The 43861-nt window shown below is 28.7% G+C and carries 32 protein-coding genes, 1 tRNA gene, 1 pseudogene and 1 other annotated feature (1 of these 35 running past the window's edge); of the genes and pseudogenes, 7 read left to right on the plus strand and 27 right to left on the minus strand.

The window, feature by feature from the left end:
- From H8R92_RS06655 to H8R92_RS06700, 10 genes are all read right to left on the minus strand, one after another.
- Window positions 1-782, minus strand: the 5' portion of a protein-coding gene (locus tag H8R92_RS06655; RefSeq protein ID WP_022211032.1) for a VanW family protein. 646 nt of this gene lie to the left of the window's left edge; the window shows 782 of its 1428 coding nt (coding positions 1-782); it begins with the start codon at window positions 780-782; its stop codon lies off the left edge, out of view.
- A 243-nt stretch (window positions 783-1025) separates the two neighbouring features.
- Window positions 1026-1967 (minus strand): glycoside hydrolase family 25 protein, encoded by a 942-nt coding sequence (locus H8R92_RS06660; protein ID WP_186835043.1) that lies wholly within the window; start codon window positions 1965-1967, stop codon window positions 1026-1028.
- 195 nt (window positions 1968-2162) lie between these two features.
- Complete coding sequence (locus H8R92_RS06665) at window positions 2163-3074, minus strand: D-alanine--D-alanine ligase (RefSeq protein ID WP_022211030.1); 912 nt, start codon at window positions 3072-3074, stop codon at window positions 2163-2165.
- Between the two features lie 139 nt (window positions 3075-3213).
- Entirely contained in the window at window positions 3214-3855 is a 642-nt protein-coding gene (gene nth, locus H8R92_RS06670) for an endonuclease III (RefSeq protein WP_186835044.1), read from the minus strand.
- A 15-nt stretch (window positions 3856-3870) separates the two neighbouring features.
- Entirely contained in the window at window positions 3871-4851 is a 981-nt protein-coding gene (gene queG, locus H8R92_RS06675) for a tRNA epoxyqueuosine(34) reductase QueG (protein ID WP_186835045.1), read from the minus strand.
- A 6-nt stretch (window positions 4852-4857) separates the two neighbouring features.
- Entirely contained in the window at window positions 4858-5442 is a 585-nt protein-coding gene (epsC, locus tag H8R92_RS06680) for a serine O-acetyltransferase EpsC (protein ID WP_186835046.1), read from the minus strand.
- 46 nt (window positions 5443-5488) lie between these two features.
- Window positions 5489-6397 carry a cysteine synthase A gene (gene cysK, locus H8R92_RS06685; RefSeq protein ID WP_022211026.1) on the minus strand — a complete coding sequence of 303 codons (909 nt, stop codon included), beginning with the start codon at window positions 6395-6397 and terminating at the stop codon, window positions 5489-5491.
- A 40-nt stretch (window positions 6398-6437) separates the two neighbouring features.
- Window positions 6438-6679 (minus strand) — a binding site (T-box leader).
- A gap of 63 nt (window positions 6680-6742) precedes the next feature.
- Window positions 6743-7996 (minus strand): magnesium transporter MgtE N-terminal domain-containing protein, encoded by a 1254-nt coding sequence (locus tag H8R92_RS06690; protein WP_186835047.1) that lies wholly within the window; start codon window positions 7994-7996, stop codon window positions 6743-6745.
- Window positions 7997-8257: 261 nt separating this feature from the next.
- Entirely contained in the window at window positions 8258-8692 is a 435-nt protein-coding gene (locus tag H8R92_RS06695) for a hypothetical protein (RefSeq protein WP_186835048.1), read from the minus strand.
- Between the two features lie 276 nt (window positions 8693-8968).
- Window positions 8969-9847: a YegS/Rv2252/BmrU family lipid kinase gene (locus H8R92_RS06700; RefSeq protein WP_186835049.1), complete on the minus strand. Its 879-nt coding sequence runs from the start codon at window positions 9845-9847 to the stop codon at window positions 8969-8971.
- A gap of 190 nt (window positions 9848-10037) precedes the next feature.
- On the opposite strand from H8R92_RS06700, the gene pssA reads away from it, so the two are divergent.
- Window positions 10038-10559, plus strand: coding sequence for a CDP-diacylglycerol--serine O-phosphatidyltransferase (pssA, locus tag H8R92_RS06705; RefSeq protein ID WP_022211022.1), 522 nt, complete (start codon window positions 10038-10040; stop codon window positions 10557-10559).
- A 78-nt stretch (window positions 10560-10637) separates the two neighbouring features.
- Here pssA and H8R92_RS06710 read toward each other — a convergent pair whose 3' ends face one another.
- The 6 genes from H8R92_RS06710 to recQ form a co-directional block, all read right to left on the minus strand.
- Window positions 10638-11033 carry a hypothetical protein gene (locus H8R92_RS06710; protein WP_022211021.1) on the minus strand — a complete coding sequence of 132 codons (396 nt, stop codon included), beginning with the start codon at window positions 11031-11033 and terminating at the stop codon, window positions 10638-10640.
- 142 nt (window positions 11034-11175) lie between these two features.
- A complete protein-coding gene (locus tag H8R92_RS06715) occupies window positions 11176-12546 on the minus strand; it encodes a SpoVR family protein (RefSeq protein ID WP_022211020.1) in 1371 nt (456 codons plus the stop codon).
- Window positions 12547-12548: 2 nt separating this feature from the next.
- Complete coding sequence (gene yhbH / locus H8R92_RS06720; protein WP_022211019.1) at window positions 12549-13721, minus strand: sporulation protein YhbH; 1173 nt, start codon at window positions 13719-13721, stop codon at window positions 12549-12551.
- 5 nt (window positions 13722-13726) lie between these two features.
- The gene (locus tag H8R92_RS06725) at window positions 13727-15649 is read right to left on the minus strand and encodes a PrkA family serine protein kinase (protein ID WP_022211018.1); all 1923 of its coding nucleotides are present in this window, start codon (window positions 15647-15649) and stop codon (window positions 13727-13729) included.
- A gap of 235 nt (window positions 15650-15884) precedes the next feature.
- On the minus strand, window positions 15885-16376 hold the full coding sequence (locus H8R92_RS06730; RefSeq protein WP_022211017.1) for a GerMN domain-containing protein: 492 nt from the start codon (window positions 16374-16376) through the stop codon (window positions 15885-15887).
- A gap of 309 nt (window positions 16377-16685) precedes the next feature.
- Window positions 16686-18452, minus strand: coding sequence for a DNA helicase RecQ (gene recQ, locus H8R92_RS06735; RefSeq protein ID WP_370545588.1), 1767 nt, complete (start codon window positions 18450-18452; stop codon window positions 16686-16688).
- Window positions 18453-18597: 145 nt separating this feature from the next.
- Between recQ and H8R92_RS06740 the strand changes: the two genes are divergently transcribed.
- Window positions 18598-18684 (plus strand) — tRNA-Leu (locus H8R92_RS06740).
- 49 nt (window positions 18685-18733) lie between these two features.
- On the opposite strand, the gene H8R92_RS06745 is transcribed toward H8R92_RS06740, so the two are convergent.
- From H8R92_RS06745 to H8R92_RS06760, 4 genes are all read right to left on the minus strand, one after another.
- On the minus strand, window positions 18734-20158 hold the full coding sequence (locus H8R92_RS06745) for a potassium/proton antiporter (RefSeq protein WP_022211015.1): 1425 nt from the start codon (window positions 20156-20158) through the stop codon (window positions 18734-18736).
- Between the two features lie 178 nt (window positions 20159-20336).
- On the minus strand, window positions 20337-21788 hold the full coding sequence (locus H8R92_RS06750) for a methyl-accepting chemotaxis protein (protein ID WP_186835050.1): 1452 nt from the start codon (window positions 21786-21788) through the stop codon (window positions 20337-20339).
- A gap of 164 nt (window positions 21789-21952) precedes the next feature.
- Window positions 21953-26671 (minus strand): immunoglobulin-like domain-containing protein, encoded by a 4719-nt coding sequence (locus tag H8R92_RS06755; protein WP_186835051.1) that lies wholly within the window; start codon window positions 26669-26671, stop codon window positions 21953-21955.
- A gap of 20 nt (window positions 26672-26691) precedes the next feature.
- Window positions 26692-32793: a M60 family metallopeptidase gene (locus H8R92_RS06760; RefSeq protein ID WP_186835052.1), complete on the minus strand. Its 6102-nt coding sequence runs from the start codon at window positions 32791-32793 to the stop codon at window positions 26692-26694.
- A gap of 285 nt (window positions 32794-33078) precedes the next feature.
- On the opposite strand from H8R92_RS06760, the gene H8R92_RS06765 reads away from it, so the two are divergent.
- Window positions 33079-33744, plus strand: a complete 666-nt coding sequence (locus H8R92_RS06765) for a PepSY domain-containing protein (protein WP_186835053.1) — start codon at window positions 33079-33081, stop codon at window positions 33742-33744.
- Between the two features lie 98 nt (window positions 33745-33842).
- Window positions 33843-35204, plus strand: coding sequence for an MATE family efflux transporter (locus H8R92_RS06770; RefSeq protein ID WP_186835054.1), 1362 nt, complete (start codon window positions 33843-33845; stop codon window positions 35202-35204).
- Window positions 35205-35244: 40 nt separating this feature from the next.
- On the opposite strand, the gene H8R92_RS06775 is transcribed toward H8R92_RS06770, so the two are convergent.
- Together H8R92_RS06775 and H8R92_RS06780 are read right to left on the minus strand one after the other, a co-directional pair.
- Complete coding sequence (locus H8R92_RS06775; protein WP_022212448.1) at window positions 35245-35652, minus strand: C-GCAxxG-C-C family protein; 408 nt, start codon at window positions 35650-35652, stop codon at window positions 35245-35247.
- 126 nt (window positions 35653-35778) lie between these two features.
- Window positions 35779-36795, minus strand: coding sequence for a phosphotransferase (locus tag H8R92_RS06780; RefSeq protein WP_022212449.1), 1017 nt, complete (start codon window positions 36793-36795; stop codon window positions 35779-35781).
- 258 nt (window positions 36796-37053) lie between these two features.
- On the opposite strand from H8R92_RS06780, the pseudogene sdaAB reads away from it, so the two are divergent.
- Window positions 37054-37440 (plus strand): annotated as a pseudogene (gene sdaAB, locus H8R92_RS06785) (L-serine ammonia-lyase, iron-sulfur-dependent subunit beta); the annotation flags it as partial.
- A gap of 99 nt (window positions 37441-37539) precedes the next feature.
- Window positions 37540-38217 carry an L-serine ammonia-lyase, iron-sulfur-dependent, subunit alpha gene (locus H8R92_RS06790; RefSeq protein WP_022212451.1) on the plus strand — a complete coding sequence of 226 codons (678 nt, stop codon included), beginning with the start codon at window positions 37540-37542 and terminating at the stop codon, window positions 38215-38217.
- A 92-nt stretch (window positions 38218-38309) separates the two neighbouring features.
- On the opposite strand, the gene H8R92_RS06795 is transcribed toward H8R92_RS06790, so the two are convergent.
- From H8R92_RS06795 to H8R92_RS06815, 5 genes are all read right to left on the minus strand, one after another.
- The gene (locus tag H8R92_RS06795; protein WP_022212452.1) at window positions 38310-38864 is read right to left on the minus strand and encodes a DUF308 domain-containing protein; all 555 of its coding nucleotides are present in this window, start codon (window positions 38862-38864) and stop codon (window positions 38310-38312) included.
- 25 nt (window positions 38865-38889) lie between these two features.
- Window positions 38890-39861: a tRNA dihydrouridine synthase gene (locus H8R92_RS06800; RefSeq protein ID WP_022212453.1), complete on the minus strand. Its 972-nt coding sequence runs from the start codon at window positions 39859-39861 to the stop codon at window positions 38890-38892.
- 286 nt (window positions 39862-40147) lie between these two features.
- Window positions 40148-40936 carry a PHP domain-containing protein gene (locus H8R92_RS06805; RefSeq protein WP_022212454.1) on the minus strand — a complete coding sequence of 263 codons (789 nt, stop codon included), beginning with the start codon at window positions 40934-40936 and terminating at the stop codon, window positions 40148-40150.
- A gap of 281 nt (window positions 40937-41217) precedes the next feature.
- Entirely contained in the window at window positions 41218-42051 is an 834-nt protein-coding gene (locus H8R92_RS06810; RefSeq protein WP_186835055.1) for an aldo/keto reductase, read from the minus strand.
- A 37-nt stretch (window positions 42052-42088) separates the two neighbouring features.
- Window positions 42089-43147 carry an LCP family protein gene (locus H8R92_RS06815; RefSeq protein WP_022212456.1) on the minus strand — a complete coding sequence of 353 codons (1059 nt, stop codon included), beginning with the start codon at window positions 43145-43147 and terminating at the stop codon, window positions 42089-42091.
- A 191-nt stretch (window positions 43148-43338) separates the two neighbouring features.
- Between H8R92_RS06815 and H8R92_RS06820 the strand changes: the two genes are divergently transcribed.
- The gene (locus H8R92_RS06820; protein ID WP_022212457.1) at window positions 43339-43725 is read left to right on the plus strand and encodes a desulfoferrodoxin family protein; all 387 of its coding nucleotides are present in this window, start codon (window positions 43339-43341) and stop codon (window positions 43723-43725) included.
- The last annotated feature ends 136 nt before the right edge of the window (window positions 43726-43861 follow it).

Genomic DNA, 43861 nt, shown 5'->3' on the forward strand with positions numbered 1-43861 from the left:
ATCTTCATATTGTTAACTCTGCCAGTTGCGTTATTCACATAACTACCTGAAAAACTTGATACTACACCATTAATTTTTTGTAATTCTGCTGATGTAACCCTTGGTACATTTTCCTCAAGTTCAATAACAATAGCTTTTCCTGCAAAATTATCTGGAGAAATACTTTCTTTTATTTTATTAACTAATGCATCCACATCTATCTTCTTTCCAACAGTTTCATTAGAAATTGATATAGCACCTGCACTGATATTTATAGTAGCATCCTTTGGTTCAATCTTTACTGAATTATTTATTTCATTGGCAAATTCAATAATTTTACTTTCATCATAAACTAATACTGTTTTCATTTGATGATTTACTCCATTTTTAATCATTGAATTTTTTTCAAATAACCCTTCACCTTTTCCATAAGCTAATGCTTCCTTAACAATACCATCAACATCTATTGATGAATCTATGTCATTATAGCTTAATTGAAAATTCTGCTCTCCTACCATAACATCTATTACTTTATTATTAATTTGCGTCATTAATTGTGATTCTAAAGTTGTCTTAGCTTCTTCAGCAGTCTGTCCTGATAAATCCACACCATATATACTTACTCCTGAATAAATCCTATTATCCCAAGAAGCAACTTTAGTTTTTATACTAAATATATACCCAATAGTTGCAGCTAAAATTATTACTAATACGGAAGCAGTACAAATTATAATTTTCCTTTTATCAGTTATAAACTCACTGAATTTACTTTGATCTTTAGATTCTATATTATTCTCTTGCAAACAATATACCTCCCCCATCTTTCAATAATACGAAATACTATAAAAAATGTATTTTTATAGTACTTTTACTATTATAGTATATTATTTTGTCTAAAACAACAATGAAAACTTTCCATGTGTTATGTGAATTCAATGAAAATGTAAAATATACTTGATTTTATTATTATATAAATATACTTGATTTTATTGTTATATTCAAAACAGCATAAAAACCACCTGAAACAGATGGCTTTTATTACATAATTATACTTTAACAGTTGCTCTTTTTACAGAAACTTCACCATCTTGATCAAATGCTTCTATAGATATAGAAATATTTCCCTTTACTGTGAATGGTAACTCATTTATTCCAATTGAAAAACTAGTATCATTTGCATCTACTGTTCCTATCCAATAACCATTGGCAAATATATTGTAACCAAGCAAATCAAAGTCTGAATTTTGAATCCAGCTTATATTTATTACATTACCTTGTCTGCTGGCTTGTAAGCCTTTAACCACATCTGGTGGTGTTAATAAGTCTATGTTGTTAGGCCCCCAGTTTGCATCTACTTTATTGCTTACACCTGCAACTGTTGCACTTTCACTATATTGCCATATTCTCCACCTTGTCCATCCTCCTACATCTGGCGGTACTTTAGGATTTCCAGATATAGCAGTATATAAAGCTATCCAAAGAGGCATATTTTTTAGAGGATATCCTCTGCCTTCAATATAAAAATTATTATATAACTGTACAAAAAATACTCCTGTATAAAGCATAAGTCTTCTTCTAGTGGACTTTTCAAATCTCTTCCTAAATCTATCAATCCAATTAATTAAAGCTGTAGTAGAAATAGATTTATCTGTAGGTGTTTCTACATCTACTACTGGAAATAAATCTCCATAATCACCATCACCAAATCCTTGTTGCAATACATTAATAAAACCATCGCATTGAGCATCTGCTGTATTCAAATCATAGCTAGGCACTGCAAAATGATATGCTCCTACAGGAATACCATAATTTCTTGCCTTAGAAGCAAAATCAATAAACTTTCTATCAGTTCTAAATCTCCCTGAAGCTGATCCTGATGATCTTAGATATAAAAAATCTACCGTCCTTGCCAAAACTGCAAAATCTACTCCCTGAGTATACTCATTTATATCTATACCAAAAAGACTTTTATCAGTTCTATTTTGCATAGCTCCTCCGTACATAAAATTTCCTTACTTTATAGCTTATTAATATTTTTCAAAATAGTTTCCTATTTGGTAATAAAAATCTTTTATTAGTGAATTTAAAACGCACCTCAATCTTCTGCTATTAAAAAAGAAGCAGTTACACTATTTAATGTAATTGCTTCCTTAACATCTTAACTCACCAATCTTCTTAACATTCTAAACTGCTCTATTTACCTTTAAAGATGTTTCTATTATTAAATCTAAGAACTCTGAAAAGCTATATCCTTCTCCCTTTGCACTTTTAGGGAAAAGACTTGCAGCAGTCATTCCTGGAAGTGTATTAACTTCTAATATATAAGGAGTTCCTTCTTTATTAACTATCATATCTATCCTTGAATAAACTTCACACTTAAGTGCTTTATAAGTTTTTAATGCCATTTCTTTAACTTCTTTATATAAATCTTCTTCAAGTTCCACAAGCACTTCATCAGCTCCATTTTCTGAGTATTTTTGTGTATAATCAAAAAAATCACTTTTTGGCTTTATTGCTATAACCGGAAATAGTTTATTATCAAATACTGGACAAGTAATTTCATTTCCATCAATAAACTCTTCTATCATAACTTCTGTATCCCACTTTAATCCCTCTTCTACAGCTTCTTGTACCTTTTCTTTATCATATATCTTAAAAGTAGCAACACTTGAACCACCATTAGTTGGCTTTATAAATACTGGATAACCAATATTTTCTATTGCCTCATAATCTATTTCCTCTACTGATTTTACATTAAGCCATCTTGCAGTTCTTATACCATTGGCCTCTAAAACTGTCTTTGTCAAATCTTTATCCATACATAAAGCAGAAGTTAATGGTCCACATCCTGAATATGGTATATCTAAAGTCTGTAATACTGATTGAACTGTTCCATCTTCACCAAACTTACCATGTAATGCTAATAAAGCAAAATCTAAATCCTTTACTTTATTTATTATATCTACCTTTTCATCAATAACAACTGGTATTACCTCATATTTATTTTTATCTATATTTTCAATAATTGATTTTCCACTTTTTAAAGAAATTTCTCTTTCTGAGGATATCCCTCCCATGATTACTCCAACTTTCATCAAAACTACCTCCATATTATAAAGTTAAACAATGCATATATTTCATTAACGCACTTAACTAATTATATCATTATCTATATCTAATTAGAAGTTTACATAAATATAAAACTCTACTACATAAAAATATAGAGTTTTATATTTATTTTAATTTCTTTTTATTTTCTTTATAATATATACATCTAGATGTAAATGGACATTCATCACATTTAGGATTTCTAGCTGTGCAACATCTTCTACCATGAAAAATAAGCAAATGATGTGTAAGACTCCACTCCTTTTTAGGAAGCTCTTTTTGTAGTTGTTTTTCCACTTCTAAAACATCATCTGAATCTGCTAGTGCAAGCCTATTGGATACTCTAAAAACATGTGTATCCACTGCAATAGATGGCACATTAAAAGCATTAGATAGCACCACATTAGCAGTCTTTCTGCCAGCACCAGCCAATGTCACCAGTTCTTCCATAGTATCTGGTACTTCTCCATTATATTTATCTTTAAGTTGGTTACACATAATCATTAAATTCTTTGCCTTATTTCTATATAAACCAATTTGTTTTATATGATCTTCTAGTTCATTAATAGACATGGTAAGAAATGTATCAACATCTGGATATTTTTTAAATAATGTCTCTGTTACTTCATTTACTTTTTTATCAGTAGTTTGTGCTGATAATATTGTTGCCACCAATAGCTGAAAAGGTGTTTCATAATTCAATTCACATTTTGCATCTGGATACATTTCCTTAAGCTTTTCTAATATAAATTTTGTCCTTTGTTTCATCATTAATCACTCCAATTATTTCTTCTTTAAAATTTCAATATAATTATTTATATACGGAGATGGCCCCTTAAACTCTTCAATATCATAATTTTCATTGTGCATTTTAATTATAGCATTTCTTCTTATAACATTCTTTCCTCGCCAACCACAAGAAGTTTTAGCTATCTTTTCTTTAAATATTTTATTATCCATATTAGCAAACATATATGTATCTTCATTCATATACTCTAATGTATTAAACTCTTCTAATACATTAATTTTTACACCTTCGTTATATGGACATTTAAGTTGACAAAAATCACAGCCAAATACATTGCCTTTCAAAAGCTTAATCTCCTTATCATTTATATCTTTTTTCTGAGTAATGTATGAAAGACATATATTAGGATTAATTCTATTTTTATTTATTGATTTTGTAGGACATTCTTTTATACATATATCACATTTACTACATTCATCAAATTGCCTTATATCTTGAAAGTTTCTAACTTCATTGCATTCTATTTTTGCATTAGTTATTATTTCTCCTAAAAATACATATGAACCATATTTTTCAGTGATTATCATATTATTTCTACCAATAAAACCTACACCAGCTAAATATGCTATATATCTTTCAGGTAAATAATTACTATCAACAAAAGATATTGCTTCCCATCCTAAAGAATTTATGTAAATACATATTTTCTCTAAATACTCTTTTACTACTCTATGATAATCTCCTCTTTTAGTATATATAGAAAATCCATTATTATTTTCATTGACATCTTCATGATAATAAGGGAAAGCTATAGATATTATAGTTTTCCCATCTTCCATATAAACCTTAGGATTTATTCTCTTTTCAATTTCTTTTTCTTCAAATTCATTTTCTAAATTATTTTCTTTTCTATACTTATAGAATTCTACCAATTCTTCAAATCGCCTACATGGTATAAACCCCAGCGTATCTAAACCTAAAGAATTACAGTATCCTATGATTTTATCCTTTATCATGCTAAATCACCATAAATTATATATTTTTCTTTTTATTCCCTTACGCTGGCTTATATCTATAATTGCATGACTTTCACTAGCCTTTACAATATTTCTAGCTGGAATGCCTACTGCTGTAGCACCTGCCGGAACATCTTTTAAAACCACTGAATTAGAGCCTACCTTACTATTATCTCCTATATTGATAGGTCCTAATACTTTAGCTCCTGCACCTATTACAACTTTATTTCCCACCGTTGGATGCCTCTTGCCTTTATCTTTACCAGTACCCCCTAAAGTAACTCCATGATATAAAGTTACATCATCACCAATCTCTGTGGTTTCCCCAATAACAACACCCATTCCATGATCTATAAAAAGACCTTTTCCAATAGTTGCACCAGGATGTATTTCAATCCCTGTAAAGAACCTTGACAATTGAGATACTATTCTAGCTAGTAAAAATAGTTTTTTATTATACAAAAAATGTGCAATTCTATAAGCAATTAATGCATGAACCGAAGGATATACTAAAAAAACTTCTATCTTACTTCTAGCAGCAGGATCATTTTCCATAATCCTGTTTAAATCATACTTTAAATTATCAAACATTTCTTCTCATTCTCCTTTTTAGAAGTATATGCTGCTTATTTTTTACTTATCCGTATATTCCCATTGATATATATTTTTCTCCTCCATCTGGAGCAATGGCTAATACCTTCTTGCCTTCACCTTCTCTCTTAGCTATTTCCATAGCTGCATATACTGCTGCCCCTGATGATATACCAATTAGAACACTTTCTTTTTCTGCAAACTCTACAGCAGTTCTTATGGCGTCATTATCATCAACAGTCATCACTTCATCGATATATTTCCCTTCATAAATCCCCGGTATAAATCCCGCTCCAATACCCTGTATTTTATGAGCTCCTGGATTCCCTCCTGATATAACCGGTGAACTTTTTGGCTCTACAGCCACTACTTTTATATGCGGATTTAGCTCTTTTAATCTCTTTGCTATACCTGATACAGTTCCGCCTGTTCCTACACCTGCTACAAATACATCTAAATCCTTTATATCTTCATATATTTCATTTGCTGTTGTTTCATAATGCTTTAATGAATTAGCAAAATTCTCAAATTGCTGTGGCATAAAGTATCCGTACTTTTCTACCATTTCTTCTGCTTTTTCAATGGCACCCTTCATTCCCCTTATGCCTTCAGTAAGAACTAACTCAGCACCATAAGCACTTATTAAGTCTCTTCTTTCCTTGCTCATTGTATCTGGCATAACTATTATCACCTTATACCCTTTCAACTTACCAATCATAGCTAATGCTATACCAGTATTACCACTTGTAGGTTCCACTATTACTGATCCTTCTTTTAAAAGCCCATCTCTTTCTGCAGCTTCAATCATACCAAGTGCTGCTCTATCTTTAACACTACCGCCTGGATTATACTTTTCTAATTTCACAAACACTTCCGCTGCATTTTCTACATTGAAATTATTTAACTTTAGCACTGGTGTCTTTCCTACTAGTTCCAAAACATTGTTATAAATCATACTATTTCCTCCTTTAAATATAAAAAACTTCGTCTCTAAACTTAGAGACGAAGTAATAATCGCGGTTCCACTCTAATTGAATTTTAAATCAATAAATTCCAACTCAAATACAGGTACAAATAATACCCTTTCGCTATAACGGACGATTACCGTAGAATCTTACTTATATTTCAGATTTAAACTCCAAAGTGCACTTCATATAAACTATAGGTGAAGAGATTCCAGCCCCCTCTTCTCTCTTAAACCATCATCTATACTACTTTTCTTTTTCATCGTTTTAATTCCGACTATTTAACTATCCTTTATATATTATTATATGACTTTGCTTTTAAATGTCAATGAAATCTATTTATTTTTTCTCTTCCAAATAGGATATAATATCTCATCAATTAAATCATGAGTATTCACAACACCTATAAGCACTTCATGTTCATCTACCACCGGAATAGACATTAAATCATATTTTGCACATTTTTCTATTGCCTCATCTATATCTAAGTCATATCTTAAAGCGTTAGTCTTTTCATTCATAATTTCCTTAACCTTTGTTTCAGGTTTAGTTAAAATTAAATCCTTTAATGAAACAACTCCTATGACTTCTTCTTTTTCATCTTTGATGAATATACTATTAAATTCATCATCTTCATATTCTGTTTCTCTTAATATTTCTATTATTTCACCTATAGTTATATCTAAATTAAAAGATATAAAATCTTTACTCATAATACTTCCTACAGTTTCATCTTCATATTGTAAAAGTTCTTTAACTTCCTTGGCATCTTCAGTTTCTAAGTTAACTAATATCTTTTCTCTTTCATCATCATCTAAATCATCTAAGATATCAGCTATTTCATCATTAGGCATATTTTCAAGAACTTCTGCAGCCTTTTCTTCACTAAGATCTTTAATTATGCTCCCTTTATACTCTGGTTCAATTTCTTCTAAAGTATCTGCTGCAAGGTCTTCATCCAATGATTCAAATACAAGCTTTCTTGAACTATCATCAAGCTCTTCTAAAATATCTGCTAAATCTGCTGGATGCAGCGTTGATAATTTCTTATAAGGAACAGCTATCTTTAAATTATTGTTTATCATTTCCAATGATTCAACATCATCCCACATAATAACTCTATCTTCATAATCTTTATTGATAACTTTATAAATAAATTTTCCTACGCCTTGGCATCCCATTCTTCTAAATTTAGCTAATGGTCCTGTTTCAACAGCTATTACCCTATATTCTCCTGCAATTTCAGCAAGCCTTAAATCATCAACTCTTACCACTTGCTTTCCATTTATATCTACTATTTTCTTATCTAATAGATTTTCAGATAATAGATATGAGTACGTTCTAGGTAAAATTTCTTTACTTCCTCTAGTAAGTATCTTTACCTTATTATCAGAAGCATAAAAATTAATGTTTCTAAATTCATAGTGAAAAGTATACCCATCCTTCTTAACTTTATAGCCTATTACTCTTGGATATCCTTCATCTGTAGTTACATAGATATCCTTTAACTCACCTAAAACATCATCAAATTCATCATATATTTTTTTACCTAAAATATTTGTAAATAAAAATACTGACATTTTCTTCATAAAGCTTCCTCCTATATTATCAGAGGAGCTTATTTAATAAATAGCATTCCCTCTAATAATCCCTATTCAATTTTCTAAAATTATTCCTCTGAGGGACACCCTCCATTTAAATTCACCACCATTATTTAAAAACTCATTTTTATACACATCAAAAAAGCCCATAAAAGGGCATTTTTCATATACTTATATTATATTACACTAGTTTTAAAAGGCAACTATTTTTTCCTTTTTACTTATGAAAAATTCTTCCTAATGGTTAAACTAATTAAAAGTATCTATAGATTGTAATACTACTATTAATAAACTAATTTCACCAATAAAAGGATAAGGAAATATCTTTATTCCCCCTAAGAACAATATATACTCTATAACAAATACTACAGTTGAAAAAGTCAAAAGCTTCATACCTAAAGTATTACTGTATGGCTTATCTATATTTATTAAGGATATCACTGTAACCATGGCCATAACAATTAAATATATAAGGCTTGGAATCATCGTATCTTTAAAAATAACTACGTAGCCAAATTCAGCATCAATATAGCTCTTTAATCTATAAAAGGATATCAAGAAACAATATATTCCTATCATTGATATCATCAAGATAAAATTATAATCAAACCTCATTCTTTCATTTCTTAAAAATATATATAATGCCCCCATTGATAATAACGGAATTGTAATTATATCCATCATTGACATGGGCTTTAAAAAATACATTATTTCCTGCTTTTCAATTAAAGATAACAATAGTAACGTAATGTTTCTCAGTAATAAAATAGTTAAAGTAATAATATAGTATTTCCTAATCTTAACTGGACATCTTTTTCTTGCTTTCATAATTAAATAAAATATTATAGTAATTATAAATAACAAAAGACATAAATAATAAAAAGCCTTCACATTTATTTCCTTCCATAATTACTGTTATTTATAACTATTATTTTTTTTTATATTTTATTCTACATATAATTACTTAACACCTAAAATTTTCAGTCCACCTTTTATACATTTAATTTCTAATGGGAAATCTGGTCCTTTTTCTCCATCAATATCAGTAACTATATCTTCATGACATTCAACCTTTAAATAATCTGTCTTAAAATATAACACCTTATTTGAATCTAAGTGTTCACCTTTAAGAACCTTAATAAATAAAGGTAAAAGCTCATATATCTGCACAGCCTTAAACATTATTATATCCAATAAACCATCACAAGCATCTGCTCTCATAGCCAGATTAAAATTCCCTGCCGTAGCCCCATTGAATACTAATAATAAATACATTTCGCCTTCAAACTCTACTTCTTTTGATGAAATATTTACATGAAGCTTTCTAAAATTAGGTAACTCTTCTAACCCTTTTAGATAATATGCTAATTTACCTATAGTATTTTTTAAATTTACATCTGTCTTTTGAGAAACATCAGTAAATAATCCTGTACTAGCAACATTTACAAAATACTTATCATTAATACTTCCTAAATCTACTGATTTGACTTCTGAAGATAATATCTGTTTACATGCTTCTTCTACATCAGAAGACATCCCTAAAAACTTAGAAAAATCATTGGCTGTTCCAACCGGTAATATACCTATTGGTAATGATATACCACTCTTGGCCATAGCATTAACAACTGAATCAACAGTCCCATCTCCACCAGCTATTAATATGTATTTATAATTTCCATCTTTTATATCACTTAAGCCCACTCCTACATCTTCTCCAGCTGTGATTCTATATGGAACTACCGTATATCCAGCCTCTTGATGAAGACTTATAACTTTATCTAATTTTGATAATATAAGATTTTCACCTGAATATGGATTATAAATAAACTTTACTTTCATAACACTATCTCTCCTACTACCATTATTTTTAAATTATATCACGATTTCTATACTTATAAAATAAATAACTTGTAAATATATTGCTTTTTGCAATCTATATTTTATAATACATATATTTTCAGTATTAAATTGTGAATACTTTTGTGCTATAATTATATTTTGACATAGAAATTATTTAGGAGTGATTAAAATGAGAAAAAGCTGTGTTCCTAATATATTTACCTTTATTAATCTATCTTTTGGAATATTATCAATTATAGAAACCCATAATGGGAATTACAGACTCGCTAGTATCTTTATTATTGCAGCTGCTTTAGTTGATAGATATGATGGAAGAATCGCTCGTTTTCTGCAAGTAAGCAGTGATTTAGGAAAAGAATTGGATTCTCTAGCAGATCTAGTATCCTTTGGTGTAGCACCATCAATTCTTGTATTTTTATTATTTGACTTAAACTCATATGGCCCATTTGGAATCATAGGAATTATTATTTTATTACTTTTCCCAATATGTGGTGCATACAGATTGGCTAGATATAATGCTGTTTCCTTTGATGGAGTATTTACAGGCGTTCCAATTACTGTTGTAGGATGCTTTATAGCTATTTTGGCATTATTATCATTTAAATATACTATTGCACCAACATTACTAGTAATATTGATGCTTATTGGTTCATATTTAATGGTCAGTAATTTAAAATTAAAGAAATTTTAGTTTTATAACATAATTAAAATAAAAAAGAATTCAAATTGCTGAATTCTTTTTTATTTTTTAGTTTAATATACTCTTTAATTAATTATCATCGTCATCAAAATTAACAAAATTATCCTCCCTATTTTTAACCTGTCCTATATTAGAAGAATTATCATATAACAATTCATCATCTATTTCAGTTAAAATATCCTTTTGAGTGCTTTTATTCATGATATAATTTCCTAAAACTGAACAATATTGAAAATAAGATTCACCACACTTATCAAGAAGAGTTATTAAATGATCTATAGTTTCTCCTAATTTATCTGCTCTTTTTACAGCATCTTTAACATAACTGGATTTAGCCTCAGGAATATTGTTTAGTTCTGCTGCTCCAGCAATTAGTAGCCTATATGAGTCTGTTACCTTCTTTAATAATTCAGATATATTGTATACTTCTCCATAATAACTCTTCATCATTTCCTTATATTTCATTTAACTCTCTCCCTATTATTTATAAAATTATTCATTAAATAAAATATTCGTTGCTTTTATTTTCGATACAAATACATTTTTCTAGTTACTTTTTCTTTATAAATAAACAGGCTGCATCAAAATCGTTGACACAGCCTGTTTATTAATTTACTATAACCTTTCGTTCATTATCACAAGTTAATTCTATTTGCCTACCTTCCTTTGTTTTTGTTTTTAAAACTATCTTATGACCCCATAAATCAAATAGATATTTTATGGTTTCTTTTGCATATAATAGTTCTAGTTCTCGTCCATCATATACATGCTCTAAAGTAAGAGTACCATCATTTCTGTTAAAATCAACTATTCTGATATACGGTATTCCCCCTACTCCACAAGTATCTGATATAGTATCTCTTATACTCTTCCATCCATCTTCATCAGATACCTCTTCTACCACAAATTCAAAATTTTTCTTAGCATATTGGAATAAGTTTAATTCCTCACATAAATCTTGTGTTAAATATTTTCTTAAAAAAGAATTATCTCTTTCTAAATATCTCACTTCAAACATCTTTTCTCGTCCATATCGCTTTTCAATGTCTTGGAACACTCTAAAACCTATATAGTAAGGATTTAAGCCTCCTAAAATAGGTGCTATAACATCATTGTGCCGCTTAATAAACTCAAAGTGTAAACCTGACTCTAATTTAAGCTCATTTAATATAGTATAATGCCAATAGCTTGCCCAGCCTTCATTCATTATCTTAGTTTCTATTTGTGGCAAGAAATATTCGCTTTCTCTCTTAACTATCTTTAATATATTCTTTTCCCAGTCTTCTAGGGAAGAATATTTAATTATAAAGCCCATGACATCATCACAAGGCTCTAAAGGTATCTTATTCAAGTTAGGAAGAATAATTTCCTCTTTTTCATCAAAGGCTCCCTTATTATCCACTTTGCTATTATACTCATCAATTAAGGCTTTTTTGATTTGTTCCTGAGTGAGCTCCTTTACACCTACAACTCTTGGTATTTGAAATCTCAAAGCATGAGCTGCATCAAGAATCTTTTCAACCTTATCATATCCTATATTAGGATCATTAATATAATCTCTGATTATATCTGCATCAAGCTTAAACATTTCAATGGTATAATAAGCTTTAGTCCCTTCTCTAAATAGTCTATTATTCTTAAAAAAATCATTGTGACCATACACATGAGCCATGGTCAATATTTGTAATAACAAGGTATTTTCCCTCATTAAATAACCTAAACATGGATCTGAGTTTATAACCATTTCATAAGGTAGACCTGTTAAATTAAATGAATATAAAGTCTTATTCTTTTCATATGCCTTACCATAACTCCAGTGAGGATATCTAGAAGGCATACCAACATAAGCTTCATACCCTATCATTTCATTAAATCCTATTATCTCAAATTCTTGAGGATAATAATCAAGTCCAAGCTCCGTAGCCTTTTGTTCTATAATCTTATTCCATTTTTCTAATTCTCTCACTGTATATTCCATGGCTACTCCTCCCTAAGCTCTTTACTTAACATCAATTTCAATGCATCCCATAAATTTTTCTTTTCTTTTACCACCACAGAAATGAAATTTTTATTGGTTACTTCTTTACTAAACCTATAGTACATTGTAGTTGAATAGGTTGAAGGAAGCAATTCAGCATAGCCTACCATATTGCTCACTTCACAAAGTTCTTTAAGTGCTGTTATTGCCCTTTCATTATCTTCTGACCAATTGTCACCATCACTAGCATATACAGGATATATATTCCACATTTCTGGAGGATATTTTTCCTTAATCAAGTCTAAAGCTACATTAAGTCCGCTGGATATATATGTTCCACCTGATTCAGCTTTATGGAAAAATTCATATTCATTTACCAGCTTGGCTATTGTTGTATGAGATACAAATTCAAAAGCTATATTATTATATTTTCTCTTTATAAACCTAGATAATACAAAGAAAAATGATCTTGCTAGATATTTCTTAGTACTATCCATAGAGCCTGATACATCCATGATAAATATCATCACAGCATTGCTTTCTTTCTTTGGTTTCATTTTTACTCTATAATATCTAAGGTCATCTTCTCTAAAAGGAAATCTATCTATATCCTGCTCTAAGCCTGCTTCTGCTAAAGCTCTCTTTTTACCTTGCTTTCTAGCTGTTTTAGCTATAACAGTCTTCTTTTTAGCAAGTCTTGGATTAATACCATGTCTTGCATATCCTCTTTTTCTGCTGGCGCTTTCAGAAAGAATCTGTGAATATTTCTTTCTATCTAAATTTGGAAGCTCCAAGTCTTCCACTATATAGTCCATTAATTCTTCCAAAGTGATTTCAGTTTCATAAACATCATCACCTTCACTGTTTCCAGCACCTTTCTTACCTTTTTTTCCAATACTTTCTGCCGAACCTATCTTGTCTCCTCTTTTTTCTTCTCCTGTACCAGTAGCAACACCTTTATTGTTGTTTCCAAATACAAATTGATATTCCTTTATCCCTCTAATAGGAATCTTAAATTTTTTATTTTTCGTTTCCCCTACAATACTTTCTTCAGAAAGGATATCACCTAAATTTTCTTTGATAGATTTTTCAACTAATTGTCTATGACGTCTTCTATCTTCAATGCTTCTATCGTGTTCTACTGGATTTTCACTATTATCTCGAAAGATAGCCATCTTTATCAATCCTTCCACAAATTGTTTGCTGCATATTTTAATATGACGTCACAACAGTGTAGACAATATCCATTGTTCTTCATTTCTTCAACCATAGCATCATACTTTTCATTTTGCTCCTTATCTCTTACTCTTGTCTTAGTTATTATTCTAGACAAATCTTTTACTGATGCCATAAGCTTCTTTTCAATGGCTTCTTTTAATGGTTCATATGAAGTATAATCTATTTTCATGCCATTTCTTACTAAGTAGAACATATAAGATGTAACATCTGCTCTAAATCCCTTGCTAGATGCTTCAGATACACCTATTTGTTCTTCTATATTTCTCATGAAGTCTTCATCTGGATTTAATTCTTCTCCTGTTGAACTATCCTTTATCTTAGTCTTATTTACAAATGCTTCTGCATTATCTATATAATTATTAAATAGGCTTTCAGCTTGTTCTCTAAATGAATGTATAAAGGCCTTTGTTATTTCCTTTTCCAATACCTTATTATATTCTTTTCTAATAGTGTCTTGAATAAATCCTAAATATCTCTTTTTATCTTCTGCTGAAGCATCCATCTCTTTAATAGATTTAATAATGCTCTCCATTATGCTTAATGGATTTATACAATCATATTCTGAAATAGATAAGGCATTATCTATTGCTTTTACAATAAATCTAGTACTGATACCTTTCATACCTTCATAACTTCCAGCTTCTTCTCTTAATTCCTGTATATCTATCCTCTTAGTAGTTCCTTTTTCCACAATATCCTCACCATTATAAAGTTTTAACTTTGTCATAGGATCTACTTTAGCTGAAGGAGATAATCTTGAAAGTATAGCAAACATTGCTGCTATTTCTATGGTATGTGGAGCTATATGAGCTTTAAAATTACTTCTCTTCAATATCTTTTCATATATCTTCACTTCTTCATCAAGCTCTAAGCAATATGGAACTTCAATCTTTACAATTCTATCTAATATAGCTTCATTAGTATGATCTGATTTAAACTTTTCCCATTCTGCTTCATTTGAGTGAGCTACAATAAGTCCATCAAAATAAATCATTGAACCTTTTCCTGGTGATGGAATTGATTTTTCTTGAGTAGCTGTTATTATAGTGTGTAAGTATTCAACATCATTTTTAAACACTTCAATAAATTCTACCAACCCTCTGTTACCTACATTAAATGCACCATTTAATGAGAATATCCTTGGATCGTCTTCAGGATACATATCCATCTTAGATATATCAATTGATCCTGTTAAAATAGATGTATCTTGATTATTAGGATCAACTGGAGGCACTACACCTATTCCTTTTCTTGATCTTATAGAAAAATTCTTTCTTTCAACAGGAACATTTTCATATTCCCCATTAAATTCATGAATAAGCCTATATTTACATACTGGGCATAAATCTCCTTCAATTTGTGTGCCTAACATTTCATTAAATTTTCCTCTTAGATGATTAGGAACAAGATGTAAAGGTTCTTCATGCATTGGACAGCCTTTTATAGAATAAATAGGATCACAGCTTACTAAAGCTAATTTTAATGCTTCAACCAAAGATGATTTACCAGCACCAACAGGTCCTACTAAATATAATACTTGCCTTGCCTCTTCACCTTTCATTGATGCAGAATGAAGATAATTTACCAATTTCATTAATACTTTATCAATACCAAAGAAATCATCTTTAAAAAATCCATATCTCTTTATAGTTTCATTTCCATAGATTTTTCTTATTTTAGGATTCTCATCCCCCTTTAGTACCTCAACACCTTCACTCATAATCCTTTCATATAATCTCTTATGAGAAAGCTGTGCAATATCTGGATTAGCCTTCACAAGTTCTAAGTAATCTATAAATGTACCTTCAAATTTTTCTTTATTTCTACTTTCTCTATCTGTTACAATAAATTCTTTGAAGTTCATAAGCACTCCCCCCTTTACTTTAATATATTAATTACCAAACGTAATATATTACTCTTTTTATCTTTTTAGATTAAATAAAATATAAACGTAGCCAAACCATGGGCTTATTTATGGATAAATGCTTACTTTGATTTAACCTGCACCAATTATTATTTATCAATAAAATCAAACAGCGTTTAATTAAAAAATAAATAAGATAGTAGTAACAATTAGCTTCTACTATCTTATTTATTTTTTAAAGCTCTAGTTTTGGTGTTTTTATAAGGCTTACATCCATTGGACCTATGGTTTCCACTTCCTTCCCATCAATAAGGAATTTTACACCATCCACATTAAAACATTCATTTAAACATAATGTATTTACAATTGAATATATTTTTACTTTAACAGCTGCAGAAGAGCCTGTTTGACTATCATCAAAATCCTTGCTTAAATCTACATATGCTATTTTATTCTCTATTTTTATTGAATTAACTTCTGTTTCTTTTGGTATACAACATTTTTCAGTATCTTTTAATGCTGTAATAACATTTTTTAATTCTGAAATATCTACATTTTTCTCTTCAACTACCCATTTTGAAATATTATCATCTGGTACATAAAGTTCTATTAATTTCTCACTTTTATAGCTTTCCTCTACATTGTTAGAATTAACTGCTTTACTTTCTAAGCAACCTACAAGATTAATGCATAGTAATAATATACCTATTAAAAATTTTTTAAACATACTACCTCCTTAATATTATTTTCTATAATTACCACTATTTCCTTTTATGCCATTATTTATTCATTTAATATCAAATTTTAAAAATAACCTAGTAGTATATATTATGCTATTTTCTTTAACAAATGATAAGGAGTAATATTATGACCAATAATGATTTTAGTGTCAAAATATATAATATCGTTACTAGTAGCACCTCCTATAGTATTTTCAATCCTATTTCAACAGTATTAAAAACATTTAATATAAAATTTTTGTAATATTATAATATTGGCTCACAACCTATATTAGTTGCGAGCCATACATGGATTTCTACTTATAATTATTTATTATATCTAATAGTTCCTCTCCAAATTTTTCATATTTCTTTTCTCCCATTCCTCTTATACCAAGAAGCTCTTCCTTATTCTTAGGTAATATATTACTTATTTGAATTAAAGTAGCATCTGAAAATATTATATATGGTTTAATTCCTTCTTTAAGAGCTTTATCCTTTCTCCAATTCCTTAACACATTAAATAAATCTTTATTTAACATTACTTCTTCTTCGCTTTCATTTAGCTTAAATAAAACCTTCATTTCAGATTTTAATATTTTCAATGACTTCTTATTTAGCTTAAGCATAGAATATGTACCTTCTTTTAAATCCACATAACCAAAATCTATCAATGTCTTTATTATATCCTTAATAAATCTGCTACTGTACTCTTTCATTATTCCATAAGTGGTCAATTGATTTAATTTATCATTAACTATCTTAGGTCCTGTCATCCCTCTTAAAACATCTACCAACACAGCAATTCCATATTTTTCTCTGCTTCTATATACACAAGATAATATTTTTTGTGCTTCTATGGTATAATCACGAATTTCTTCATCTTTTAAACAATTGCTACAGCTATTGCAATAATTCCTTGCATTTTTTTCACCAAAATAGTTTAAGATAAAATACCTTAAGCACCCTTTGCTTTCACATAAATTTATCATTTCTTGTAACTTTCTTATCTCTATTTCTTTCCTATTTAAAGACGATGTCGTATATATAAGATATTCTAAAGTACGCACATCACTTCTATTATATAAAAGATAGCAATTGGCATTTTCTCCATCACGTCCGGCTCTTCCTATTTCCTGATAATAACTTTCTATATTCTTTGGCATGGTAAAATGTATAACATACCTTACATTTGATTTATCAATTCCCATACCAAATGCATTAGTAGCTATCATTAAATTGATATTTTCCTTAAGAAATTCTTCTTGATAATATTCTTTTTCTTCATCTTTAAGACCGCCATGATATTTTCCTACTATATAGCCTAAATCTTTTAGGTAATTATAGAGCCCTTCTACTTCTTTTCTTGTTACACAATATATTATTCCTGAGCTATCTTCTTCTCTAATTATATCTTTAACAAATTCTAGCTTATCTTCTTCTATATATAAGTGTATATTTAAATTTTCCCTATCAAAACCACCAATATAAATATAAGGATTGCTAAGCCCTAATAATTCAAGCACATCTTTTCTCACCACCTCTGTAGCTGTAGCAGTAAATGCTGTTATTACTGGTCTTTTATCAAATTCATTAATAAACTGTGCTATTTCTCTATAACTTTTTCTAAAATCATGTCCCCACATTGATACACAATGAGCTTCATCTATAGCTATTTGACTTATATTAAGATTTTTTAATTTTCTTTTAAAAAAATCATTTTCTAATCTTTCAGGTGCTATGTATAATAATTTAACTTTTCCTTCATAACATTTTTTTATTATGTCATTTATATCATTTAAGCTTTGAGTACTATTAATATACTCTGCTACAATACCATTTTCATTTAAACTGTCCACCTGATCCTTCATCAATGATATAAGTGGTGATACTACTATTGTTATTCCTTTAAATATCATTGCAGGTATCTGATAACAAATTGATTTTCCTCCCCCAGTAGGTAATATACAAAAACTATCTCTACCTTTTAATATATTGCTTATTATTTCATACTGTCCTTCTTTAAATGAAGTATATCCATAGTATTTATTTAAAACTTCAAAAATAATATTCATACTTTTAATCACCACCCTTTTACTTATTTACTTTATTTATTAATTTTATCATATTAAATTATAATATAAACTTATACTATAAATAATTTTTATAACTATTTTGTAAAAAAGTGTTGACCATATAAGCTTTTTATATTATACTGACATTGTTCTTGCTGAAGTGGCGGAACAGGCAGACGCACAGGACTTAAAATCCTGCGGTAGCGATACCGTACCGGTTCGATTCCGGTCTTCAGCACCAAAAAGAAGTTCAATTTTGAACTTCTTTTTTTGTTTTATTTAAAAATTTACTATTTAGCCTTTATAACTTTATAAAAGTCCTCATCTAAACAATTACCAACTGCCACCAATACATCGCCTTCCTTTATTATAGAAGATCCTTTAGGAATTATTATTTCACCTTCTCTTTTTATCATAGCTATAAGTATTTCTTCTGGAATATTAGCATCAATTATACTTTTATTTATAAGATTACAGCCCACATCAACTTTTAATTCCATAACCTTTGTATTTTTCTCTTCAACATAATCATTAAATGTCTTTAATACAGGTTTGTTATTATCTAAAAGTTCTAAACGCCTTGCTATTATAGGTATCAAAGTTCCTTGAACTCCAACAGACATCAAAGCAATAAAAAATATAATATGATATATATCATTATTTATATTAACCTCATAATTTAAAGCAAATATGGAAAAAACTATAGATGCTGCACCTCTAAGACCTACCCATGATATAAATAGCTTTTCCCTAGTATTAAACTCAAACCTTCTAAGCACTAAAAAAACTGATATTGGCCTTGCTATAAAAATTATAACAAGAGAAATCACCACTGACTTTCCTATTACTTTAGGTAGTTCTATGGGACTTGATAAAAGTCCTAAAATAAAAAATAATATTATTTGCATAATCCAAGATACACCATCTAAAAAGTGTACCAAAGTCTTCTTATGAGGTATCTTACTATTACCAATAATTATTCCACTGATGTAAACACTTAAATATCCATTCCCTCCCATCCATTCACTCAATGAATATGAAATTATAGCTATAGCTATGATAAAAATAATGTAAAAGCTTTCTATTTCAAAATTTGCATGCCTAATTAAATATATAGAAGCTATTGCTATCACAGCTCCTACAATAATTCCAAAAACTATCTGACTTACTATCATTGGTATAAGCTGCATTACTGTACCGTTCCCCATTATAGTAAGAATAATCAAAGTTAACATATAAGCTACTGGATCATTACTACCACTTTCTACTTCCAAAAGCGATGCTAAAGAACCTTCCAAATTTAATTTTTGTGATCTAAGTATAGTAAAAACTGATGCTGCATCGGTGGAACTCACCACTGCACCTATAAGTAAAGATTCTAATAAAGATATTTTAAATATTAAATATACAAACAATCCTGTAATAAAAAAAGTTATGATAGTTCCTAAAGTAGACATTAAAATAGAAGGTACTGCCTTTGGTCTAGCCATACTCCAATTAGTTCCAAAACCACCATAAAACATTATAAAAACTAAAGCTATTGATGCAATTTCTCCAGTTAGTTGAAAGTCACTAAAGTCAATTCCTATTATTCCAAATATCATGCCTAAAAATATAAAAATCAAAAGAAGAGGCACTCCAAACTTGTATAAAACCTTACTAGAAGTAATACATATAAGAAGTATCAAACCACAACATAACATTAGTTGTACCATATGTTCCTCCATTGTTATTGCTATTTATTCATTATATTATCTATTGACTCTTTAATTGCAAAAATTAAATTATTTTTGATAAAGATGAGATTTTCAATACTCTTAAGTACCATAACCTTATTTAAATTTAAAAAAGAAACTCCCTATAATTACTTATTGGAAGCTTCTTTTATTAATTCTAAATATATTTTTCTATTTCATTAACAGTCTTTTCTAGAGACATAAAAATTTCTTTAACTTCTTCTAACTTTTCTGAATTTTTATTAGATATTGAAGCAGTATACTCTGAATTATCCATAGTTTCTTTTGATAATATAGAAATATTTGAAATACTATCACATACTTTTTCACTATTATTTAATACCAATCTCATCATATTGGTTACTACATTTATTTCACCTTTAACAGTATTCATATTATCTTGAATTTTGTTAAATGCATCATTTGTGTCATAAACCAACTCTTGTTGTTTTATACTTTCTTTTAATAAATTTTCAACTTGCATAACTGATACCTGAGTTTCATTCTTTAATTCTGCTAAGATACGCTCTATATTTTCTGCATTAGTCTTACTTTCTTCTGCTAATTTCTTAATTTCTGTTGCTACAACTGAAAACCCTTTTCCTACTTCTCCTACTCTAGCAGCTTCTATTGATGCATTTAAAGATAAAAGATTGGTTTGCTCTGCTATACTAGATATAATTTCTGTTATATTTGCTATATTAGAAAATTTATTTTCTAAATTTTTCATAGATTCATTTACTAAATTGTTTTTCTCATTAACAAATTTACTTGTTTCTAGTAATGTTTTAACCTTTTGTATTCCTGTATTAATAGCATTATCTGCATCCGTTGAATAATCTTCTACATTTTCACTTGCTTTAGTTGCATCTTCAATTTTATTTTTAATATCTTCTATTAAAGAACTTTCCTCTTCTATTTCCAATACAGTTTTTGATGAACTTGATTTTATTTCTAAAAATGATTTATTTAATTCTACATTGCTATTATTAAAATCATTCATAATTTCATTTAGTGATATAAAATTTTCTGATAATATTTCAACTATTTTTTTCATATCATCTATTAATTGTTGTTGTTGTAAATTTTTATTACTTATTTCCTCTAATGTTTTTGCTGTAATTTCCTCAGAAGTTTTTAAACTGCTTGTTACAAATAAACTTACAGGTATAAACCCAATAACACTTGCAATTACTATAATAGACTCACTGGTATTTCCTTGCGAAATTAACATATATACATATATTGCTATTGTAATAGAACACCATGTACACATAAATCTTATTAATTTTACATTTTTACATAAAATTATAGAGATTATATAAACAAATGCAATTACATATGTTACTACAGTTTTGGTTGTTAATAATGTTATTGAGTATATAATACAATATATAATTGAATATATCCACGGAATAGTTTTACTCAATTTATTTCTCTTATATTCTATAATAGCTACTAAATTTGTTATTATTATACTCCCAGTAATTAATAATAAAAATTCTTTACTTCTATCTCCAACTGCATACTGGCTTAATGAACCACCAATATATAAAGCACCTAAAAATAAAAATATCCCTATAATAATTCTATTAATTTTTTTATTCATAGAATTATTTCCTCCTTTATACTATATTAATAATTAAAATCTCTTCTAAAATATTTATCGAAAACTATCTTTTTTTCTTTATTATAAATTACAAAAAGATAGTTTTGCTAATTTATATAATCAGCAAAACTATCTTTACTTAATCAATTTATAAATGATTTTATTTATTTTTTCCTCTTCTTTTTGAATGTTAATAATCCACCTAAAGTTAAAATAGTAGATCCAAGTCCTATTATTCCAAGAGAATTAACTCCTCCTGTTTTAGGTATTGATTTATCATCTTCCTTATTATTTTTTTCTGAAGATTCTACACTAACTGGTATTTCTTTTTTATCTGATGTATCAGGCTTCTCTTCTGGAGTTTCAGGTTTTACTTCTGGAGTTTCAGGTTTTACTTCAGGAGTTTCAGGTTTTACTTCAGGTTTTACTTCTGGAACTTCAGGTTCATTTGTAGATTTATATAAATCTTTTAATACAGTTACTACTTCTACATTATTCTTTGGAACCTTTATTTCTATATAATTTTCATCTGATGTTTTATTAAATAAAGCTCTTATAAATGATATTTTCTCTTGTAATTTTATTTTGAAGATAATATTTTCACCATCTTCTTTTGGTTCATCTACAAATTTAAAATTATAATCTTCTTTAATGTTTTCAATTAATTTATTTATATTTTCTACACTAGAAGTTTCTAATACATTTATTTCTTTTGGAGACTCTAAAGTACCTTCCCCATTACCTAATTCTATATTATCAGCTATCATTTTAGCTTTAACAGTTACTGTTATAACTAAATTAGATTTATTTCCACTATTATCTACAGCTTCATAAGTTATAGTATACTTTCCTGCAATGTTAGTATCTATTGATTCAACAATTTCATTAGAATCATATTTTCTTATAACCTTTATAACTTCAACTTCACCATCTATATTATCATTTGCCTTTATTTCAGGAATTTCATATTTTTCTCCATTTTCTAGTATTACTTCTGTTTTACCAGCATAATCAAATATTGGAGCTTCTTTATCCTGTGGTTTCTCTGGAGTTTCTGGTTTTTCTTCTGGCACATCCGGTGTTTCAGGCTTTTGATCTGGTTTCACTTCAGGTTTTACTTCAGGTTTTACTTCAGGTTTTACTTCTGGAACTTCAGGTTCATTTGTAGATTTATATAAATCTTTTAATACAGTTACTACTTCTACATTATTCTTTGGAACCTTTATTTCTATATAATTTTCATCTGATGTTTTATTAAATAAAGCTCTTATAAATGACATTTTCTTTTGTAATTTTATTTTGAAGATAATATTTTCACCATCTTCTTTTGGTTCATCTACAAATTTAAAATTATAACCTTCTTTAATGTTTTCAATTAATTTATTTATATTTTCTACACTAGAAGTTTCTAATACATTTATTTCTTTTGGAGACTCTAAAGTACCTTTCCCATTACCTAACTCTATATTATCAGCTATCATTTTAGCTTTAACAGTTACTGTTATAACTAAATTAGATTTATTTCCACTATTATCTACAGCTTCATAAGTTATAGTATACTTTCCTGCAATGTTAGTGTCTATTGATTCAACAATTTCATTAGAATCATATTTTCTTATAACCTTTATAACTTCAACTTCACCATCTATATTATCATTTGCCTTTATTTCAGGAATTTCATATTTTTCTCCATTTTCTAGTATTACTTCTGTTTTACCAGAATAATCAAATATTGGAGCTTCTTTATCCTGTGGTTTCTCTGGAGTTTCTGGTTTTTGCTCTGGTACATCTGGCGTTTCAGGCTTTTGAGCTGGTACATCCGGTATTTCAGGCTTTTGATCTGGTTTCTCTGGAGTTTCTGGTACATCTGGTGTTGTATTATTCTGAGCTTCCTTTACAACTACTATTATCTCTAATGTAGCTGTATTTCCAGCACTATCAGAAGCAGTATATACAACTTTATATTTTCCAGATATAGTTGTATTTATACTTTCTACAACTTCATCGTCTTTAGTTATTATCTTTGTTACTGCTACATTACCTTCAACATTATCATATGCTGTTACTTCAGGCTCTACATATTCACTTCCATTTTCTAAAACTATAATTTTATCACCATTATACTCAAATACTGGTGCTTCCTTATCAGCTTCTAATACTTTAACTTTAACAATCAATTCTGATGATTTATTACCACTTGAATCAGTTGCACTATATGTTATTGTGTATAATCCTTCTACATTTGAATCTATATCTTTTACAACTTTACCACTTTCATCTTTTATTACATGTGTTACAGTAACATTTTTATCTAAATTATCCTTTGCCTTTACATCTGGCATTTTAAATTTAGAACCATTTTCAACTATCAATTGTGATGCACCATCATAAATAAGAGTTGGTGCCTTTATATCATTTTTAGTTAACTTATAAATTTCATTTTCAAATTCATCACTATTTGGCACTCTTACTGAAATATAATGTGACTCTTCATCAATATTAGCAGTTCTTAATAATTTAAATAAGCTACTCTTCTCTTTTAAAACTAATTTATATTCAATTTCACTTTCACTTATAGTTTCTTTATCTTGTAGCATAACTTTATATTCGTCTTTTGCAAGATTTAATAGTTCCTTTAATGAATCAATATTTTCTGTTTTATATATTACTGGTGATTCTTCTGTTCCTTCTCCACCAACTACAGTTATATCCTCTGGTAACTCCTTGAAGTCATGTGATACACTAAATGTAAATTCATCAAATGCTCCACTACCATCAACTGCACTTACTGTAACAGTTGCAATACCATATCCTTTTGCTACTAACTTAACACCATTTTCAGTTTTTTCAATTGCAATAACTTCTTCATTAGAACTATTCCATTCTATTTCTTTATTAGTTGCATTATCAGGTGTAACTGTTGCAGTTAATTCAATTTCATCATCACTCTTTATATAATGATTTAAGTTTTCTTTATTGTTTATAGTAACATTTGTTGCTAATATTTCAACATATTCTGTAATAACAATTCCACCTGTACTATTATCAATCTCTTTAGGAACTCTTACTTCTAAATATACTGTTCCAGAATTTCTAAATACAGCTTCCTTTTTAGTCATTTCAAAGCTATATTGAACATAATTTGAAAACTCTTTCTTAGTGCTAGTTATCTTATAATCTTTAGTTGCTTTACTTAATTTTTCATTTAATGAAGTTATTCCATCAGCATCTATAACTTGTACAGCTATTGATTCTTCCTTTGATGAACCTTGTCCACTATTAGGTAATTCTGCTGTACTTCCATTACTAACAACAATCTTTCTTGTAACTGTAGTTACTGCATTATCTGCATCTATTACTTTGATTTCAGCATCATATCTACCTTCTCCATTTATCTCTGGAACTGTAACACTTGTTGTGTAACTTGTTTCATCAGTTATATTAATTCCACCTAAAATCATTTCTTCTGTTACTACTGTTCCACTCTTTATAACAATAGCACTATCATTCCCTGATACTATTGGTGCTCTATTAACTCTTACTGTTCTTTGAAGCTTAGTAGTTTTGTTTCCTGAGTCAGTTACAGAATAATTTAATTTATATTCACCTGGTACTGCAGTATTTACTTTTCCATCTATAGATAATTGTGAAGTTAAATTTTCATCTCTATCATCAGTAACAGTTACTCCTGCTTTTGGATTAAAGCTTTCTCCTATATTAATAACCTTATTATCTGCCCCATTAATTACTGGTGCCTTATTAACTTTAACAGATACTTCTCTTTGTACTTCAGTAGTTTTTCCATACTTATCAGTTGCAGAATATGTTAATGTATATTTTGTATCTTCTTCTGGATTTAAGTTTAAATCTCCAGTTACATTTACTTGAAGATTTCTTCCTTTAGCATCTGTTGCAGTTACTCCTTGTAATAAATTAAATACTGTTCCACTTTCAATTTCAACTTTTTCAGCTCCTGTAATTGTTGGTTTTTCAAGTTCTGTATTATACTTTACATTTACCATTAATTTAATAGGCTCTGATTTTTCACCCATACTATCAACAGCATAAACTTTAAATGTATGTGTTCCAACTTCTTCCGAAGTAAATTCTGTTATAAGTGGTTGAGTATCTTCTTTACTTTCGTCAGTTACATTAGTAATATCTCTTACTTCTAAAGTGACTTCATCATTATCTTTGTCTGTCTTTTTTAATCCTTCTATTTCATTAAATACTAATTTGTCACCATCATATATATCTATAACATCTTTTTCTACTGTTACTTTTGGTGCTGTATTTAAACTTAAGGATTTTTCATTATAATTAACTGCTAAATTAGAATATTCTGTATTATCTTTTGCAACATATTTGAATAATTCATTAGTATTAGGAATTATATTATATGTTCTGTTATTAGAATCCTTTGCTTCTATTTCTAATGTAAATAATTCTACTTTATTTCCTGTTTTAGGTAATGCACTATCTGATGTAATAATAACATTTAAAGTATTGTCTGCTTCGTTATATGTATAATCTGTAAATATGCTATTCTTAGATGGCTTTTCACTTTCACTAGTTTTTGCCTCTACTGTTTTTGTAAGTAAATCAGCTATTTTATATGTTCCATCTTCATTAGATTTTATCTTTACATTTCCATCTAGCTTAATACTAAATTGCATAGATTTAGCTATATCTTGAATATTATCTAAAGATACCTTTACTGTATTACTAGTTAACTTTTCAACATCAAGATATACAGCTTCTTCTGAAGCTCTGTAAGTAGCTGCCTTCATTATCTCCGGAGCGGCATATATAACTGCCGCCGTCGAAGATATAGCTAATGCTGAGGCAATTGCAACTTTAACTCTTGTCCTTGCTCTCTTCATAAGTTATTCCCCCATTACTATTATCTATTTTCAAATGCTTTGTTCATTAATTCACCATTTATTTCCATTACTGTTGTATTTTCATTTTTAATTGCTCTTGCATTAGAACTATTAAACTCTATTTCAGGTAATGTGTTTAAATCACTTGGTAATTCATATAAGAACGTATCACTTACTAATCTTTGACCTACTGGTGCTCCATTATTATCTAATTTATTGTATCTGTAAAGTTCAGCTTTAATTGAAGTTCCTTCTATATTATCTACCTGACCTTTATCGCTCTCTACTTTTCCTTGATTATTAGGTTCTATCCAATAAATCCAAGTTCCTTTTGCCACTTCTGAAAGCTCTGAATTTTCTGGTAATGTAGCTAAAAGTATAGTATTTGCTTTTATTGCAAAGTTTTCATCATTTTCATTTAATACTAAAGGTATATTAAATGCAGGATTTCCTCTATACTCACCTGTTACAATTATAGACCCCTTTGGAATAACTTTGCCAGATTCATATTCATAATCAGATTTTAATCTACCAATTCCATTTTTAGATAATTGTTCATTATTATCTGTTCCAATTTCTATATTATCACCAGCAGCCGTTAATAAATCTAACTCTGCTATTGATATTTCAGAATTTCCTTTAGCAACTAATTTAACATATCTTGCATCATATGACCAAAGTTGTTGTGCTTCTGTTTTACCATCTTCGCTAAAATATACTGTTTGAGTAGTCTTAGTGTTGTCAAATGTTCCACTGCTTGCTAATGTCCATCTATTTCCATCTAAACTTGTATACACTTCATATTTTGATATAGGTGTATATACTTTTTCTGTATTTCTACTGAATAGATTTCTAAATGAGAATTTCTTAGCAGTATTTTGTGGTGCTGTGTAAGTTAAACCTACTAATGAATTATTTTTATTTAAATCAATAATTACATATGGATCTTCTCTTCCATCTTTCATACCTTGGAACACTGTATCTGTATTATTGTCATTGATTCTCTTTATTACACCATGTTGCATTGTTCCATGACCACTATGTTCATCTCTTTCATCTTCATCATTAGTTGTATTAGTACTTAATACCCAATCAGTTTCAGAAATACTTCCATTGTGAGCTATTTTAAGTTCTCCTATAACTGTTTCTTCAGTTTTATTTAAATCATAGTCATAAGCAACAACCTTATATGCTACAACTCTATTATTTAATGTATCTATTGAATCAACATAAGTTGTTACCCCTGATTCACTTGTTCTGTCTCTTTCAACAAAACCTACTGGCGATTCCACAATACCTGTTGCTGTTGATTCTTTTCTTATAATTTCATATCCTAAAATCTTATCTGAATCTTTTGTTACACTTAAGTTTAATGGAACTTCCTTTTGATTTAAGTAAGATTTAGAAGTAATTTGATTTCCTTCATTATCTGTTCCAAAGTTTGCTACTACTGCTGTGTCATTAGTCATAGTTTCAGTATTAGATGTATCTAATCTTCTTCTTCTTGCTTCATCATTTAAGTAGTATATAGCTCTTGTTTCTTTTTCATACTTCATTTCATCTAAATACTTATTAGTATTAGGGCTTGCTAATATTCCCCACTTCTCAAAGAACTCTCTTAAATCCTTTTGTGCTGCATCAGAAGCTCTCATGATAAATGTTTGTTCTACTGCATCATATCCTTCTTCCTTTGGTGCTGCTGCTTTCATTCTATTAGCTCTATATAACTTAGCATAGAATGAATCATTATTTGGATCTGTATCTTTATTATTTTCTAGCATTTTATAAGTTTCATTATTATCATATGCTAAATGTAATTGCCAATACATTCCTAGTTTTGCACCTATATCACTGGTTGCTCCAACACTACCTGATGTTACTTTGTCATACATTGTAGTATAAGTTCCATTTTCAAGTCTTGAATTTGCATTTCCATTAAATGTTTGTACAATTAACCCTAAAATATTATTTGTAACTTCAGCTTGAGTTAATCCTGCTACATCTTGAGTATGTCCAATTTCATGAGATATACCCCATCCATATAAACTACCTTCATTAGGATTAGTTATATTTCCTGTAGCATTAAATTTAAATGGTACACCTTGTACTAATCCAATACCAGAGCCTGCATCTATTCCAACATGATGAGAAGATGCATACATAAATGCTCCTGTAAACATTCTTTGATATTTTATATTTATACGGCTTCTTGGAGCTCTATGTTTGTTAAAGTATTCTTGTTCTGTTAATCCATCAATTAAACTAGCAGTATCAGATTTATTATTATCTATTCTTCCATTATTATTAAAGTCAATAGCTGTTTCTGTTACACCTTTTAATGAATATGAAATTTCCATAAGTTGTTCCCAAGCTAAAAGTGCATCATATAATCTGTCAACTTCAGCATTTTCATCTCCATTAAGTCCTTGTGTAATACCTGTTAAAACTTCTGTTGCGCTAAGAGTTAACATTACTCTTTCACTTTCAATTTCTGTACTATTTAATACAGCTGTCTTTTCATCATATTTGTATTGATTATTTTCCTTATCTTCTACTGTTGGGTAAAGACTTGGTAAATCAGATACATATAATTTAAGATTTCTTATGTATTCTCTTATTAAATTCTTAGCTTCTTCTTGTTTGTTACTATCAGTTATTATATTATTTACATTTAAATGCGGAATCTTACTTCCACCACTTACACGCACATTTATTTTTTGTTGTTCATACCATCCTGAAACAGGTCTTATATATACATTTCCACCTTTTTCAACATCCATATTAAACTTACCACTTGGTACAGTTACTTCATTTTTACCATTTCCAATTTGTACAGTTCCTAAGTTCCATGTTCCACTTTCTGCATAGTTTTGAGTAAATAATACTTCATATTTGGTGTGTGCTCGTCCTTCTTCAGTTCCTACATAAATATTTATAGTTTCACCTGGTTTAGCAACAACCCCCAATGATTGCCATGCATTTGCTTGACCTAAATTTGGTGAAAAATCAAGTATACTTCCATCAATAGTTAACACTTCTTTATTTAAATTTACATCATCTAAAATCTTTTGTGCTATTTCTAATTCATCTAAAATATTTTTTTGATTTGGATGGTACTCTAAGCTAACTGGATCTATAGCTTTAGCTCTTTCTACAAGTCCATCAATCTTCGCTTGATTTACTTCATCTTTTAATACAAGCTTTAAGTCATCTGCAAATAATCCATTTACCTCATCTTCTAAGCTATCATAATTATAGAATTTCATTTCTGATATACTTAAATTACGTCCTCCTGCAAGATTAAGCTCAACTTGCTTTGCTGTTACAGGCTTTGGTAATTTTACTTCTACATAATTAACTCCATTTTCTGCTCTTTTACTAGAAACTCTAATATCGTTAAGTTGTATTACTTCAACTGGATTATTATATGTTGTATCATCATTTGAGTATACTCTTAATTTAGCTTGCCATGGTAGTGGGTATTTAGAAGTATTTTCTAACTTTGTAGCAAATCTTATAGTATCAAATGTATATTCCTTATCAAATGTTACTATTGGAGCTCTTTGTCCATAATGTACTCCTGAATCCCAATCATTAAGTACCCATGTAGTTGAGTAATCATTATCAAATATACTCATACCATCATTATTTGAAAGTTCTAATGCACCACTTCCTTTTACTGTAACTTTTTCTATATGAGTAACCTTACCATCTTCAACAGTATTTATTAATCCATAGTTTGTAAACTTAGGTGGAACTATTGCTGTTGTCTTTCCTAAATAAGTTTTCGATAATCCACCTGTACCATGATGATTTGTTGCTGTCATCTTAATTTCATATGTTGTTTGATCTTCAAGACCAGTTATTTCATAACTTGTACCTCTTATTAATTCATTTGAATCAGTTTTTTGTTCAGGTTTTAAGTTATAAGCTCCATCTGGTACATCATTAGTTGTATTACTATCTACATATTTAGGATCATTTGGATCATTTGCCTTTATCCATGCACCTGTTCCAATTTTTCTATAATATAAATCATAGTCTTTAGCTTTTTGATGTGCTTTCCAACTAACTTTTAAGCCTTTATATGTTCCAGTAACAGTTATTCCTTCTGGACCTTCCGGTGCCGTTTCTGGTATAACTTGTAATTCAACAATTGAATCCGCACCAAAATAATTTTTATTTGCTACTTCATCTTTTGAATTTGTATCTAAATTACCTGATGTAGAATTCCATGCATGTGGCATATAGTTATTATCAACATTATCTGGTTTACCATCTTTATCATTTACATTAGTTGCTAAATTTGTTTCTCCTGTTGCATTAGCATCATAATCATCTTGCTCATCTTTATATCCACTTGCCCAATCCTTACCATTTAGAGATTGAATACTAAATCTATAAACACTATATGGTTTTACTTGAGTTATGTTTAATGTATTTTCGCTTGTTTTATAGTGATTAGTTGAAACTACATTTCCATTTTCGTTAAGCTCTTCAACTTTTATTTCATATCCTGTTACGTTTGGTTGGTGATCCCATCCTATAGTCATAGCTTCATTTCCAACAGCAGTTGAACTTGTAAAGCTATTAATTACAGGTATATTCATATTTGGTTTTGGTAATTCTTTATATACATTATTTAAAAATTCAACCTTTGCAATTTCTGTTAAATTTTTATTACTTCTACTACCAGTAACATTTATAGTTATTTTACTAACGGCTACTTGCTTTCCTAAGTCAATAACTATTTCATCCATTGCTTCACCTGAAGCTGTTCTAGCTAAACTTTGTTTTACATTACTTTCATCATATTTGTATTCTACACCATCAATAACAACACTTCCTGATGCTGGTCTTGTATTTCTAGGTGCCTTTATCACCACTTGCTCCATGTTTATAGTATTTTCTGCAGCAGTTCTTAAAGACGCTGCTTCTATTTCTGAATCACTTGTTGAACCTGCTAAACTCATTGGAATACTTATTGGATTTTCTTCAGATATTTCTGGAGCCTCTTCACCATCAACTGTTTTTGTTGATAATGATATTTTTGAACCATCACCTACTAAAATATTCTTTATATCTTGTCCTTCTCCTATAGAAACTTTAGTATCATCTAACTTAACATCTACAGCTTCTGGATTTATAATTGGATCAGTATCAACTACTTCTGCTGTCTTAACTGTTGCTCCTATATTTCCATGTATGTAAGTTAAATCTGTTATGTCAACTTTTGAATCTCTATTTATGTCATATGTAGTAGTATTTGTTTTATTTTTCATTTCTGCTTTAGCAGCTTCATAATCTTCTTTTGTTACAGAGTTTACTCCATTAACATCTCCTGCTAAAAATACACCTGGATAATATTCAACATTAGCTTCTGATTCATTCTCTGAATTATTATCAGATAGTACTATTCTATTATCGCTTGTCCCTATCTTAACTCTTTTTGATGATTTTGTTATATCAATATTACTAACATTTGCTGTAGTATATCCTGCTCCTTCAACTTTAAGAGAATACTGTCCTAAATCTAAGTTAGTAAATGTTAATTGATAAAAATTTAATTCTTCAGCATCATTTTCAATTGCTATTCTCTTTCCATTTAATGCTTGAAGAGTATAGTTAACATTCCCTATTGTTCCTTGCAAATTATCATTCCCCAGTTGAACTTGGCCTACTTCTTTATCATCTTTCATTAAAGTAACTTTTATATTTGTTTTTGCTTTATCAGTGTTTTTTATTGGCATAGCAAAATTCATGTCTAATTCTAACTTACCAGTTACACTCACCTTTTTATTTGAATCAATACTATCACTTGGTTTTTGCTCATTATTATCTTTTTCTGATGAATTATCTTTTGAGTCTTCCTCTGAATTTGAATTATTGTCATCTCGTTCATTAGAATCTTGATTTTCTTTTGATTCATCATCATTATTTTGGTCATTTACTGATTCTTCATCAAAAGATTGAGTATTATCATATTTAGTTTCATTTGATGAATCTTCAGCAGAAACATTACTTATCAACTCAGTTTTATTATCTGCAAAAGCTGCAACTGGACTAAATTGAGTAGTTATCATAGCAGCAGCTAAAATGCATGATATTTTTCCTTTATTCATAATTTCCCCCTAGTTGTAATTTTAAATTATTTACATTTTTAAAATTTTATATTTCACTTTATTGGTAAATAATTTTATTTTCGTAATTTTATTATATATTATTTTTTTAATATCAAAAATAATTTTTTCGCGAATTTATAAAATAATTAAACGAACAATTAAAACCAATAGCTTTATTTAATATTTAATTATAATTAAATATTAAAAATTTTTAATTATATTTTAATCTGCACTTTATAAAAAAATAAATTATTCATAATATAATTAACTTAGAGGTGAATAACAATGAAAAAAATTACTATATCTACAATTATACTTAGTACTTGTTTAGGTTTTGTTGGTTGCTCTAATACAGTTGGATTGAATAATTCATATGAATCAAGTACTACAACTTCATTAAATAATTCAAGTGAAAATACTAATAGCAACACTATAAATACTAATAATATACCTTATTCAACTAATCAAAATTTACCTACTCAAAATACGATTAGTTCTGATGAAGCCAAACAAATAGCACTACAACATGCTAACTTATCAGATAATCAAGTTACTTTTATTAAAGTATCTCAAGATTATGATGATGGTATTAAGAAATATGAAATTGAATTTTACTATAATAATACAGAATACGATTATGAAATAAATGCTTACAGTGGTGAAATATTAAAATTTGACTATGATGCAGAATACTATAATCCATCTAATACTATTTCTTATTCAAATTCTCAAAGCTCTTCTACACAAAATTTAATAAGTTCTGATGAGGCAAAAAATATAGCATTGCAACATGCTAACTTAACAGATAATCAAGTTACTTTTATTAAAGTATCTAAAGATTATGATGATGGTATACATATATATGAAGTAGAATTTCACTATAATAATAGAGAATATAATTATGATATAAATGCTATTAACGGCACTATATTATCGTATGAGCAAGACTAAAATACTAATATTAAATTTTTTAAGTTACTTAATATCTCCTATAAATTTTTATTTTTCTTGATTTTATGATAAAATTAAGTTTTTAGGAGGTATTCTTCATGTCTATAAGTAAAGATTTTTCAAAAGGAAGTGTATCTAAAAATATTTTAAAATTAGCAGTTCCTATGACTTTAGCTCAGCTCATTAATATTCTTTATAATATTGTTGACAGGATGTATATTGGAAGAATTCCTAATGCATCAAGTTTAGCTCTCACAGGTGTTGGAATAACTTTTCCTATTATAACCATAATAATGGCCTTTGCTAATTTATACGGAATGGGTGGTGCTCCACTTTGTTCCATTGAACGTGGAAAAGGAAATAATGAAAAAGCAGAAGAAATTATGGGTAATTCTTTTACTTTATTACTGATTACTGGATTAATGCTTACTATTGTTATATTAATTTTTAAAAAGCCCCTACTATATCTTCTTGGTGCAAGTGATAATACCTTTTCTTACGCTAATGATTATATAACAATTTATCTGTTAGGTAGCGTTTTTGTAATGATCAGCTTAGGTATGAATAGCTTTATTAATTCCCAAGGTTTTGGTCGCATTGGTATGATGACTATTTTGGTAGGTGCCATAACTAATATAATCTTAGACCCAATTTTCATCTTCCTACTACATATGGGCGTAAAAGGAGCTGCTTTAGCCACCATATTTTCACAGTTTCTCTCTGCCATTTGGGTATTTCGCTTTTTAAGGAGCAATGATGCCATACTAAAATTAAAAAAGGCATATTTTAAAATAAATATTATTCATTTTAAAAATATAATTACCTTAGGTTTATCAGGATTTATTATGTCCATAACTAATAGTATTGTTCAAATGGTCTGCAATGTTACTCTTCAAAGTTACGGTGGTGACTTATATGTAGGAGTTATGACTGTACTTAATTCCATAAGAGAAATAGTTATGATGCCAGTGAAGGGTATTACCAGCGCATCTCAACCTGTTCTTGGCTTTAACTTTGGTGCCAAGAAATATATACGAGTTAAAAGCGCCATAAAATTTAGTTCCATCGCCTGCATAATTTATACTACTTCTATTTGGTTTATATTAATGATCTTTCCACAATTTTTTATTAAGATATTTAATAACGAAGCTAATTTAGTTGCCTTGGCTACTCATTGTATGAATATTTATTTCTTTGGTTTCTTTATGATGTCCCTGCAAATGTCAGCTCAATCAACTTATGTAGCTCTAGGGGAATCTAAAAAAGCAATTTTCTTTTCACTACTTCGTAAAATAATAGTTGTGGTTCCACTTACTATATTACTTCCTAGATTATTTAATTTAAGTACAAATGGAGTATTTTTAGCAGAACCTATTTCTAATTTTATTGGGGGAATAGCTGCTTATTCAACAATGATTTTAACAGTTTGGAAACATCTTAGCATTGAAATTAAAAAATAAAATGAGTACATAATGCCTTAACATCATGTACTCATATTTTTTAACTTCTTTCCTCTAAAATTTCTTCAAGAATTTCTGCTGCATCTTCTACACAGCCTCTGCATGGACGTAATACTATCCCAGTCCCTATCCCTTTTAATTCCCTGCACATTACAGTGGAGTTTTTTTCTTTAAATCTCCTTTCTATTTCTTGTAACAACTCAATATCATCTTCATTCCACTCTGCTGGATCCTCCATATTTCTATTATCTTTTATAAAGTTAGCTATAACATATGCTCCCATTACAGCTCCACATACCTTATAAGCTCCTCCACTATATTTTCTTACTATGACTTTCATTGTTTCTTCATCAACATCAACTACATCACAAAATGCACAAGCAACAGCTTGTGAACATGTATATCTATTGCTATGTAGCTCTGCAGCTTTTGCTTTTCTATCTATCATATGCAATACCTTTCACCCTCCATAAATTATACCTATATTTAAAGTATACTTAAAATTATTATAGTTGTCATCTTTATAAAAAGTGCCCATTTTCAAAAATTTTCAATACTTTTTAATAAGTCAATTTTATTTTAAAATTTCTCTTATACGATTCGTATTTTCTTCTACCCATCTACATAAGCGTCTACCTTTAATTAGCTGCTCTCTTAATACTTTATCAGCAGTGATATAGCTATTATTAATTCCTTCATTATATCTAACTAAAAAATGAATAATCACATCTAGCCTACGTAACATAATCAAATATGGCATTACTTTTATTTCATCATCAGTTAAAGAGATAAACTTCTTATATCCTGTCATAAAGTTTGTTATATTATCAAATTTAACTTTATCATCTTCATCATTGGCAATAGCTTCTGATAAGCATATGGCTAAATCCATACATCTTAAATCTCTAGCAGTAAACTCAAAATCAAGAATTGCACAAATATTTCTTTTTTCATCTTCTAGCACATTAGAACTATTAATATCACCATGAATAAACTGATGAGGAAGCTCTCTTAATATTGGTATTATGTCTTTAAATTCAATAAAATATTTTTTCAATCCCCCTAAAATACCTCTTTCATTCTTAAAATCCTCAGGAGGATTATCACAAAAATCTATTACATCTTTTAAGGGGCATGTAGGATACGATTTTTCTAATTCATAGCAAGGCTGGTAGCTAGATTGTATTTCTATCTTTACTTGAGATAATTCTCTAGTTATTTCTCCTACAGCCTTACCAAGACTATAAAATTGTTTTTTATCTTTCAAATAAGGATTATTTCCTTTAATGGCTTTGGAAAGAGATGCTAATTTACCATCAATACTTAAAGCTACTGTATCGCCCTTAAAATTAACTTTAGGATTAGGTATAACAAAAGAAAGATTTCTTCTATTTAATTCCTCTAATATCTTATGCTCAAAACCTACTTTTTTCTTATCATTATGACTTTCATATATCCTCAAGACATATTCTTCTTCATTTATAACTAAAAACTTGGTGGTATTATTCATACCACTATTTCCATCCTTTACACTATAATTTATATCATTAAAATACTGTTTTAAAATATACTCAATATATTGCTCCTCCAAAACACTTCCTCCCTTTCTTTCATATTAATTATAAACTATGAGATTACTTCTTGAAAATTTATTCTATACCTTATGAATTAATCCTATCACTTGAAGTTAACTCCATAGCAAGTATTTTTATAAATTTAAAACATTTTACATACTTTGTCGATTGTTGCATAATTACCAAGGAAAACAATTACAATTTTAGAAAATTCTAAAGCTTAGATTTTTATTTATAATAAATATTAAATTTTTACACAAGAAAGGATAAACACTATGGCTAACATTGGAATATTTGACGTTTTAGGCCCAATTATGATTGGTCCATCATCTTCACATACAGCTGGTGCTGCTAGATTAGGTAAAATAGCAAGAACTATTGTTAACAAACCTATTAAAGATGTAACATTCTTACTTCATGGTTCTTTTAAAGAAACTTATAAAGGACATGGGACAGACCGTGCATTAGTTGCTGGTATCTTAGGAATGATGCCTGATGATGAAAGATTAAGAGATGCTCTTTTAATTGCTGAGAAAGAAGGATTAGAAGTACACTTCTTACCAGCAGATTTAGGACAAGTTCATCCTAATACAGTAAAAATCGTTATGACAGATTGTGATGATATTAATTGGGAAGTGCTTGGCTCATCTATCGGTGGTGGACTAGGATAACAATGTATCAGAAGAATTAATAGCTGCAATCAAAGCAGTTGAAGGTGTAAACCGTGTTATTTTAATAAATTCTTTAGGAGGTAATTAATAATGAAAATTGCTAGATCAGGTAAAGAACTTTTAGAAATCTGTGCTGCTGAACAAATTTCATTAAGTGAATATGCTATTCGTCAAGAAATGGAACTTAAAAATGTTTCTCGTGAAGATCTTTTTGCTCAAATGAAAATAACTCTTGATGCAATGAAAGAATCAGCTACTGCTGGTAGAGAAAAGAAGGTTTACTCTTTAAGCGGGCTTATAGGGGGAGATGCTTACCGTCTTCAACAATACTGCAATACTGGAAACTCATTAATGGGTAACGGAATTGTTATGGCTATGGCTATGGCTATTTCTTCTTCAGAAGTAAATGGTGCTATGGCTTCAGGTGCTGTAGTTGAACTTATGGGTGGAACACCAAAGATGAGTTTAGATGCCGCTGCTATCATCTTTAAAAATGTATTAGGATTAGTTTGTGACCCTGTTGCAGGTCTTGTTGAAATACCTTGTGCAAAGAGAAATGTCTCTGGTGCAATAAATGCTTTATGTACTGCTGATATGGTTATGGCAGGTGTTAATTCAAAGATACCTTTTGATGATGCTGTTGCTGCTATGTACAAAGTTGGTACAGGCTTACCTGAAGAATTAAGAGAAACTGCTTTAGGTGGATGTGCTATTACACCAACTGGTAAAGCTCTTCAAGAAAAAGTTTTTGGTAAAAAGGAAAATTAGTAATAATTTTATATATATTCTTTAGAAAACAAAACTCTATTTAAATATTGAAAAGAAGCTTCCTTTCCACGGAAGCTTCTTTTCAATAAATATTATGCTAACAGTTCTTCTTTTCCTTTATAAATATTTACAAATTCAGATACTCCTTCTAATACCAGTTCTAAACCTAATATCACTACATGTTCTGCTATCTTAGAAAATGGATCAAATATTAATATACTAGATAAAACAAATTCAATTATAGCTTTACTCATTGGAAAAATAAACTTTTCTTTCCTAGTAAAATAGTATAATCCTTCGTTTAAATAATTAGTTGCCTTATTTAAGCCTTCTAATCCCCAAAATACACCAACAATAAATAATGCATCACTTTGTCTTATAATTATTCCTATACCTATAGCAATAATAACTATTGCCCTTTCAATTTTTTTTCCTTCTAAAGTGGCATATTCCTTTGCTCTTATACCTTCTATGAGCATTATTATTCCTTTTATCAATAATATAGCTCCACAAAGGCTTGGAATCCATTTATAAATTTGCTGATGATTAACAATACATATAACTCCATTTAATATAATTAATATTGCTGATATGTATGCCCCAATTCCTCTTTTCATAGCTCTCACCTTTCCTTCTTCTTTTATCATTTAATATTTGCTATATATAATTCAATTATTTTATTAGAGAAAATCCTCTTTCATTATCTCCTGAAATATCAAGTTCATTAAATAGGCTCACTATTATCCCTTCATATTCTGCCGCACTTTTAGACTTTCTTATACGCTTAGCATACTTTTCACTGTCTTCAAAGCTATGAATCATATAAAACCAAAACTCTTTCATTTTATATAAAGCATTTTTATCACCAGAAAGAACTTCTTTGTATCTAGCATATATTTCATCATGAAAAGCTCTTAGAGTATCCTTATGTACTATAGATTTTTCTTTTATTTCTCCTATAAGTCCTGGATTAGCCATAAGTCCTCTTCCTAGCATAACTGTATCAATACTTGGACATTCAGACTTAAATTTCTTAAAATCTTCCACTGAAAAAATATCACCATTATAAACTAAAGTGTTCTTGCTTAATTTTATTGCATCCTTAAAAACCTCCATATTAGGAGTATTTTTATAAAAGTCTTGTCTTATTCTTGGATGAATTATTAGCTCTTCTAACGGATACTTATTAAATATTTTAATAAGCTCATAAAATTCATTTGGTGAATCTTTACCTATTCTTGTTTTTAAAGATATTTTACAATTTGTTTTTGAAAATATCTCTTCTAAAAACATATCTAATTCTTCTCTTTTAGCTAAAAATCCTGAGCCCTTAAACTTAGAAACCACAGTTCCTGATGGACATCCTAAGTTTAAATTTATTTCATCATAACCAAATTCATTTAACTTTTCTGTTGTGCTTAAAAAATAATCTGCATTATTAGTAAGTATTTGAGGAATTACCTTAATATTTTTATTGTGTTCAGGCTTAATATCATTTAATTCTTTTGAGGTAAAACAATAATTCATTGTTGGTACTATAAACGGTGTAAAATATTTATCTATTTCTTCGCCAAAAAACTTATTATATGTATTTCTATATATGTATCCTGTAACACCTTCTAGTGGTGCAAAATAAAATTTCATCCTATTAACTCCTCATTTTAAGCATTCTAATAACTTTTTTGTTTCATTATAGGTTATTGAATAAACAAAATTTGTAAAAATAAAGTTATCCCTTATGTGATATAATAATTTCACAAAAAACATAAATACATCACATAAGGAATGACTAGAATATGATTATACCATTAAATATTAAAATCAAAAATACTTATTATAAAATTTTTAAAGCTATTAATATTACATTTGCAAGATTAAATTCAAACACTGAAAATACTAATAGTGCCATCTTTATAAAAAGTATTCAATTTTATCGTAGTAAAATATATTTTTCCATTTCCTTGATATATTTTCCTAAATCTTTAGGATTATGAGCATCAGAAGCTGTACAAATTTCTACTCCTTCCTTTCTCATAGCCTCTAGCATATCATAGTTCATACCTAAGGGCATATTTCCATAATTAATAGAAAGTCCACTACTTTCTTCTATATACATATTATTAGCCTTAATCTGCTTTGCTAATTCTACATACATTGGATAAAAACCACCTGGTGGAAAAGCACCAAAACATTGCAATGCATTTGGATGGGCCAATCCATCAAATAATTTAGATTTCGCTAAATCTATAAATAACTGGAAATAGCGTTTATATATCTTATTCATATCGTAATCTTCACATTTCCACTTCTGCATCTTATGACCAAATGCCCATCCATCAATAAAATGAACTGCACCAACCATAAAATCTAATGGCAGTTTTTCCTTCCATACTTTTATTTGTTCTTCATGTTCTGGTGAATAACATACTTCAAGTCCAAATTTCATTTTTATTGGAAACTTATATTTTTTCATCTCTTCCACAAATTTAATATATTCATTAATATTACGTGCTTTTTTCACTTTATTTCCATACCAATTATTTTGATATGCATTATAATTCTTCATTTCATCATATAAAAAATAAAATTCCTTAAAAACGAAAGTATGCTCTAAAAAATATACCTCTTTGATTTTTCTTTCAATGGCCTTGTTAACAAATTGATCTAACCATTCCTTTGTATATGGCCCATTTTCTAAATGTACATGCACATCGATCATCTTTTTCTCCCCTTTAAAATTATTAAGCCTACACTAAATTGTATAATTTTTAATATTTTTTATTACTTTACTTATTACTTCAGAATTAAATCTAATTATTATTATATTACTTACTCTTTTTTATAAATATTTATTAATTAAAATGCTCCTTATATTGTAAGTTCAAATACTATTATATGCTCTCATATCTTCAAAAATGAATCCAATATTAATATAATATTTTTACTATTATCATAATAAAAAACATCTACCTAATTTAGATAAATGTTTTCATTGATTGACTAGTATTTAAGATATGTTGTATTATCTGGTACTCCTGACACTGATACACTATCACCTTCATTAAGAGAATTGATAATTTTCATATCTTCATTAGAAATTTCAAAGTCAAATATATTTAAATTTTCTTTTATTCTTTCCTTATTTGATGATTTTGGTATAGGAATAACTCCTCTTTGTACATGCCATCTTAAAATTATTTGGGCTATTGTTTTCTTATATTTCTCTGACAGACCTATAATTAACTCATTGGAAAATACTCTTCCTCTCATTATAGGACTCCAAGCTACTAATTGTATATTATTATTTTGACAATACTGAAGCATTCCTTCTTTATTACTTAATGGATGTATTTCTATCTGATTTACCATTGGCATTATTTGTGCAGTTTTCTTAAGCTCCTCTAAATGACCTATTTTAAAATTACAAACACCAATTGCTTTAACTTTTCCGCACTTATAAAGATATTCTAAAGCTCTCCATGTTTCTGCATTTAATTCATTAGGCCAATGTATAAGATATAAATCTAAATACTCCACTTGTAACTTCTTTAATGATTCATTACAAGCTTTTATAGTGTTTTCATATCCATGGTCATAATTCCAAATTTTTGTTACAATGAATATTTCCTCTCTATCAATTCCACTATTTTTTATCCCTTTGCCAATGCCAATTTCATTGCCATAAAATGAAGCTGTATCAATTTGCCTATATCCTACTTTTAAAGCATAACTAACTATTTCTGCTGTTTCATCCTCATTGCCTGACTTATATGTTCCAAATCCAATGGCTGGCATTTTAATATTATTGCTTAATTCTTTTATTTTTTTATTCATCATAATAACTCCTTACTTTTTTATAATATTCGTAATTTTACTCTCCAAATCCTTCATATTCATAATAAATACTTTGATTTTTTTCAGTGCTTCTATTTAAAATAAAATCAGGTAAAGTATCATTAAAAATAAAATTATTAAGTATTAATGCATTTTCATATCTATCCATTCTTAAAGCCATATTTCCATTAACTTCTTCATCAACACAAAGTTCTTGCACTGGTATACTTAATTGTTCTGTTTCTAAGTTTGAAAATTTTGAAATAGTATACGCCATATTCAGACCATCCATAATCTCTATATTAGTTCTAAGATAATCTAACATCTTATTTGCTATAGAAAAATACTTAATAACATCAGTTTTTTGTAATTTTTCTGCCACTTTAAAAAGTACTTCCCTCTGTCTTTCAGTTCTTTCATAATCATCGCCAACACCTTTTCTTATTCTTGCATAAGATAAAGCCTGTTTACCATTTAAAATTTGTAAACCTGCTTTTTCCACTGGGCAATCGCCTCCCCCAGTAGCTTGACCTATATATTTATTTAATTCATGTAATTGATATTCCTTCACATCAATTTCTACTCCGCCTATTTGATCAATTATAGCTTCAAAACCAGCAAAATTTATCATTATATATTTCTCTATATTTACATCAAAATTATACTTTATAGTCTCCATCACAAGTTCAGGTCCCCCTAAACTAAAGGCTAAATTCATCTTTTCTTCTCCATAACCAGGAATGTAAACTAATGTATCCCTGTATAGAGATGTTAATTTTACTTTCTCCTTATTACTATCTAAAGTAGCAATAATCATAGAATCTGATCTTTGATATTTTTCATCAAAATCAATTCCATCAACGCCTACTAATAATACATTAGTAATTCCCTCAACTTCTGTATACCCAATAGTTTCTTCTTTTGTTTTAACAGGTGCTTGTAAATGTTCTGATGTTAAAGGCTCTGTTTTCTTATATATATTAGCTCTAATATACATATATCCCGCTCCAAGGACTACCACACAAATTATAATTACTGAAAAAACAGCTATAAGAATCTGTTTATATTTATTTTTACATTTTTTATTATTTTTCATAATGTACCTCTAATATTTTAATGCTTTTATTTTATTTTACTTTATCTAACCTTTTATCATTAATTAAGTAACTTTGCATAAAATAATAACATAAAACAACTTCTTATTCAATTTTAGCCTAAAATCTTTGTAGATAAATAATTTTTTTAATTACAGCACATACTAAAAAAAATAGTTATGGAGGTTTTATAATGTTTAAAAATAAATTATTAATAAGTGAAGATAAGAAAGATATAGTAGAAATAATATCAACTAATGGCTGTGAAATATGTTGTGATAATAAACCTATGAAGGAATTAGTAGCTAATTCTACAAATGCAGCACAAGAAAAACACGTTCCACAATTTCAGATTAATGGAAATATTGTAAAAGTAGATGTAGGTAGCGTTAAACATCCTATGGAAGAAGCTCATATGATAGGTTGGGTTTATATAGTTACTAATCAAGGTGCTCAACGTAAATTTTTAAAAGCTAATACTGATCCTGTTATTGAATTTGCTTTATGTCCTGATGAAAAATTACAAGAAGTTTATGCTTACTGTAATCTTCATGGACTATGGATGACTAAAGCTCAATAAAATTATATTTAATTAGTAAAAAAGTGGCTTTCGCCACGCTCCCTTCGGGAATTTAATTTTAAGTATTCTAAAAGGCATAGAACTAACATCGGTTCTATGCTATATTTTTCCTATTAATTAATACTTTATTCCGTAT

This window comes from Clostridium lentum (genome assembly GCF_014287815.1).
Taxonomy (GTDB): Bacteria; Bacillota; Clostridia; order Clostridiales; family Clostridiaceae; genus Clostridium; species Clostridium lentum.

Coding starts and splice junctions, on each gene's coding strand:
- H8R92_RS06765 (WP_186835053.1), top strand. CDS start 33,079: ATGAAAAAAATTACTATATCTACAATTATACTTAGTACTTGTTTAGGT.
- queG (WP_186835045.1), bottom strand. CDS start 4,851: ATGATAAAGGATAAAATCATAGGATACTGTAATTCTTTAGGTTTAGAT.
- H8R92_RS06710 (WP_022211021.1), bottom strand. CDS start 11,033: ATGAAATATAAGGAAATGATGAAGAGTTATTATGGAGAAGTATACAAT.
- H8R92_RS06770 (WP_186835054.1), top strand. CDS start 33,843: ATGTCTATAAGTAAAGATTTTTCAAAAGGAAGTGTATCTAAAAATATT.
- H8R92_RS06815 (WP_022212456.1), bottom strand. CDS start 43,147: ATGAAAAATAATAAAAAATGTAAAAATAAATATAAACAGATTCTTATA.
- H8R92_RS06700 (WP_186835049.1), bottom strand. CDS start 9,847: ATGAAAGTAAAGTTTATTTATAATCCATATTCAGGTGAAAATCTTATA.
- H8R92_RS06810 (WP_186835055.1), bottom strand. CDS start 42,051: ATGAATAAAAAAATAAAAGAATTAAGCAATAATATTAAAATGCCAGCC.
- H8R92_RS06690 (WP_186835047.1), bottom strand. CDS start 7,996: ATGAAGAAAATGTCAGTATTTTTATTTACAAATATTTTAGGTAAAAAA.
- H8R92_RS06805 (WP_022212454.1), bottom strand. CDS start 40,936: ATGATCGATGTGCATGTACATTTAGAAAATGGGCCATATACAAAGGAA.
- epsC (WP_186835046.1), bottom strand. CDS start 5,442: ATGTTTGATAATTTAAAGTATGATTTAAACAGGATTATGGAAAATGAT.
- H8R92_RS06745 (WP_022211015.1), bottom strand. CDS start 20,158: ATGGTACAACTAATGTTATGTTGTGGTTTGATACTTCTTATATGTATT.
- H8R92_RS06665 (WP_022211030.1), bottom strand. CDS start 3,074: ATGAAAGTTGGAGTAATCATGGGAGGGATATCCTCAGAAAGAGAAATT.
- cysK (WP_022211026.1), bottom strand. CDS start 6,397: ATGATTTATAACAATGTTTTGGAACTAGTAGGAAAGACACCAGTGCTA.
- H8R92_RS06750 (WP_186835050.1), bottom strand. CDS start 21,788: ATGAATAAAAAAATTAATAGAATTATTATAGGGATATTTTTATTTTTA.
- H8R92_RS06800 (WP_022212453.1), bottom strand. CDS start 39,861: ATGAAATTTTATTTTGCACCACTAGAAGGTGTTACAGGATACATATAT.
- H8R92_RS06775 (WP_022212448.1), bottom strand. CDS start 35,652: ATGATAGATAGAAAAGCAAAAGCTGCAGAGCTACATAGCAATAGATAT.
- H8R92_RS06725 (WP_022211018.1), bottom strand. CDS start 15,649: ATGAACTTCAAAGAATTTATTGTAACAGATAGAGAAAGTAGAAATAAA.
- H8R92_RS06695 (WP_186835048.1), bottom strand. CDS start 8,692: ATGATGGATATAATTACAATTCCGTTATTATCAATGGGGGCATTATAT.
- nth (WP_186835044.1), bottom strand. CDS start 3,855: ATGAAACAAAGGACAAAATTTATATTAGAAAAGCTTAAGGAAATGTAT.
- H8R92_RS06760 (WP_186835052.1), bottom strand. CDS start 32,793: ATGAATAAAGGAAAAATATCATGCATTTTAGCTGCTGCTATGATAACT.
- H8R92_RS06730 (WP_022211017.1), bottom strand. CDS start 16,376: ATGTTTAAAAAATTTTTAATAGGTATATTATTACTATGCATTAATCTT.
- H8R92_RS06715 (WP_022211020.1), bottom strand. CDS start 12,546: ATGGAATATACAGTGAGAGAATTAGAAAAATGGAATAAGATTATAGAA.
- H8R92_RS06795 (WP_022212452.1), bottom strand. CDS start 38,864: ATGATAAAAGAAGAAGGAAAGGTGAGAGCTATGAAAAGAGGAATTGGG.
- H8R92_RS06660 (WP_186835043.1), bottom strand. CDS start 1,967: ATGCAAAATAGAACTGATAAAAGTCTTTTTGGTATAGATATAAATGAG.
- H8R92_RS06820 (WP_022212457.1), top strand. CDS start 43,339: ATGTTTAAAAATAAATTATTAATAAGTGAAGATAAGAAAGATATAGTA.
- yhbH (WP_022211019.1), bottom strand. CDS start 13,721: ATGGCTATCTTTCGAGATAATAGTGAAAATCCAGTAGAACACGATAGA.
- H8R92_RS06790 (WP_022212451.1), top strand. CDS start 37,540: ATGAAAATTGCTAGATCAGGTAAAGAACTTTTAGAAATCTGTGCTGCT.
- pssA (WP_022211022.1), top strand. CDS start 10,038: ATGAGAAAAAGCTGTGTTCCTAATATATTTACCTTTATTAATCTATCT.
- H8R92_RS06755 (WP_186835051.1), bottom strand. CDS start 26,671: ATGAAGAGAGCAAGGACAAGAGTTAAAGTTGCAATTGCCTCAGCATTA.